Here is a 57,671-nt window from a genome sequence, read left to right as displayed (position 1 = left end):
TGATATCCCCTATTTAATTACCTATGGGGATAATACCACTCAAGCGGCTAGCGATTTAAGAAAAGATGTTGCTACGGTACGGTTTTCCTATGTTGTTTTAGGGGGAATAGAAAAGAAACCAAAAAAATTATCTATTTATATTTCCCCAAACGTAATCACGGATTCGGAAAAATTAACGTCACTTGTAGCTCATTTTGCGAATCTTGCTAGCAAAACCTGGAAATCCGCGGAAAAAAATCTGGATGTGCTGAAGAACCAGGAAAAGAATCCCGAAATTGATACGAATATTCACAATGAGGAGTCCGCTCAACAATTAGCTAATGAAATTTTGATTGATGGTGGTTTCGATCCTTGCCCAACTTTCGGCATCACTTCTATACAAGCATCAAAAACTGAAAAACAAATGGAAGATTCTCCACATTCAGGTCATTCAACTATATCAACATTTATACCAATTGACGCGCTTGACTCAGATAATGGATCTGAAAAAAGAAATGAGCCAGCAAATTTATCGCTTTTTCAAGGGGTCTTTTCAGGGACTTTCTTTGGTAAACTGGTTGGGAAAGCAAAAAAGCAGAGACCGATCCGGTTAAAAAAAGAAAATTTGAGGAGGGTATATCCATTATTCAACTTGGCCTATCGATGGTTGACTCTGAAGATGATGATACCTCAACAAAAGAAAATACTGCTAAATACCGGAAAACGTGACATTAGCGGATTAAAATTTTTAGACATATAAAAAGCACAACTGAAAAAGGGGGAGCATCTACGCCATTTTAAGGTTTGGCTTCACTCAGGATTGACAGTTCGATTTTTTTTGGAATGTAGTGACATATGACTATCTCGATTAGTTTTGAACCTCAAAATAAAATAAAACATCTTGTTATTCAATCTAATAATTTAACTTTGTATTTCAAGGATTATGATACTTTGTTAATTGTAATGGATTTTGCCTCGGAGATCGGTAACGATGAAAACAACCCATTTACTTATGTTATGAGTCATTCCGATAAGGATACCGAGAAGGAACTTTATCACCAAGGCATTGATCCTCTTTATTCAGACGAAGGTCATTACCATTTTGAAAAAAAAGACAGGAAACCATTATCTGAGGAGAAAATATCTTTTTTTTTCAATCTTCTTTTAAAGTCTTCGTTATTAGAAGAAAAAGAAGTTACATTTGCTATGAAGGAATACAAAAAACAAAGTCATCCCTCACCCAAATCATTTTCCATGTCTAACCAGATAATGCTTTTTTGTACAAAAGAAGATTGTTATCAGGACAAGTTTAATAAAGACAAACCTTTCAGGATGAGTACTTAACTAACCGCTGGTGCGAAATAAAAATAGGCTCCTACCCTTACATCTACCAATGGTGCGTCGCCATTCTCTGAATGTTTTTGTATCAATACTTTGTATAGTCATATTCCCCCAACTCTAATACTGAATCTCAGCCATGACCGTAGACTACTACCCTATCCTTACCCGCCCGTTTTGCCTCATAAAGTGCGTGGTCTGCAGCCTTTATTATGTCATCAATAGTTGCACCATGTTTGGGGGCCTCTGCTACGCCGATTGAAATAGTAATGTTGGGTAATAGGTTGCCCTTAAAATAAATCGGGGTATTTTTTAGCTTTTCACGAAACCCGTCCATTATCTTCAAGGCGTTATTTAATGTGGTACTCAGGAGTACAACTACAAATTCTTCACCGCCAAAGCGAAAAGAAATATCATTATCACGAAAGCTCTTTTTTAATAATTGCCCTATCAACTTAAGAACCTCATCACCAGCCAAATGACTGTAAATATCATTAAATTTCTTAAAGTTATCGATATCCAGCATGGCAACGCATAATGTATTTTTTTCCCGGGCAATTCGGATTAATTCTCGCGACAAGATATCATTTAAATAACGTCGATTATATAAGTTCGTTAATGGATCGTGTAATGATAGCTCACTCAATGAAACACGTAGATTAATGTTGGCAATGGCCAGTTTTACAATATTGCCAAATGAATTGGCCATATCTTGTTGATGTTGTGTTAATTTCTTTCCATTAAGCGCTAACAGGTGGATAACACCAATTAAGTCATTTTGCACCATCAGAGGTAATGCCATATATCCTCCTTGGGGAGGACTAAGATAGTGGGCACAAGGTACAGATTTATGCGGGTTATCAACCACATGAACATTGGCTTCCCGAATCGGAAAACAGTCTATAGGAAAAAATATCTTTGGCAAAAACTGTACTTTTCCCCACTGAACTACAGTCTCCATTTGATTAACCGCTTTATTATAGACTGACAAACCACCGTTTAGGTCAGGAAATAAGTCTTGAGCAATTAGATTTATCCGTGGATAAGCTTCCTCTGCAGTAATGCAAATTTGCAGTGAACGATTTAATTTATTTAATAAACTCTCATCATGCTCCAGTAACTTTAATTCATTTAAAGTTTCTATTGTTTTCTCATTAAGTTGCCGCATTTTTTCTTCACTCTGAACACGATCACTGACATCTTTCATTTGCGTAATAAAATTAACCGGTGACCCCTGTTCATCTCGAATGAGGGTTGAGCTTTCCATCGCCCAGATAATGCTTTCATCTTTTCGGATATAGCGTTTCTCCATATGTGAAATACGCAACTCGCCCCTAATGAGTTTATTCATTGCATCTTGCGTCATAGGCACATCATCAGAATGAGTAATTTCAAGCATATTTTTATTGCTTAATTCTTCAGTGCTATAACCCAATATATCTTGTAACGTATGATTAGCGTGGATGTATTTTCCTTCAGGTGAAACAATAGCCATACCAATCGGTGCATTTTCTATGGTATTGCGAAAATTTTCTTCACTACGCCTTAAATCCGATAATAGATTTGAACTATATACTTCCAGGTAAATTGATTTCATTAGAAATTTATTTACTGATGCAGTGGTATATACCACTACAGAACTATAAAGTATTGTCGCCAGAAACAGGATAAGTGATAAAGGCGGTACAAAGGATGTTGATAAAAAAAGCAAGAGTATCCAAATTGGGATCATGAAAACAAGATAAGCTATATGGATAGTTAGCAGTTTAGCCGCCGGCGCTCCAAGCAGACCAATCAGATATACAAAAATAGCCATACGATGAAGAGGGTCGTCTACATAAAGAAATAGTAGTCCTCCTAAAGCCCACAAAATACCCGATTGCAGATTATTAAATATGAAATACTTTTTCCAGAAAGCAAGATGACATAAATTCCCTTGTTTTTTTTGACGATAATAATTAAATAAAAATACCCCTCTTAGCAGATGATTAAAAACAAGCATCACCAAAAACCACGCTATTGCCATGCGTTTATTACTAATTTGTTGCCAGAGAATTGCAACAAATAAGATAGTTGCAAAAAAATCAGCAATAACTATCATATAAAAATTTTTATATGACTCGGCTATAAGCTTCTCTTCTATTTGAGGGCTACTAACGCCGGGGAATTCCATTAAAAAATTATCCTTATGACGTTCTTTCAACTATTAAGAATATAATAGTATCAAACAGGTCATATTGCGAAAGCAGACATAGCCTAACTGGATTTTTCTATTGATTAATTATCAGTTCAAAAATCCAGTAAATTTCAGTGGTGCCATTTCATAGCGGATGACTTTTCAATGCATTTATTCAGAAAATCATTCCATTGTTCTTCGTAAAGCGAAGCATTCTAACTATTTCCCAGGCAACGTCCCTGAAGTTTTTTTAAAGAGGCAATTCAATCTCAAGATTATTAATAGCTTCAAATGCAACCACAATCTCATGTTCTGGAGTGTCATATCCAATTGTACGTTTTGGCATTTTCTCTCTTGACTGATAAATTTAAGTCATACAAATAAACGAACAATTTATCAATTTTCCACAATGATTTTTTGGCCAAATTCAAAACATTGTGAAGAAAAAATAGATGTATTATAATCCTAATTCGATTTGAGTTTAATTTACTCAAAATTGAAATTAAACGAACTCGATAGGAATTTTATTATGCTTCAAAAATTGGCACTCTCGGTTGTTGGAGGGGCTGCTTCTGCTTTTCTTACACTTCTTTCTCCAGAAGTGCTAATGAATATCGATTTTAATGGTGAACATGATCCAGATGAATCTACAACCACTATAGCAAGTGTGGCATTTTTTCTGGGTTTTTTAGTCACACTGTCTAAGTTACATGAGGAATCATCTGGCCAGGAAAATTTAAAATCCGATTTAAACTTCGATGGTTTCCCTTATGCTAAAGAAGTATTTAGTCCTTATACATTAACCAAGAAAGAAAAAAATCGAGCAGACAAAGTAAGTCGACAAGAACAAGAAAATAGGCTGGATTTACCTCATTGGGCATCTGATCCCATCTCTTTTTCTCTCCTTATTCGTCCTTATCTGACAGTGACAACAGATCCTCATGGCAGTCAAACTTATGAGAGGCAATCAATCATTCAGATAAAAACACTTTGTGGTGGAATTTGTCCGTTTTCACGGAAAGAAATAACAGGCGGCATATTAAACGAGCCATTGCAGAAAGCTATAGAAGACTGGTTGCAGAGAAAGAAAACCAGGCTCTCTTTTTACTCCCCAACGAAGGACATTCCCAAGTGGGCAAAATGTGAGGAGACTGGGGAATTAATGAAGGCTCCCTGCCTTGCTTTAATCGAAGGTAAAATTAAATCAGTTGATCTATCAGTTGCTAAAACGTTGAATTGTCCTTATCTGGTTAATCGCTCTCTGCGTGAGGCAATTGAAGAATTAGAGAACAGACAACAAATAACAAGGGTAGAAATCGCTGACAATGAAAATGGCCCCGCTGCGAGAATCTTACCTACAGGTTAAATGTAAGCAGACCTCATTAAATATCCACAACTTTTTTCATCCTGCCTGCAGCCCATCTTTGAATGTTGCCTGCTTAGCAAGGGATGACCAAGGGGCTACTATTTTAAAAGTCAGTCCTCACATGGAATAACGCTGTAAGCTATCATCCCTTTCATGGGTAAACAATTTGTCTACAAAAACCATGGCTGCCTTACGCTTTAGCGATTGAAACGCTGTTTTTGTATCAATCGCCCAATAAGATAGCATCCTCATTGCTTGACGCGGAAATTCTTCTGAATGAGCGCTTGCCAGATGATGGTATAACAGGATTTCATCTTCAAGAGACCCAATTTCCTCCGGGCTGCCAAAAAACTCCCCGTGAGGTATGATAGTCATGCCATATCTATAAAAAGCAATCAAACCATCGAGTTTGGTTAGATTACCACCAAAAATGTCTGATTTCCAAACAGATAGCTTACTTTCCAAAATCGTTCTAAACACCGCCCCCTCTTCAGGCAATCTAACTATCGGTATTTCATCATCATCCCTATCCAGTACGATTTTCACTGAGTTGGCAATTTCGTCTAATAATTCTTCTTGTTGTTTGATCCAATTAGGACGTCCTCGTCTTTTATAGGGTATTTTCTCAGCAATATAATTCAGGATAAATGGATTAATTAATGTACCTCCAGAGACAAAGCAGGCTGAATTACTTCTTAACCTATCAAAAAACCTGGAAGAAGATAGCAATACCCCATCCTGAGAATTGATCGTAATTGAAACTTTAGCCCTTAGAAAAAAAGACTGTATCAATTTTTTCGCCTGCTCTATATCGTAGTGGCAAAAAATTAATGATAAGTCTTGATGTCTTTGCGTTATTTGGTCGAGAGTTTGAATAAGCTCTTCTGTAACAGGTACAAACGATAAATCGATGTTGCTGTCATCTCGTAGGGAAGCTTCAGCCATTTTAAGGACTATATCAGCCTCCGGACAAAGTGATAAATCGAGGCAATTTGCCTTATCCAGCTTGGCAAGCCTTCTGGATAAAGACTCTTTTTTCGATATGAGCTGACAGCAAAAAAAATTATGCACACTCATTTCAGAGTTTAAAGACAACGCTTTATATCCGATTTGTTTAAGCATCCCTCGAGTAATTAATGGTTCACCTACACCCCCGCCAATTAAATAATCAACTGACTTGGCAGCAGCCTGCATCAAGACATTACCAGCCTGAAAGCCATTATCAAGAACCAGGCGAGTTAATGTTCCTGAAAGAGTTAGTACGATAGGCCACTCTGGATTTAGATAGCCACCCAGAAAAGCGCCTTGAATAATATGCTGAATTTTCAGCATATCTCCTTGGAGAAATACACAGGCCCCCTGATACTCATGCAAACAAGCTTGAATATTTTTACTATTAAAATCAAAACCAAGGAAGTTGCAACCCTTATTTAATTTAGCCCCTAAGCGGCTCTCTATTTTCTTTAAAAGCTGACCATCCCCACAGCCGGCATCAATTATATTCAATCCTTCAAAATGATTTTCATCAATAAGAATTTCTATGCTGTTGATAATTTTTTCATGAAGTTTAGTATAGTAGAGGAAAGGATCAGCACTCTGTTGTGAATAATGATGCCTCATGGAATAGAAACCCCAGGGCAGAGATTGTGATGTCATTCGAACGAATGGCTGAATATTATTTGAGCAATGACGTATAAAGCAATTGTGCAGCTGATTTAATTTATCCGGGCATACTGTCCGAACCATTTTATTGCCATCCGCAAAATTAATACAGCAGGCAGCGTTAAATGATTGATTTTTGGATGGTTGCAAGAGTAATCGCAATTTTATCACTTGCTTATTATCAACTAAAAAAGAAGTCTGCTCAGGGTCTATCTTGACGTCGTAGTAAAGAAAATTATCCGGGAAAGGATAAAGAAAAACATCGGTTCTAGCATCATTAATGAGACTGCTATTAATTAATCGTATCAACTCCTCCATAAATAATACCTTTTTATCTCAATTTGACTACAAATAATACAACAAAAAGATTAAGAGAACTTTAATTTTTAAGGGAAGGAACGACTCTGTGGATTAACTCCCCTGAGCCTGCGAAGGATATCCCGATTTACTATATTGATGAACTTGATTGAGTAATGACCTAAGATATACCAAACAGAACTTTAACAGGTTTCTACTGTAACCTCTAAAAGGTAACCTGATAACTCCGCTACTTTTAGCATGGCTTTTCTCAGCTCCATGATATGACCGGATTTACCAGGGTATGGGAAAAAGAACGCCTGCAATACTAACTTTTGTATTTTCTTTGAGATCGTTGCTTTGCCCCAAAAGCAGATCGCTTTTGCGGCTGATGATTCTTTTTATCCCTTGCTACCGCACCAGTCGGCAAGGAATGCTGCGGTTCAAAATCATCTATTTCAATACGCTCAAGTTTTCTTTGTATCAGTTTTTCAATAGATTGTAATTGAGACACTTCATCAGCACTAACCAAAGATACGGCAAGTCCTGATGCGCCTGCCCGTGCAGTTCTCCCGATACGATGAACATAATCTTCAGCCACCTGGGGCAAGTCAAAATTAACCACACAAGGCAGTTTTTCAATATCAAGACCACGAGCAGCGATGTCGGTTGCTACCAACACATGCAATTTACCTGTCTTGAATTCTGCCAGTGTTTTGGTTCGCTGTGACTGGCTTTTATTACCGTGAATGGCAGCAGAATGAATCTGGGCTTCCGCCAATTGCTTAACCAGCTTGTTTGCACCATGTTTTGTTCGTGAAAATACCAGGGTTTGGCTCCATTTATTTTTATGTATCAAATGGCTGAGAAGGGCTGGTTTGCGGTTTTTATCCACAGGATGAATATATTGGGTAACTGCAACGGCAGAAGTATTACGAGGAGCTACATCCACTTCCAAAGGTTGGTTTAAAATACCTTTGGCAAGTTGCCGAATTTCACTGGAAAAAGTGGCGGAAAACATTAAGTTTTGACGGGTTGCGGGTAATAAACGGATAATACGTTTAATATCATGAATAAAACCCATGTCCAGCATCCGATCTGCTTCATCGAGTACCAGCGTTTGAACTGCATCGAATTTAAATGCCTGTTGCTGATGTAAATCCATAAGTCGCCCCGGCGTTGCCACCAATATCTCGACACCAGCAGCGAGCTGTCTGATTTGCGGATTAATTTTTATTCCGCCAAAAACGACAGTCGAACGTATTTTTAAATGGCGGCTGTATTCAATGATATTTTCATGTACCTGGACAGCCAACTCACGAGTGGGGGTTAAAATCAAAGCTTTGATGTGATGGGCCCTGGCGGGAGGTGCTTTGCTTAACTGTTGCAAAACAGGCAACACAAAACTGGCTGTTTTCCCTGTTCCGGTTTGTGCTGAGGCAAGTAAATCTTTACCGTTCAGGATAATTGGGATGGACTTGGCCTGAATGGGGGTTAACTCACTATAACCCAATTCGGTAACTGCGCGAACCAAAGGTTCAATAAGCCCCAATGCTTTAAAATTCATGATGTTTCCTTAATAGGCTTATCCCTGGACTGAGCATTGGAATGAACCTGTGTTGATATATTTTGAGTTTAATTTTTTGAAACCCAAATGACTTAATATTGGGCAATTATACCATGAGTAGGAAAAATTTGCTGAATTATGTTTTACATTCGGGTTTGAGCCAGGAAATCAGCTAATGAAGAGTCATCCTGTCTTGTTCCAACGATGATTGCATCAAAATTTTTCACCGCATCTTCCTGTCTGTGCAGTTATCTTTATCGAAGCGAAAATTAATATCAATTTGCAGCCGATAAAAGATAACTGCCCAAAACCTAGCCCGCTTAAAGATAGCAGGGATATGATCATTGGAAAAATGTAAAACGGTACGCAACCCATTTGCATCATTCTGGATATCTATCTATGCTTGCTTTTAGGGAAGGAGGCAAATTTTGAATGCGCAGCAATGGCTTGCACGACTGATTGGATTTGATACAACCTCAAGAAACTCTAATCTGGAACTGATAGAGGATCTGCGGTTATGGCTAAAGAAAAACCAGATTGACTCTTATGTTATATCTGATACGGCGGAGCCTAAAGCGAATTTATTAGCTACTTTACCCGCGAAAAACGGCAATACAGATGGTGGGATTATTTTATCAGCACATACCGATGTAGTCCCTGTCGATGGACAATGGTGGGATAGTGATCCATTCATTGCATTTGAACAAGATGGACGGATTTATGGCCGCGGAGCAGCCGACATGAAAGGGTTTATTGCTGTCCTGCTTGCCCTTATCCCTAAGTTCAAACAACTGGAATTACTAAAACCCCTTCATTTTGCGTTTTCCTTTGATGAAGAAGTCGGTTGTCTTGGCCTGCCTCTTTTACTGGCGCAATTGCAACAAATGAAGATTCGGCCAGAAGCTTGCCTGGTTGGGGAACCCACTAATATGCGACCTATTGTGGGCTATAAGGGAAGACAAGTCTATCATTGCCAGATTAAGGGCTTTGCAACCCACTCTTCTCTAACCAATCGAAGCTGTAATGCCATTGAATACGCGAGTCAACTGATTAGTTACATCAGTGGAATCGCCAAACATCTTAAGGAAAAAGGGCCTTTTGATTATGATTTTGATGTTCCCTTTACCACTATTTCTATCAATATTATTAGTGGCGGCAATGCACCTAATGTGACCCCTGGATCTTGTGAGTTTATTTTTGACGTGCGCTATCTACCAGGATTTCCAACCGAAAATTTTAGCAGTCAGATAGAAAATTATATTAAGAAAAGGCTTCTACCCAAGATGCAAGCCCAATATTCCGAAGCCGCTATTTACATGAATTTAATCTCAAATTCGCCCGGTTTTAGTGTTTCGGAAGATGCCACAATTACCCAGTTGATGCGTACAATAACCGCTGTGAAGGAGAGATTAAAGGTATCCTATTCTACGGAGGCTGCCCTGTTTCAGAATGCCCGGATTCCTACAGTAATTTGCGGTCCAGGCTCCATTGAACAAGCTCACGGCGCCAATGAATTTGTAACGGTTGAGCAACTTAAACTCTGTGAAAAAGTTATCAGCAATCTAGTTTATCTTTTCTGCCAGAAATAAATCATTATTATTGAAAGATAATTAATTTCCTTCAAAAGAAAATTTCATTGCAGGATAAAGGAATATGCCACTCTAAAATTTATTTGTTTTTAATACGGTAAAATTGGCTTGGCATATCTTTATAGTAACCATCTTTGTAATAGGTCATACCGCATTTTTCCATGACCCTAAAAGATGCTGTATTGTCCTTATCGGCGTAGGCGATAATTTCATCTGCATCTATGTGGTTCTTGGCCCACTGAAGCAACGCCTGCAATACCTCTGTTGCATAACCCTTATCCCAAAATGCCTTATGCAAAAGGTAGCCTACCTTAATCTCTCCAGTATCCAGTTGATCAAAATGAGCACGGCCAACAAATTTTTCTGACTTTAGCTCAAAAATAATAAAACAGGGTAACTCCTTGTGGTCGCAGTCTGATAAGCATTTATCAATCAGGGCAATAATTTCTTCACGGGTCAATGTTCCTGAAGGGAAAAATTCTTTCACCTCCGGATCACTGTCTAAAGCTTCCAGATAATGAGAGTCTTCCTGTTTAATAAAGCGCAGACCAAGACGCTTTGTCTTAATCAGGTATTTCTTCATAATTAATATTTCCTTATATTTATAAAAAAGCCCTGGCGATCGTTAGGATGCCGAGTACTATAATCAAAATGCCTGCCAGTAACATGATAATTCGTGAATGAATATATCGGACAATAATGGCTGCAAAAGGTGCCGCAATAGCGCCACCAACAATTAATCCCAGAATAATGAACCAGTGAGAAATGCCTATTGTCAAAAAAAACGTGGCCGCTGCACTGATGGTTACTAAAAACTCCGTTAAATTGACAGAACCAATCGTATAGTGAGGAACCGTTCCCTGTGCGAGCAAGGTAGAATTTACAATGGGTCCCCAACCCCCACCGCCTGTCGCATCGAAAAAGCCCCCCGCGAATCCAAGAGGAATTAAACCACGCGCCTCTTCGGATGGTAACTTATGCTGCCCCATTCTTTCTTCAATAAAATGTTTAAGAACCTCTAATAATCGCCCTCCCCGAAAGGCTTTATATAAAATCAGTCCCCCCATGCTCATCAAATAGACAGCAATTAAAGGCCTTGCTATATGCACTGGAATTTTTGTTAACGCATAAGCACCTATAATACTGCCAATAATTCCAGGAATTGCCAAACGTCGGAATAAGGCATAATCAACATTTCTAAACATAGCATGCGCAAACCCTGAAATACCCGTAGTTGCAATTTCTGCCGTATGGACGGATGCGCTGGCAACCATTGGCGGGATTCCCAAACTGACAAGCACACCGGTACTTATCACACCATAAGCCATACCTAATGCACCATCTACGATCTGCGCAACAAATCCGACCAGCACAAACAAGAGAAATTGACTCATTATACTCATTCCTTAAACATCAATCGTATTTCCAACCCGATGAACAAGTGCCCAAACCAGGCGTTTTCTTAGCATTATGACAACTTACCATAGCGGTTTAATACATAAAATCCCATATTCCTGGCAATCTCTTCTTCTGCAAAAAAAACTTTCCCCACGATATCCTTTTGCAATAATTGCGCCTCATCTTCATTGTGTGTACGTATTACTGTCTCTATTCCCGGATTAAGAGTAGATGCACATTTAATCATCTGTCGGACATATACAGGGTCTGAGATAACAATAAGGAGCATGCTTGCTCGGGCAATATGAGCCTGAATAAGCACTGAAGGATCGGCAGCATTCCCATAAACCGCAGGAGTACCCGATATCCGCAAGCGCTCAACTAACTCGCGATTCTCATCAACGACAACATAAGGGATTGTTTCCTCAGAAAGCAGACTGGCAATGCGCTTACCTACTCGACCATAGCCGACTAAAATAACTTGCCCTGCAAGGTATTTTTCACTGGTTGTCATAGGCAGTTCAGCAAGCGGATCATCAGGGCGGTCAAACAGTCTTGCTAATTTAGTGCTGGCTCTTAACCACTGATGAATAGGATCTATTAGCTTGAATACCAAAGGATTAATTGCTATCGATATTAAGGCGCCAGCAACAATAAAGTTTCTTCCCTCTGTCGGAAACATGCCAAGTCGGATGGCAAGCTCCGCGAGAATAAATGAGAACTCCCCTATTTGCGCAAGGCTGGCTGAGACAATTAACGCTGAATGCAGGGGGTAGCGAAAAGCAAGTACCAGGACAAAGGCCGCGAGTGATTTACCAACCACGATGATACCTACTACGGTTAAAACCTGGAATGGTTGCTCGATTAAAACCGCCGGATTAAACAGCATACCCACTGAAACAAAAAATAATACGGCAAAGGCATGTCTAAATGGTAGAGACTCCTCTGCAGCACGGTGGCTAAATGCCGATTCACGCATGATCATACCAGCAAAAAAAGCACCCAGGGCAAAAGATACGCCGAACAACCGGGCAGCACCATAGGCAATACTGACTGCTGCAGCAATGACACATAAAGTAAACAGTTCCCGTGAACCAGTATGGGCAATATGCCAAAGCAACTTAGGGAACAGGCGTTGCCCTACCAGGAGCATCAATGCAATGAATGTGGAAATTTTAATGAAGGTAATAAGCAACACCAGCCAAAGAGGGCTATCTGCAGTCGCCGAGGTGCCGCCCAGCCAGTGAGAAAGCGGGGAAAGTAAAACAAGTACCACCACCATCGCCAAATCTTCAACCAGCAACCATCCTACCGCAATACGGCCATTAATTGATTCCAATGCTCCCCGTTCATCAAGCGCCCTAAGCAGTACAACCGTACTTGCAACGGACAAGGAAATACCAAAAATCAAAGCCCCACTATAATCCCATCCCCATGCAATCGCAGCACCCGAACCAAGAATTGTTGCCACAGCCATTTGTACTATTGCACCAGGGATGGAAATTTTGCGCACCTTAAGCAAATCTGCCAATGAAAAATGCAGGCCCACCCCAAACATCAATAACATAACACCAATCTCTGCAAGCTCGTGCGCAATCTCCGCATTCGCTACAAATCCTGGTGTATATGGGCCAATCATCACTCCGGCTAACAAATAACCGACCAAGGTCGGAAGTCTCAGATATACAGCAATAAAGCCCATGACTAAAGCCAATGCAAGCGCCATGGCAATCGTTGTAATTAATGGAAGCGCATGATGCATTTACTAGTTCCTTGTTTCTTCTCTTCAACTGGAAGCTATACTCAACGGTCGTATGCTATAAAAATTCATAGCCGTTGAAACCCCCTTCATTAAATGATAAAACCTGTTAATGTAACTATTCATTTGAATCAGGGAGAGACCATTATGAGATATTTTCACTTCCTGAGTAACTGGTACCCCTTCGTCGCGTGATTGGGTCACTTTAATTATTCGGGGCAACATGAAACAATATAACCAACAATATTTCTCACATGATAAGTCTATCAGTGATATTTGTAATCAACTAATCACTTCAAATAAGCAGGGACTAAGCTCATCAGAAGCAAGAAGCCGTCTTCTACGAGACGGATATAATTCATTTCCATCCGCCCCTCCCCGCTCGGTAATTATGCGATTCCTCTCCCAACTAAATAATATTTTAATTCTTATCTTATTGGCTGCAGCTATTATTACCTTATTTTTAGGGGAATTTATTGATTCATCAATTATTTTTGCTGTTGTTGTTATTAATACACTGATTGGCTTTATACAAGAGGGAAAAGCTGAAAAAGCAATTGCTGCCGTACGCGATATGCTATCAACCAATGCTACCGTATTGCGGGAAAACAAGCGAGTGACCATTCCTGCCAAGGAGCTGGTAGTAGGTGATCTGGTGCTTCTGCAGCCTGGCGATAAGGTACCTGCGGATCTCAGGCTCATTCACAGTAAAAACCTGACAATCAATGAAGCGATACTCACCGGTGAATCAAATGCTGTAGATAAAACAATCGATATCCTCGGCAGCGAAACACCACTGGCAGAACGAATCAATATGGCTTTTTCAGGAACATTGGTAACTTCCGGTAAGGGAGAAGGTATTGTTACTGCCACTGGCATTCATACCGAGATTGGCAAGATAAGCCAGCTTCTTGGTAAAGTTCAACCCATCATGACTCCTTTATTAAGGAAAATGGCTGTATTTTCATGGTGGCTCAGCGGATTTATTTTAATCACTGCGGGACTATTATTTTCCATTGGTTTTTTTCTGCATCAATTTTCGGCACAAGAAATGTTTATGGCAGCAGTAGGGATTATTGTTGCTGCAATTCCTGAAGGCTTGCCTGTTATCCTAACAGTCGCTTTGGCCATTGGCGTACAGCGCATGGCCAAACGCTATGCTATTATCCGCAAGCTCCCTGCGGTTGAAACATTAGGTTCTGTATCGATTATTTGCTCGGATAAAACTGGCACATTAACCCGTAATGAGATGTCCGTACAAAAAGTTTATCTGCCAATGAGCAATTTGGAGGTGAGCGGCGTTGGCTATAGCGCGACAGGTGAGTTCTACAGGGATGACGAAAAGATAACAACACCAACCGCGGATCTTCTGACCTTATCTACCGCATGCGTCCTATGCAACGATGCCGAAATTAATTTTCAGGATGATGAGCCTCAACTACAAGGGGATCCTATGGAAGGTGCCCTGCTTTCCATGGCAGCAAAAGCAGGGGTTTACAGGCATCACCTCGAAGAACAATTCAAATTAATTGATACCATTCCTTTTGATGCGGAACATCGATTTATGGCCACCTTGCATCAACAGGACAAAGAAGCTTTTATCTACGTAAAGGGAGCTCCTGAAGTCATTTTAAATTACTGTTCATTTCAGCTTGAAAACCAGCAGAGTTATCCAATTGACCTGGAAGACTGGCATAAAAAAGTAAACCAGTTGGCACAACAGGGATTGCGCACCTTAGCCATTGCCTGTAAGCCTGTTTCAATGAACCAGGAAACAATAGCGTTTGCCGATGTTGAGTCAGGTTTGACGCTGATTGGTATTGTAGGAATTATTGATCCTCCCAGAGCTGAAGCAATTGAGGCGGTTAAAGAATGCCATGAAGCCAGCATCCGGGTTAAAATGATAACAGGCGATCATGCGATTACCGCATTGGCCATCGCTAATCAACTTGGGATAGGCAATGGCAAAGCGGTACTGACCGGCAAAGAGCTGCATGAATTTGATGATGAAACCTTTGCCAACGCTATCGAAACAGTTGACGTCTTTGCCCGCACCAGTCCTGAAGATAAATTAAGGCTGGTAAAGTCACTACAGGCAAAAGGTTATATAATCGCCATGACTGGTGACGGGGTCAATGATGCCCCTGCTTTAAAGCGTGCGGATATTGGCGTGGCAATGGGACATAAAGGGACTGAAGTTGCCAAAGAAGCCGCAGAAATGGTGATCACTGACGATAACTTTGCCTCTATCGTGGCAGCAGTTAAAGAAGGACGAACCGTATATGATAATTTAAAGAAAGCGATCTTATTCTTATTACCAATTAATGGAGGGGAAACCCTTAGCCTGGCCATGGCAATCATCCTTGGCTATACTCTGCCTATTACGCCAGTACAAATCCTTTGGGTGAATATGACCAGCTCGGTTGCCTTGGCTCTCGCACTGGCTTTTGAACCATCAGAGCCCCATATCATGAAAAGAGCCCCTACCCCTGCCCATGAACCGCTGTTGTCCAAATACCTTGTCTGGAGAATTGCATTTATTTCTATCTTATTTCTGGCAGGTGTTTTTGGCACCTTCAACTGGGCATTATGGATGGGCGAAAGCATTGAAACCGCTCGCACAATGACAGTTAATACCCTGGTATTACTGGAGGTTTTTTACCTGTTCAGTTCTCGCTATATTCACGGTCCTTCATTAACATGGCAAGGGGTTCAAGGAACAAAGCCTGTATTAATTGCAATAGGAATCGTTGCTTTCCTGCAACTTAATTTTACTTATTTACCGTTTTTGCAAACTATCTTTAAAACAGAATCACTGAGTTTTCTGGATAGTTTTTGGATAGCCGCAATCGGAATACTGGGCTTTATTATTGCAGAATTTGAAAAACTAACCACATTACTAATAAAACGACAAAGAGCATAAATTATTATAATTCAAGAGGTAATATGCAGAATATAAAAGATAAACTGGTTTTTATTACCGGTGCGTCCAGTGGTATTGGCGAAGCATGCGCTCGACTTTTTGCCCTCAATGGTGCCAAATTAATTTTATGCGCACGCAGGAAAGAGCGTATCGAAGCGCTCGCTGAGGAATTAACCAGTCTGTATAGTAACGAATGTTTGGCAATTCAATTGGATGTTCGCTCAGCCTCAGCAATACAAGCACTATTCACTAAGCTACCTGCCCAGTGGCAGGCAATTGATATACTGGTTAATAATGCAGGACTTGCTCTGTCCAGTGACCCTGTCCAGCAAGGGGCAATTGAAAATTGGGATACCATGATTGATACCAATATTAAAGGGTTGCTTTATATAAGCCGGAGTATTCTCCCTGGTATGCTTGAACGCCAACAAGGGCATATAATTAACATTGGCTCTATTGCAGGCCAGGAATGCTATCCTGCCGGAAATGTATATTGCGCAACCAAGCATGCCGTTCGGGCAATTAGCAAATCCATGCGGCTTGATCTGCTAGGTACTCCCATAAGGGTTACTGAAATTGCCCCTGGCGCGGTTGAAACCGAGTTTAGTGAGGTTCGCTGGGGAAACAAAAATAAGGCACAAGCATTTTATCAGGATTTTAATCCATTGATGGCTGCAGATATTGCTGATGCAGCCTATTATTGTGTTACCCGACCACCCCATGTAGACATTGCCGAGATGACAATCATGCCGACAGCACAGGCTTCAGCAAATCATATACATCGAGGCAAGTGAACAGTACCGTTGCTCTAATGAGTCTTATCGTCATTCTAACGTGCCGCGGACAAGCTGCACGGTGATCTCCTCCCTATAAATAGATCCTCTAGTTTGGCGTGGATCTATTTATAGAGAGGAAATCAAGATAAACTATTTACCAGCTGAAATCCTACCTGATTATTATGAACAAACTACTAGCACTATTTTTAGCGACTGCAACCTTAAATGCAACAGCCAATGAAATAACTGTAAAAGATTATTCGCAGCCATTTAAAAACTATAACGGTTGCTTCATTCTTTATAATGTAAACCAGCACAAGATAGTCAGTGAATATAATCCCGATAACTACTGCCATCAACGCATTGCACCTGACTCTACTTTTAAAATACCATTGTCCTTAATGGCATTTAACCAAGGTATTATCACCCAAAATACCCTGTTTAAATGGCAGGGTAAAAAAGAAGACTTAGCAGAATGGAATCAGGATCAAACACCCCAAAGCTGGCTTAAGTATTCTGTCGTTTGGGTATCACAAGCACTTACCCCACAGCTAGGTTATGCTCGCATTAAACATTACCTGGCTGGCTTTGATTATGGCAACCAGGACTTTAGCGGTGATCCGGGCAAAAATAATGGCCTTAGCCATGCCTGGCTATCCAGCAGTTTAAAAATCTCTGCCATAGAGCAGCTTCACTTCCTAAATGCCATGCTTAGCCGGGAATTACCGGTCAGTAATGAGGCAGTAGAACATACCAGGAAGAATCTTTACCAGGGAAAACTGAGTAATGGCGCTGCCTATTATGGTAAAACAGGCTCCGGCCGACATGGGTATAATGAAAGAGAAACCAATCCCAGCATGTTGCGCGATGGCTGGTTTGTAGGTTTCATCGAAGACGGGAGCCAACGCTATATTTTTGTAAGCAATTTAACCGATAAGGCAATCCGGGCAACCCTTGATGAATCAGGTAGCTTAAAACCACACGGTAGCCAGATACTAAAACCAATAACCTTAAAACTGCTCAATGATTACTTTTCCAGATAGGTTTTTGGCGTTTAATCAAATCCGCAGAAGAGAGTAATATTAACCAATGAAAATCCGATGTAGCATATTTCAAGAGTCTGGAGAAGAAATATTATCCAGTAAGGTAATCGTTCCCTCCAACGCTCGCCTGCAGGCACGCTGACGCACTTTCTTGCGCGAAACCGCTGGAAAACGACAGCGAGAACTTTGCACAGGAAAATCACGCATCGCCCAGGCAAAACAAACTGTTCCGACAGGTTTTTCAACACTGCCTCCGTCAGGGCCTGCAATGCCTGTTACAGCCAATGAAATATCAGCGGCACTGCACTCCAGCGCTCCCCATGCCATCGCCTGCGCAACTTGTTCACTCACCGCCCCATATCGTTGTATTAATGCAGGCTGGATTCCCAGCATCTCCTCCTTGGCTAAATTACTATAAGTAACAAACCCCCGTTCAAACCAGGCTGAGCTTCCCGGCAGATCAGTTAATAAGCCTGCAATCAGCCCACCAGTACAGGATTCAGCTGTAGCAATTTGCAGCTGCATTAAATGTAACTTATTTGTTAATTGATAGAGTAGATGCGCTAAATTATTCATAGAGAACAACCAAAAAAAACCCCGCATGGGCAAAGCGGGGTACTTAATAAAAGATTACTGGCCAGTGGTTTGATTGGTTTTAGTAGCATCCATAGCATCAGAACCTGAAGCTGCATTGTGGTCTTGATGCTCTACAGTCGTTGCAGCTTCATTTTCAGCCTTGTGTTCTGCTCTGTCGCCACAGGCAGAAAGTGAAACAGCAACAATAGCAGTAATAGCCAAAAGAGCCAAACGTTTCATAATCATTCTCCATAGTTGATCATAGGTTTAAAAACTCCCTCCACTAGTCTAGCAAAAAATAACATTAAGTGAAGGAGTTACGAAAAATTGCCATCAATAAACTTTTATTATGCTTAAATAAAAATCGGCCAACTTAATTTTTAGCCATTTACAGCCAGGTTCTATTAATCAATCAGGCAAAGGCCATTTGAAATAATGCAATTTTTCAATCATAATGATAATTAAATGAGCATAAATGGAGTTAAAATGAATAGGACACATGCTCAGTATAGTCAGCACGATCTTATAAAGGTTAAGCAGTATCAGAAAAACTTATCTGACACCATTCTGGAAAATAAGAAAAATCGCCGAAGCTTTATCGGTTGGTCATTACTCCTGTTCGTATTAGGAATTGCTACCCTCTTTATGGATTCCCCTGCCACCCCCTTATCATTACTCACGACCTCCGTTATCACTTTGATTTTAAGCGCCATCATCTTTGACTTAAGCGCGCTTGGTTTTCATTTTTTGATTAAAGTAGACAAGCAGATATTGGAAAGTAATCTGTGTCTATTTAAAGAGATCTTTAATACATTGAAAACTGAGAATGAAGAACCTACCGACTTGAAAATCCAAACTAAACCTGATCAAGAGAAAAAAGAAACGCTTTCATCCCAGGGAAAAGCATCTAAAACAGAGCGATTTTTTGAAGCCCCCTCTAAGCAAACCAAGGCAACGGATCAAACAAATCATAATCCTCGCCCCAAATAAGAACAACCAGTGGAGCAAGCTCATGTATGCAATACTTATGTTATTCCATCGCAGTCAGCAAGCTGTGTTTAAATTGGCTCATATAATTTTTGCTGTACTTAAAAATAAACTCCCTTTTAATGAAAATTTTTCTTGCATTTAAAGACAGTATCTACCACTTTCAAGGAAAATCGTAGTTTTAATCGTACCCACATTTTACTGATATTGCTAAATTCTGTTAACATTCTCAAAATTTATTGTTTTAGCCCTTCACAATGTCCGTAACGCATACACCCATGATGCAACAATACCTTCGCATCAAATCAGAATATCCCGACATGCTCCTGTTTTATCGCATGGGTGATTTTTACGAACTGTTTTATGAGGATGCCAGGCGTGCGTCCCAGCTCCTTGATCTGACCCTGACGCACCGGGGCCAATCTGCCAGTAAACCCATCCCGATGGCTGGTGTTCCTTATCATGCTGTAGAAAATTATTTGGCACGTTTGCTAAAAAAGGGAGAGTCCGTTGCTATCTGTGAACAAATTGGTGATCCGGCTGCCAGTAAAGGTCCTGTTGAACGTCAGGTCACACGCATTATTACCCCAGGCACAATCACTGATGAAGCCTTGCTTGATGCCAGATGCGATAATATTTTGCTTTCCCTCTATCAGCATAAGCAATATGGATTAGCCTGGGTTGATTTAAGCGGTGGCCGCTTTCATTTACTTGAGGTTGAAAATGAAACACAACTTGTCGCTGAGATAAATCGCCTAAAGCCCGCAGAAATCCTGTTGCCAAACGCCCTTTCTACCTTAGCCATGCATGAAAATTTTTCTATCAAGATTCGCCCGGATTGGGAATTTGAATTAAAACATGCCCACCAGTTACTATGTAAACAATTTGCAGTTAAGGATTTGCATGGCTTTGGTGAGAAAAATTACCGTATCGCTTTCTCGGCAGCGGGCTGTTTACTGGCTTACCTGCATAATACCCAACGGCAGGCATTACCTCACCTGACTGAATTCACCTTAGAGCACAGTGCCGACTACCTGCAACTTGATGCTTCAACACAAAGGCATCTGGAGTTGTTTGAAAATTATCAAGGAAGCCGTGATAACAGCTTACTTTCAGTTCTGGATCATACGGCCTCTGCCATGGGTAGTCGACTACTGAAGCGATGGCTTGGCAGGCCGTTAAGCCATCATCAACTTATTCAGGAAAGACAGCAGGCAGTCAGCGAACTGTTGAAAAAAAAACAAGATGCCCATCTGCATACCTTATTACGCCAATTATGTGATGTAGAACGAATTGCCTCACGCATTGCCTTAAAATCCGCCCGTCCACGGGATTTAGTCCAGCTGCGTCAAACCTTGTCGGTATTGCCTGAATTATATAAATCAATCAGTAACAATGAATCGAGCCTGACTAAGCAACTCGCAAACAACCTCAAACCACAACCTCTTTTGCATGACTTGCTGGCAAGTGCCTTGGTAGACAACCCGCCGATGCTTATTAAGGATGGAGGGGTTATCGCCATTGGTTTTGATGAAGAACTCGATGAGCTACGGGCTTTAAATGATAATGCCACCGAGAAGTTAATTCAGTTGGAAAACATCGAAAAAGAACGATCCGGATTATCCTCTTTGAAATTCGGTTATAACCGGGTGCAAGGTTATTACATTGAACTATCGCGTAACCAGGCTGAGAAAGCACCAATCAATTATCAACGTAAGCAAACATTAAAAAATGTAGAACGCTACATTACTCCTGAACTGAAACAATTTGAGGAAAAAGTACTTTCCGCGGAAGCCAAGGCACTGGCAAGGGAAAAATGGCTCTATGAAAATCTCCTGGAGGAAGTACAACAGTTTATTCATCAATTAAAGCAGCTGGCAGAAGCCATTGCTGAACTTGATGTTCTTAATACCTTTGCAGAGCGGGCACAATCGTTAAACTGGTGTCAGCCTGAACTGGTTGAAAAACCCGGCATCTCGATTCAAGGAGGCCGTCACCCAGTAGTCGAACAAGTATTGCAGGAACAATTTATCGCTAACGACTTAAGATTAGATGATCACCAGAATATATTGCTGATAACAGGACCTAATATGGGTGGTAAATCAACTTACATGCGACAAAATGCATTGATCGTACTTCTGGCCCACATCGGAAGCCATGTGCCTGCCAGCACTGCGTGCATTGGCCCTATTGATAAAATTTTCACCCGGATTGGTGCCAGTGATGATTTAGCGTCAGGCCGCTCAACTTTTATGGTGGAAATGACTGAAACAGCACATATCTTGAGACAGGCAACCCATAAAAGTCTGGTTCTTATTGATGAAATTGGTCGTGGCACTAGTACCTTTGATGGGATGGCTCTGGCTTACGCTACCTGCGCCTATCTTGCAAATACTATTAAAGCGTATACTTTATTTTCTACCCACTATTTTGAATTGACAAACCTGCCATCAGAATTTAATTGCATAAAAAATATTCACTTAAAAGCCACTCTTGCCACAGGGCGTATCATTTTTTTATACCAGGTAGAAGAAGGAGCGGCCAATCGCAGTTACGGATTGGAAGTTGCTCAGCTTGCAGGAATTCCTCAAGAAGTGTTAAAAATGGCTACAATGCACCTTAATACTCTGAATACTGTGGAACAAGCAGAACAAATACTGCCCCCTGCAGGCATTCCATCTTGCCTGATACTGGCTAAACTGGCAACAATTGACCCTGACAATTTATCTGCCAGGGAGGCACTGGAACTTATCTATCAATTAAAAAAATTAGAGGAAGAAGATTATTCCTCCTGTAAAATATGAAGAGAGATTTAAAATGACTAAAATGACAAACCGTTACTATCAAATAATTTCCTGTGTTACTTACTGTGAAGAAATTAATGACCCAATTAGAGAAGAAGACATGATTTCAGTTCAGGGGGAGATTATTGTCGAACCTATTGATGATACCCGCGCTAATAAAATTGCCTGCAGCTACAATATCCATCCTATACGCAAGGATATTAAAACGGCTATTTTTAACCAAGCCAACGCTTTCTTTCCTTCTTTGCGAGCAGAAACCTCGCCAAAATCAGATTCCTCCGACAAGTGCTCAAACGATCTTGCTTTGCATGGTTTTACCTCTTAAACAGGTCCTGGCTCATTTTGCTTCTTATTATCCTGTTTAAAGGATTGATTAAGCTTGATATGGAAAACATTTAAAATCTGAAATGCCGTCGCATCTTTTATTTCAGGGTATTTATCCATTTCACCCCTGAGTTTTGTCAGTGTACTGTCAGTAAGGCTGAATGCGTCACCAATGTTTCTACTGTCAAGTGACTTCAAGTCTGCCCGAAGTCTATACATAGCCTGAGTCAACAGCATACGATGAGCAGGAGATGAAGAAAAAAAAGGTAATTTTGTTTTTGACTCATTCCTTTCAATCAGGATATTAAGGCTCTCAATAAAAGCACTGACCAGATCCTTAGATTCCCGGCTCCCAACAGTCTTCACTATATCCATAGCCTCTCGCTTTAATGAATAATTCTTAGGCAGGAGCAAATTTGAGAGTGATTTTGATATATTTGGAGAAAAAAACGTTTCAATAGCGTTATTGTCGTATGTTACTGAAAAATTATTATTCTCAGTTTTTATCTCTGCTATAAATTCCGTTAATTGAATCGTTAACATATTCAATTGCGCATTTTGCAGCATTAATTTATTGATTTTTTTATCATCTTGTTTTTGTGTCAGCTTTATCTTAGCTGAAATATTCTCGCTTATCTGCTTATTCAAAACCTTGATAGCCCCTGCGATCTGTTTGATTTCTAATGGATTTGAATACTTATTATTCATTTTCTCGTTAAGCATTTCCATAAATAGTTGATGCTTTTGCAAAAGTGATTTCTTTTCTTCCTCGCTACTTAACTCACTATTCCTAATTGCCTCATTCCATTTATCCAAAAGCAAGTAGTTAGGAGACGAGCGAAAACGAATTTCAAACAACGGTATCGCCTGAGCCCCTTCAGGAATACAAATTTCGGTTGAACGAAAATTAGATACCTGTTCAATTTCTTTAGAAAGGGCAATTGTTGAATTAAACGAATCAGGGGGTGTTATTCTGCCCCTCAAGTTAGACGATTTTGAAAAGATAATTTCCGGATTTCCAACAAAAACTTGACAGAGCAGCACTACACGCTCAGCAGGGAGCAGCTCTTCATCAATACAAAAGCATTGCTCCGTAACCCCACATTGGCTACATCGAGCAAAAGTGGCTGCCTTAGCCAGCTCGGAGGTAAAATAAACTCCTTTACCTAAAGGCCCATATCCGTTGCCACTTACATATTTACAACGTGCTTCATCAAAACCATTCTGCATAATAAGAGGTGCAGCATGACTATCGGTGCCATGATAAAGCAATAATTCACCTGGTTTTAATGTAATATCTGGCGGGTTAATCGTTTGCAATAAAGAAGATAATGAAGAAGGAAAATCGTTAGCAGGACGATTTCTTTTATGATTTTGATATCGCTTCTCAATTTTATAATTACTAAGTTTTTGCACATTTTTTACTTGAGTAAATTGCTCTTTACCTCCAAACCGGGGGATTTCTCCCTTAATTTCTTTCGCCAACTGTTGAATGAGTGCAGAGATACCTTTCGTGTAAGCACTACCTATCCTGGAAGGCTCAAATGGCATTGACTCTTTCTGATGGGCATGCGCTTGCTGGCGGAATTGTCTGTTAAATTCGCTAACAGTATCATTATCCAGTTTTTCAGCCTGGTTAATAGAAAAATTTTCGACAGTGCTTCGTTTTTGCAAAAAATCGGCTAATTCTTTTCTATATTCAACAGGTTTTGTTCCAATAAGGGTCACGCTTTCGATTTTTCTTTTTCCTAGAATGTCTTTAATGGATTGCAATTCCTCAGTACTGATTGTCCAATTGGTTAAATCAAGATCCCCTGTCTTTTCAAAGGTCTGGAGAAGCTTATTAAACAGTCCGTACTTGCCATCATGGATTTGCTGTCTTATATCCAGTTCAACTTGTTTTAACTCCAACAAGGAAGCGCAGACATCTTGCGTATGCTTAACCTTCAATACAGGATCATTATGCGTTTCTTGCTGGTGAAATTCCTGAAACTTAACTCGGGTTCCCGTACTTTGACAAGCCTGAATGGCATAGGTAAGAAGATTGGAGACAGCCAGAGGAATGTCGACTGAAGAAGCATCTAACAATTGATGAAGGTCTTTTTCAATCTCGGGACGTACTGGCTGGACAACTCCACCGACTTTACAGCGCACCAGATCGGTATGATGACTAAGATCAACACATTTTAAAAGTAACTCTGCCAGTATCCGTTTATCATTATTATTCTTCCCTGGAAGCAAGCTTATCAAGTCGGGGTGATTATCCAAATTCGGAGCATGGGTTGCAATTGCAAAGGCAAGAAATCTGACTAATCCTTGGTGAAAGCCCAAACGCACAGCAACCGCTTCAAATAATTCCGCTGAGCGCCTGGCGTTACTTGGATCTTCTTTACCCGGTTGTTCGTTTGTCCTTCCGCTTCGGCAGAGAAAAACGGCAACCTCCAGGCAAAATTTAATTTCAGGATTATTCTTTATCTCAATTGCCATATGAGAAAATGCAGGCTTTCCATACTGTCTGATTATATCTAAATAATGTTGGGCATAAAGCCTTTGCCTTGTTGCATGCGTTACATCATGATTCCGATGATAAACCGTATAATCATCGTGAGTAATATCATAGTCAAATGGTCCGATTCCCAAAGGCACATCAAGATAAGGTCGGTTGATGTATTCATCAGCAAACAATTGCCATACTTTACTCAACTCCGCATCGCCTTTTTGCCAAAACTTCCTGAATGCTTTCAACGGGGCGATATTAATTGTCATCGTTCGACCGAGAAAATGAGACTTTGTTGCTAATGAAATCATTTCTGCAGTACCTGAAATGTCAGGTGTGTTCTTATACATAAAACGACCAACTTGAGTTTGTCTTATTATTATTCTATATGATAAAAATTAAGAAAGTGTTACCAAGTATTATCTATTTAGTATCATGATTGCAAAATGTGACATCCCGCAAATTATGTTTTATCATTGAGCCAAGATGAAAAAGACAATACGGCTGCTGCTGGTAATAACCAGTATGTCCTTATTAGTTGCAGCAACCAACATTCCCAATATTCAAATTACAGGCGTCAAAAAAGAAATTGCTGCTAATGTACAGGCACGGCTGACTGAGTTTGCACAAGAAAAACCACTCTCCAGTCAGCCAGATGAGGAGCTGCGTATCCAGGTGGCTAAGGCTCTCGAGCCTTATGGCTATTTTATGCCACAAATCAGAATTCCAAGCCGTCAACCCTTACAAGTTATCATTGTTCCTGGCCCCCAGGTGTTTATCACAAGTGTCACTATAGATATCCAGGGAGAAGGAGCAAACGACCCGGTAATCAGAAAAACAATAGCTGAATTCCCCATAAAACAAGGCGATCCTTTAAATAGTGTTCAATATGAAGAAGCCAAACAAACTATATTAAATACGGCAGAGCACCAGGGTTACCTACGGGCTTCTTTTGAAAAATCGGAGGTTCTTGTTGACCCTCAATACAATACTGCCCACATTACCTTAATATTTCATACTGGCATGCAGTTTTATTTCGGTCAGGTACAATTTGACCCTACCTATATCTCACCTGATTTGCTTCGTCGCTATGTGCCGTTCAGATATGGTCAGCCTTATTCAACTGATCAAATACTTGCCCTGAACAATCAATTGGCAGCCAGTGGTTATTTTCAAAGCGTCTCGGTTAAACCACAACTGAATAATCATCGCTATATTCCAGTGGATGTTCATTTGCAGCCAGTCTCAAGAATTAATTATTCTTTTGGTATTGGATATGGAACTGATACAGGCCCACGTGGCCGTCTGGGTTACCATGTAGTGCCCGTTAACCGTGCCGGCCATAAATTTAATGCCTTTGCTTTAGGATCGGTCAACGAAAATAGCCTGCAAGCCCAATATGTTATTCCCGGAACCAACCCGATTACAGATCAGTACAGCCTCACAACTAACCTGTCTAACCTGAATTATGACAGTGGTTCAAGTAATGCACTTCTCGCCTCCCTTGCACAGCAGCATATCAAGCCAAGGTACCAAAGGACATTATCTTTAAATGGTTTATACGAGCGATTCAGCTACACGTTTGAACCTAAAGAAGAAAAGACCACTTTCTTTCCCAAAGCAATTTTTACCTGGCGAAATACTCAGGATAACCTTTTCTCTCCCTCCGGTTATAACATCACTATCAATGGACTAGGTGCTAGTAGGGCAGTATTGTCAGACATCAGCTTTGTCCAGGCCTCTATTAACCTCAAAGCCGCCCTTACAGTCGACCCGATACGAACCCGTTTCTACTTTCATTCCATTCAGGGGATTACCCAGATTAATGATATTAACCAAATGCCATTGTCGCTGGCGTTCTTACTCGGAGGCTCTGAAAACCTGAAAGGTTATAGTTATAATACCATTGGACCGGGTAAAATTTTAACCTTTAATGGTATCGAAATTCAAAAAGAAACCGTAACAAACTGGTATCTTATCGGTTTTCTGGACAGTGGTGATGTCTATCGACCAACCCCTAAAAATTTAAAAAACGACGTTGGTATTGGCCTTATGTGGGTATCGCCTGTAGGACCTATAAAAATAGGCGTTGCACAAGCGGTCGATCGTCATTTTAACCGCAGCGAGAAAAGACCAAGACTTGTCATTAATATGGGGCCTGACCTGTAATGCGTTTACTCAGCACTTTACTCAAATCTGTAGTTGGCAGCCTGCTTCTCCTTTTTATCCTGCTGACAACACTATCCGCTTTTTTGCTGACTACAACGCCCGGATTATACCTGAGTGTTAAATTTGCCAGTCTCTTTTTACCGGGCAAGTTACAAATCGAAAAACTTGAGGGCCGATTGATTGATAATTTTTCCTTTGGCCATCTTCGCTATCATGCGGATGCACTCGATATTGAGTTGCGGAATCTTCAGGTAAACTGGAAGATAAAAGAACTTTTCCAGCATCATCTGCTCATCAATAAATTAACTGCAAACCAGCTTCTACTTCATTTCAATAATGTAGAGGTCGTTGAAAAAACAACAAAGACAGAGTTTTCCTTACCACAACTACCTGTTAACCTTTCTTTTAACAAAATTCAGATTGGTGATATTCAGATAAATCAGAATGGAATCCCTCATGAATTTAAAAATCTCAACCTGCAAGCTTCCTTAAATAACCAACAATGGCAAATCAATCAACTGAGCTTTGACTTTGAAAACGTCAACATTAATGGTCAATTAAAGGGGCAACCCGTCTTTCCCTATACAGTTGCTGCAAACCTGTTTTTTAAAAGCAAACTTGTTGATGGCCCGCAAATTACCGGCAATTTCAAATTGGGAGGCGATTTACTTCTTTATCATTGGCGAGGTGAATTAGAGCACCCTGCCCGCCTTGTTTTAAATGGCACACTCAAACAGGGACAAGAACTTTATACTAAAGCCCAATGGCATGAGTTTCAGTGGGCTTTCGATGAGAAAAATAAATTTCAAAGTTCGGCAGGCCAGGTGTTGATTACCGGCAAAATACCTGAGCTGACGCTAGATCTTAATGCAACAGTCAGCAATCCCATCCCTGCTGATATCCAGATTAAAGCGCATTCATTGAGACAAAAGATTAATGCCGAAGGCCTGGCTAAATTGGCACAGGGAGAAGCTCATTTTAACCTCACATACGATGCAGCTGCCGTCCCTCAAATAAAGGGAGAACTCCACTCGCAAATTGCGGCATTAAATGGAGAAGAATCCTTCTTGAAAAATATCAGACTCACTTCTGAATTCTCCAGCAACACCCAGGCTGACTTATCAATCAATGGCCAGTTAAGCGCCAGTTATCTTGGGAGTCCTTTACAAGCGAACTTCAATTATCAGCAGCCTTACCTTAATGGAGAACTGACTTTAGGAAGTAACCGAATAGAAATTACAGGATCTTCAGCTTATCAATGGCAGGCCAAAGCCAGTATCCCTCAGCCTAAATTGTTGCATCCTGCTTTAAGCGGCCTGGAAACGACAATATCAGCAAATGCCTCATTCACCAGTTCAACAAAAGGGGAAATTGATCTCATCATTGATCCCGGCAGTTTTCAATTACCTGAAGAAAAAAACGTACCCGGCTTGCCGTTTCATGGCGGCCAACTGCGAGCTGAATTAACTCCCCAACACTTAACAATGCATGGTAACTTAATCATTGATCAATACAAAACCATAAACCTGGCATTTAAACTGGCAAAATTTCAATTGGAACAAGGATTCCCTACAACCCAGCCCATTGAAGGTGAGGTACGTCTGGATGTTAATTCTCTCGATTTCATAGAGCAATTGAGTCCAGAGCTTTCTAAACCGCAAGGCCAGCTAAGTGCGACTTTAACAACCAGAGGCACCGTTGGCAAACCCGTTGTTGAGGGTAATATTAAGCTGGATAAAGGGAGCGTTTCACTACCTCAGTGGGGACTTAATTTAAACGCAATACAAGCAGATCTGCAAAGCAAAAATCAGCAATGGGAAGCGCAAGGCTCTTTAATGTCTAATGACACAACATTAAGCATCCGCGGGCAAGGAAAATTCACCCCTCATCTGACAGGAACTGTGAACCTCGACAGTAATAATTTAACTTTAATAAATACCCCTGAATACCTGATAAATGTAGCACCTGAATTACGCATCGAATTTACTCCTGATTCTGTTGATCTGAAAGGAAAAGTCATTATTCCCAAAGCCCAAATCAAACCTCAATCCTTCAGCACTTCCGCAAGCCTGTCTCCCGATGTTGTATTCGTTGGCGCTGAGCCCTCACAAACCTCCAGCCCTTTTCCCATTAATACCAGTATTCAGGTGGAAATGGGTAACGATGTTTATATCGATGTGAAAGGGATCAAGGGATTTCTTACCGGTGCCGTTCATTTATATCAACTACCAAAAGGACAGCTAAATGCTACAGGTGAACTTAGTGTAAGAGATGGTAAATATCAAGCATATGGACAAGAATTAACAATCGCTCAAGGGCAGCTTTTGTTTACTGGAGGAAGTGTTACCAACCCGGGTATTCAGGTTCGTGCCATCAGACAGTTTGATAATGCTGGCAGTGCATTTTCAGGCTCTAACCGATTATTAGATTTTAATCCCAGCAATCTGCAGACATTTAATTTCGGTGGGAAAATAACCGTCGGAATTGAAGTGACAGGGCGTTTGAATTCACCCAAGGTTGAGCTTTTCTCTATTCCCGGTAACCTGTCTCAGGCTGATATTTTATCTATGCTGTTGTTAGGAAGGCCAGTTAGACAGGCAGGTCAGGCAGGAGGCCAATTATTGCTGTCTGCCATTTCCTCCATGAATCTTGGTTCAGGAACGCATGGTATGCAACTGCTTGATCAATTAAAGCAAACTCTGGGGTTAGATATTAGTTTACAAAGTCATCCTCAATACGACCGAACTACCAATCAAGTCACAGACAGGAGCTCTGTGATGGTAGGAAAATCATTATCCAAGCGGTTGTACATAAGTTATAATTTCGGCTTAGGACAAACGGATAGTAATATAGTTACTCTGACTTACCTGTTAAATAAATTTTTCAGTATTCAAGTAAACACCAGTCTCACAGGCAGTGGCATTGACTTACTCTATACTCATCAGAAGGAATAATAATGACAAATTATCAACTTCCCTTGCGTCTGAAGCGTTTACGTCGTTCCCCTGCAGCCCGTGCCATGGTACAGGAAACCCATCTTCATCCACAGCAATTTATTGCACCTTTATTTATCAGTGAAACACTAACTGAAAAATGCGAAATTAAGAGCATGCCAGGTCAGTTTCAACTCCCATTAAGCGCCCTGGCTACAGAAATAGAAGCGCTTTCCAAATTAGGAATTCCTGCTGTGTTACTGTTTGGCATCCCTGCCCACAAAGATGCCAAAGGCAGCGCTTCACTTCATTCCGAGGGCATCATTCAGCAAGCGATTCGAAGAATACGCCACATTAATCCGGACATGCTAATTATTACTGATGTCTGTTTTTGCGAATATACCAGTCATGGGCATTGTGGGATTCTCCAGGGTGAACTGATTGATAATGATAAAACATTAGAATTATTAGGAGAACAGGCAGTAAGTCATGCTGATGCTGGCGCCGATTGGGTTGCACCAAGCAGCATGACCGATGGAATGGTCGCAGCCATTCGCCAGGCTCTGGATAAAGCCGGCCATATTGAAACAGCTATTTTAAGTTATGCGGTTAAATATAGCTCGAGTTTCTATGGGCCGTTCAGAGAAGCAGCGCAGGGCGCTCCTCAATTTGGCGACAGAAAAACTTATCAAATGAATCCTGCTAATGGCAATGAAGCCTATCGAGAAGCTGCTTTGGATTTACAGGAAGGAGCAGATTTGCTCATGGTAAAACCTGCGATGAATTACCTGGATATTATTTATAGACTGAAGCAACATTATCCTGAAATTCCTTTATCCGCTTATCAGGTCAGTGGCGAATATGCCCTGTTAAAGTATGCAGCCAGCCAGGGATTAATTAATGAAGAGCAGGCAATGATCGAAAGCTTATTAGCCATCAAACGTGCCGGCGCTGATTTAATTATTTCTTATTTCGCCAAGGATATCGCCAAATTACTCAGGTAATGTCAGTATAGGGATGCGATAAAACTGCGATTTTTCCTGAAAGTGGTAGCCTGGAGCGCCAGGCTACCATTAATTACCACTAGCCGCAGTTTTAGCCCTTTTTTCATAGATGATAGTTTTTTATATGGATTATGAATCAAAGCAGTAAAAAGGGTTGTCTCCCAGCAATCATTACCCTATAGTAAATCCGGTTGGAATGGACTCTAATGTACGCTGGTGTACTAGTTTATCAGCCAACTTTTTTTCGTAACCCCATGGATCATCCTGGACCTGGCGGAGGGTTCTCAGACTGTATCAGAAATTGCTTCCTCCAAAAAGCTGTTCAGGGTAATCAAATGGTTGACTGAAACGTCACAACTTGGGGAGTTACTTTTTCTTAGATTATGGAGTGAAATATTTATGAATCAACTGCTTCGAGGCTTGACCGCCACTGTTTTAGGTTTTGCAACGACTGCCGTACTGGCAAGTCCAAGTTACCTGGTTACTCATAACCGAACCAATGTAGAATCAAATGCTTATGTTGCAGGAACACCCTCTCCGGAGCCAACCAAAGCAAATAGTGATGGCAAAGTTCATTGGGCAGTCGTCAGGATGGCATGTTATGGCCATGTTGACGGCCAGGGAAGATGTCCAGCTATTATTAAAATGGCAACGAATACTGCGAATCCAATAACCTTGGGCATGGTTTCTATGCATTTGGAAACTGGCGACATCCTTCCTAAAACGCTGAGCGCAAATGGCTACACTATGATCGTCAATGGGCCAGGTGAAGCCACGTTGACAAAAACCAAGTAGTAAAAAAAGCCACGCATGCGTGGCTTTTTAATTCCCAACCCAATTTTATTTGGTTGGAACAGGCATTTCCTTATCAATAATCCAGGTAAGCTGCGCACCCACCAGATCCGCACGACCTTTCGCACGGGCAGTCACGGTGTAATCGCTTGTTGCCCCTGTGATCTCAGGCTTGCTAATTCTGGGATCTTCAGTTGTGAACAGATGCGTATACCCCACATCCACACCAAGCCAAGGCCTTGCCTGATAATGAGCACCAATTGAAAGAGCCCAGCGATTGGCATCAGGAACGCGAATACCTCTATATCTGTCATTGGTCGGTGTCTCATCATAGCCGCCACCAACACGTAACATCAACTCCTGATTAAATCGATAATTGGCACCTACCGCAAAACGCCAGGCATCACTATAATTTTCCCGGGATGTCGTGTTAACTAAAATCTGTCTTCCAGGAAGTGGAGGAACAGCAGAAGGAGGCGCATAAGCAACGGCATTATTAAGCTCGATTGTACTTACAGTGTGCCAGCCTGTGTAGACCACAGAACCTAATAGCGCCAGACTCTCATTGACGTCCTGATAACCACTTAAGGTAACAATATCAGGGAAGTCAATATTATTACTTGATAATGTATCTGTCCTTGCAACAGCATATGGGTTAGCAGCCATTACAGACAAAGGATTTAAAACATTCAGACCAGGTGTAGCCAAAGGACCAGTCAAACGGCTATAACCATGAAATTTCTGTCTCATCTGTGACTGATAGTTTAAACCAATACGGGTATGGTTATCGTTAAACATGGTAAGGACACCCGCATGGAAACCTATCCCGAAAGAATCCCCTTTATTATAGCTTTCGGAATCGACAGCAAAGGGCGACAGACCAAACGCCTGCATTAGGGCCGGTGCTCCAAGCATACGGTTAAACTTAACGCGGGTATACTGGAAATCAATACCGGCACCTACTGCTAAATTATCATTTAATTTACCACCAATTTCCGGGGAAACCGTAGTCGTCATCAGGTCGCTTAATGTTGCGGAATAACGAACAGGACTGCCATTACCCCATTTGGTAACCAAACCAAAGGGAGCAACAACACTCAAACCAAAAGTAGCGTTTTCACCCAAGGGCAGCGCATAGTGGAAAGAAGGAACCAACCCATTCTTGGCACCATCCAGACCATTGAACGTTTGCACATAATCAGGCAATCCTAACGTCCTGAATGTACTGTAACCCGTTATTTTTGAAGAAGGGAAAACACCAACGCCACCTGCGACAATCTGTTGTTCACGAATGAGTGCAAGACCTGCCGGATTGTACCACCCTGTTGAAGCATCAGCAGCTTCAGCAGCTATACCCGCAGCAAAATTACCAACAGCAGAACCATTACCCTCAGTATAGAGAGAGAAGCTTCCTGCGTTGGCAGCACTTGCCATTAACGCAACAACTGCTGCGCTGACTAATGTTCTAATGGGTTTTTGCATACTTTTTACACTCCTTAATATTAAATGCATCCCAAGATGTTGCAAACTAGAGTGATGATAAATGAATTGGAAGTGATTTCAACCGCCTGCATGAAAAAATTTCCAATATAATCATAAAATAAGACATAAAAAAATCATTATGTTTTTACTGAAATCATGATGCTGAAATATTACCACTTGTTGTAGACGAGTTGCTTGTAATGATTATCGTGTCCATGATAACGTGTTCTTTTTTTGCGCGGACATAAATCATGCGACAAATTATTACCAAATTCGGAGGTACCAGCGTTTCTTCTCTCCAGACCTGGGAAAATATCGCGGCCATTACCAGCCAGCATATAACAAGCAACGTGCAACCGATAATCGTATGTTCAGCCCTGACACAGGTATCCAATAAGCTGGAAAATGCAATTGAAGCAGCACTGATTAATCAGCACCAAAATATCGAAACTGATGTTGGCAATAGCTATAAAGAACTGGCAAAGGCCCTGCAGGTTTCTCCTGAGCTTATTACTGCTGAATTAGAACAGCTACAGCAATGGCTGATGGGGATTGCCTTGTTGAAAGAAGCTTCCCCCAAAACAAAAGCCCAGATCTTAAGCTTGGGCGAACTGATGATGACTCGTCTGGGTCAGGCATTTTTAAAAACCAGAGGTATTGAATGCCTTTGGTTTGATGTGCGTGAAGCACTGGTGTCGACACCCGTTCAGGGAAGTGATGCCATTAACTTCCTGGCTGCCCGTTGCAGTGGCGAAGCAAACCCTAAACTGCGCAAAAGGCTTCTTGACAGCGGTGCACAGGCGGTTATTACCCAAGGTTTTTTTGCAGCGAACCCTCATGGAGACACCGTTTTGCTGGGGCGAGGGGGTTCTGATACTTCTGCCGCATTGCTTGCTGCTATCCTACAGGCTGAAACCTGTGAAATATGGACAGATGTGCCAGGAATCTATACTGCGAACCCACATCAATTGCCTCATGCACGCTTGCTAAAACAACTGAATTATGATGAGGCGCAGGAAATTGCCTCAATGGGGGCTAAAGTCTTGCACCCCAACTGTCTGCCTCCTGTACGCAAGGCGGACATCCCTATGGTAGTTAAATTTACCCGGATGCCAGAACACTCAGGGACTCGTATTGCAAAAGAAAGCGATGATAAGGCACCACCCATTAAATCTATTCAGGTAAAACATAACATTATTCTGATATCCATAGACACTCTCAACATGTGGCAACAGGTCGGATTCCTGGCTGATGTTTTTGCTGCTTTCAAGTTACATGGTTTTTCGGTCGATTTGCTTTCATCCTCAGAGTTTAATGTCACGCTTTCTTTGGATAACAATGCGAAACTTCATGACAGGCAGGCATTGGATGCCCTGTTAACTGATTTAAATGGCTTTGGTCGTGCCAAATTAATTGAGCCTTGTAGTGCTGTCAGTCTTGTGGGTCATCATATCCGCACTGTTCTTCCCCAACTGGGGCCTACATTGGAAGTATTTGATGCGCAACAGATCTACTTGATGTCTCTGGCATCCAACGATCTTAACCTGACATTTGTAGTAGACAGTTCCCAGGCCGACAAATTATGTCAAAAATTACATAGCCTTCTCATTGAAAACAATCCCCAAAGCTTTTATTACTCCAAAAGCTGGCAGGAAGAATTCGGCAGTCCCGTTTTAAACCACATCCCATGGTGGGAAAAAGAACGCCATAAATTACTTGATATCGCTGCAACCCGATCCCCTTGTTATGTCTATCATCAACAAACCATTGGCAGCAAAGCAGACGAGTTGCGGGCTTTACAGGCAATTAATCAACTCTATTATGCAGTTAAAGCCAATCCCCATCCTGCTATTTTGCAGCTGCTGTTTGACAAAGGAATAAATTTTGAATGTGTCTCCATTGGCGAATTGAATCATCTTCTGGCTTTATTTCCTGATATTGACAGGAAGCGCTTGTTATTCACCCCTAACTTTGCAGCAAAAGGTGAATACCAGCAAGCGATTGCTATAGGCTGTTATATTACTATCGATAATCTTTACCCACTTGAAAACTGGCCGGAACTCTTTCGAGGCAAGTCGGTACTATTAAGAATAGATCCTGGCTGTGGTGCAGGCCATCACCGCTATGTCTGCACCGGCGGTAATGAATCGAAATTTGGCATCCCACAAAATAACCTGCCTGAGGTTGTTCGCTTGACAGAACAACACAAAATTAAGGTTATTGGGCTGCATGCCCATTCCGGCAGCGGGATCCTAACTCCTGAACTATGGCAGCAAACGGCTTTAATGCTTACGGCCTTGGCTGAACGCTTTAAGGATGTCAGTATCATTAATCTTGGCGGCGGCCTGGGAATTGCTGAAAAGCCCGGTCAACAACCCTTGGATTTAAGTGCGTTGGATAATGCGCTAATGGCAGTCAAATCCTCTCCCTCTTCTTCACACTTGTCGTTTTGGCTGGAACCCGGACGTTTCTTTGTTGCTGAAAGCGGGGTTATCCTTGCTAAGGCGACGCAGTGTAAAGAAAAAGGAAAAGTGCGTTTCATTGGTATTGAAACAGGCATGAATTCCATTATACGTCCTGCTCTTTATGCCGCTTATCATGAGATTGTGAATTTAAGCCGTTTAAATGATGAGAAAACCGGATTTGCCCATATTGTCGGTCCTATTTGTGAATCAGGCGACACATTAGGTTACGACCGCCTGTTTCCGGAAACGAAAGAAAATGATGTGATTCTTATAGCCAATACGGGTGCTTATGGTCATTGCATGAGTTCCAATTATAACCTCAGGGAACCTGCTCAAGAAATTATTATGGGTTAATTATGCTAAAGGATAGTCAACAACGTCTACAGGCTACAGATCCTCGCCACTCTTATATCGTACAGGCTCCTGCTGGTTCTGGCAAAACGGAAATGCTGACGCAGCGCTATTTAAGATTATTAGGAACTGTCAATGCACCAGAGCAAATTATCGCGCTTACCTTTACCCGTAAGGCAGCCAGTGAAATGCGTGAGCGTATTTTCTTAGCCTTGCAGCAAACAGCAAATAATATGACGCCTGACTCTCCCCATCTACAATTAACTTATCAGTATGCTTCAGGAGCGCTGGCCCGAAGCGAGCAGCTGAACTGGCAACTGTTAAAGCAACCAGGCCGCTTGCGTATTATGACTATCGATTCATTGTGCCAGACGATAAGCCAGGCTATTCCTTTACAGGAAAAACAAATTGCCTATGCACAAATTGCCGATAATCCCAAAACCCATTATGAAGCTGCAGCCTACAATTGCCTTAATCATGCACAGTCTGACGAAAACCTTCATCAACCCTTAAGGCAACTGCTACAGCATCTTGATAATCGTCAGGATAAATTATTACAGTTATTCAGCAGTCTTCTGGCTAACCGCGATCAATGGTTAACATGGTTATATTTTGCTCGTGAGCAAGGTAAGACAAATTTTGAGGAAATGCTTAGGCTTATTGAAGAGCATGAACTGACTCGCTTCAAACAAACCATTCCTGCTGGCTGCAAAGAAGAATTATGTTTTCTTAGTCGACAGCTGGCTGATATAGAAGCAAATCCCCGGTCTCCCCGTTATCCCCTCAGGGAATGGCATTCCTTTGAACAGTTAAACCGTGAACTGACCACAAGCCTGGCATCCTTGCTATTAACCTCAGAAAATCAGTTAAGAAAAAGTTTTGATCATCATGTAGGTCTTAAGCGAGATGCCTGTGATAAATCCACTTATGAAAATCTGAAATCCGCAAGCAAGGAACTACTGGGCAGATTAGCATTAGCCAGCGATTTTCTTGAAGCATTGGTAAAGGTCAAAAATTTACCCCTCCCTTCTTATAATGAAGAGCAATGGCAAACGTTGCAATCGCTTTTCACCCTGCTGCCTTTGCTGGTTGCTCACCTGCACCTGGTGTTTCAGGAAAATAATGAAGTAGACTTTGCCGCTGTTTCTCAGCAGGCCTTGCTAGCCTTAGGCGACGAAGAACAGCCTACTGATTTAACCCTTTATATGGATAATAGTATTAACCACCTTCTGGTTGATGAATTTCAGGATACGTCCATCCAGCAATTTCAATTGCTAGCCAAACTCGTGCATGGCTGGCAGCCTGATGAGGGTAAAACATTATTTGTTGTAGGTGATCCCATGCAGTCTATTTATCGGTTTCGCCAGGCTGAAGTAGGTCTTTTTCTCAAAGCAAAAAATGAGGGAATTGGGCCAGTACGCCTTGAATTCCTGGAGTTATGCTGTAATTTTCGTTCTACAGCAACGCTGGTCAATTGGGTTAATCAACAATTTAACAGCATTTTTCCTGCGCTCGATGATATTGAATCAGGCGCAATTTCATACCATCCTGCCGTTAACCAACTCCCTGCTGACGAAAATAGTTATATAAAAGCCTGTCAGTTTTCAGATCGTGAAAAAGAAGCTGCAGCCATTATTAAACAAATTAAAGAAGAGCTAGAACATTACCCCCAGGATCAAATTGCCATCCTTGTCCGCTCCCGTAATCAGCTGACCGAAATCACCCGTTTATTACGTGAGGAGAACATTCCCTTTCAGGGTATTGAAATTGAGCTGCTTTCCTCTTTGCCCCATCTTCGCGATTTATGGATTTTAACCCAAGCCTTGCTGATGCCGGCAAATCGCCTGGCGTGGTTGGCGCTGTTAAGGAGTCCGTTTTGTGGTTTATCGCTTACGGATTTGCATCTACTTGCCAATTTTAACAGGAAGCAATCAATTTACCAGGCATTAGCACACCTTGATAAGTTAGCGCTCAGTGAAGAAGGAAGTTTACGTGCGCGGTTTGTTTATGAGACATTAAAATATGCCTTAGCCTGCCGTCATCAGCAATCAACCGTTGACTGGATTGCCTCTGTCTTTAAAAGCCTGCATGGGGAGAAAATTCTTACTGCAGATAAAAAAAGCGATTTAGAACAATTCTGGTTACTGCTGGAACGCTTCACTAAAAAAGGCCAATTACTTGATGTAAAACTTTTTGAAAAAGAATTCAATTTGCTTTATTCACAACGGTCTACCCCCTCACGTCTTCAAGTCATGACCATCCATAAATCAAAAGGACTGGAATTCGACTGCGTTATTTTGCCAGGCTTAAGCACCACCTCTAAAAACAACGATAGCCCTCTGTTGCGTTGGCTAAAACTTCCCAGTCAAAAAGGGGACAATTTACTGCTTGTTTCTCCAATAAAAGCGGCCCACCATGAGCAATGTTTGCTTTATAACTACATCAGCAAACTGGATAGTGAAAAAGAGGATTATGAATTACAACGCCTGCTATACGTCGCTGTAACGCGTGCAAAAAAACGCCTTTGGCTTTTTGACTGTAAAACAAAAGAAAGCAGAAGAAGCTTTCGCAGCCTGTTAAAAAAACAGGATTTCTCAATTATCGAAGAAGCGGAGAAAGATAAGCAACCTCTTCATTTCATACCTTCCCTATATAAATTAGCCAAACAGTTTTACCTTGAATCCCCAACAGCTGATGACCAGACTCCGGCTTTAATCAAAATGGTTCATCCGACTAATGCAAGGCAGATAGGAGTTGTAGCGCATGAATTATTACAATGGCTATGCGAGAAGCACCCGGAAACCGTTGAAGATATACCTTGGACTATGATAAACCATCGCTTTAAATCACTGGGTTTTGACAAACAGGAAACAGAACAAGCCTGTGAAATACTCCAGCAACAAATCAGGAAACTATTTGAAGATCCCATTGGCCGATGGCTCAGCAGTGCCCATGAAGAAGAGCAAAATGAATACGCCCTGCTAATTGAAGAGCATGGCATGACGAGCACACGCATTATCGATAGAACCTTTTTACATAACAATCAGCGCTGGATCATTGATTTTAAAACTGGCAATGAGGGCGAGATTGCACAAAAGCAACATCGCCAGCAAGTCAATGACTATGCAAAACTCTTTACTAATTTCTCTAAACATCCTATCTGTTGTGGCCTTTATTACCTGGCAACAGGACACTGGGTGCAATGGGATTATACTGGGTGCAATCATGCTGAAACGCTTGATCTCTTATCTCAGAGTAGTCAAAATTAAATAAAATCCTGAGTTCGATTAAAACTGCGGTTGGTGATATTAATGGTAGCCTGGAGCGTCGGCGAAATCCGGGGGGTATGTGTTTATTATCAAGCACCCGCTCCCGGGTTTCGCCGACGCTCCAGGCTACCATTTCAAGAAAAAACCGCCGTTTTATCGCACCCTAAAACCCTAGAGAACCTTCGATGGATGCAATAACTGACAGGAATATCAGGCTTTATTATGAAAGCGCTTTGAAACTTCACTTGCCTGTTGACTATATTCCCGAATTAAATACCATGCAAATCACCCTTGGAGGCAGAAACTACTATTTTTCAAGTACAATTACCCCCATTAACAATGGCGGTGGAATTTTTATCTCCAGAAACAAGTATAAGTTTAATAAGCTGCTTGAAAGTTATAACTTCCCGGTTCCAAACGCAGTTGCAGTGAGTAAAGAAAATTTCGAGCGTGGTTTCTTAGCTGATTTAATTAAAGACCTTCAGTTTCCAGTAGTAGCCAAACCAATTCAGGACACAGGACGAGGAAAAGATGTATTTTGCGGTATAAAAGACATCGAGACCTTATCAAATTACTTACGCAGCTGTTTTGAACATTACGCGTTTATGCAGGTTGAGGAATTTCACACAGGCTTAAAGGAATATCGGGTTCTGGTCTTAAAAAATCGCGTAATTGGTGTTGTACAGCGCTTTGGCGCTGAAGTTATTGGCGATGGGAAACATTCTATCCGGCAGCTAATTGACATCAAGAACGAAGAAAGAATTAAACTTAGTCCTACTTTAACCATATCACCGCTCGTGATTGATGAAGAATATAAAACCTGTCTTGCAGAGCAAGGCTTATCCGTAGACAGTACCCCATCCCCCGGTCAGAAGGTCCGCCTCAGTTACACAGCCAATACCGGTCGTGGTGGCGAAATTTTTTCACTGGGGAAAAAAATAAAAAAAGAGAATGCCAAAATTCTCTGCACAGCAGCTAAAATAGCGGGGCTCGACATCGTGGGCATGGATGTATTATGCGAAGATATTAACCTGTCATTTAAAAAATCCAAATGGTTGATTATAGAAGGAAATTTCGCCCCGGATACGACTATCCATGAAATTCCGAATTATGGTGAGAAGGTGAACGTCACTCAATTAATTTTAAAGAAAATCATTTCCCGCCACCCGCTTTCCTACTTATCTCATCTCTTTACTAACAGCAAATTCTCTGTTTTTATTAAAGGCATCCTGATTATTACTGTATTAGGTATTTTAATAGCAAGTTTAAGATTAGCCGTTGGATAAAACAACACTGGCTAACATATCAGGACACACAATCTAAAATAATATTAAAAAAAACCTCAGCAATTTTATTTTTGTACTATATTGTAACTGGTGTAGTTAACAACAAGGATAAATTTTCGGAGGAAATAATGAAAAAACTACTTTGCACCACTTTGGCTGTCAGCGCATTAACCATTGGCCTGGCAAGCTGCGGAACCTTTAATGGGATGGGTATGGGTGTGGCCGATCCAGTCGTTGACACAAGAGTCGACACACTTTCTGGCCATCGGGCTACCAAACAGGATATCGCTGTTTACCGGAAAAAAGGGGTAGTCTATCGAAATGGCCATACTTACCACATTCGTAATGGCAAGTACATTCTGGTTCGTTAATCTGTAAAAATTTACTTTTCCGCCCTGCGCCAGGCATACAGCCCGGTGTCAGGGTATTTTCTTTTCCAAATAATAATCAGCACCTGTACAGCAAGTAAAATGATATTAATGTCCCGCAATCATCATTTCCTCAAGCAGAACTGAACCGCAACGAGTGGCAATATTGGGATTAATATCACTTCCTACAGCCACAATTGCCTTAAACATATCCTTGAGATTACCAGCGATGGTTATTTCTTCCACTGGATATTGAATCTGACCATTTTCGACCCAGAATCCTGTAGCTCCACGTGAATAATCTCCAGTTAACCCATTAACCCCTTGCCCCATTAATTCTGTTACTAAAAGGCCGGTATACATTTTACCTAGTAAATCTTCCAGGCCACCTGCTGTGGCATCTATTGTTAAATTGTGTACACCGCCACTATTAGCCGTGGTTTTTAAACCTAAACGACGAGCCGAGTAACTGCCCAGCACATAGCTCTCCAATATCCCCTTCTCCACGAAAACATTATTCCTTGCAGGAACCCCTTCCCCATCGTAAGGAGAACTTCCCAACCCTCTTAACAAATGAGGCTGTTCATAAATCTTAAGTGCGGGGGGGAAGATTTCTTTACCTAATGAATCCAGTAAGAACGAGTTTTTACGATATAAATTGGCACCGCTTATGGCGGTAATAAAACTTGAAAAGAGACTGCTGGAAACCCGGGAAGAAAAAAGAACCGGTGCTTTTTGTGTTTTAACCTGTTTCGCACCTAAACGACTGGTTGCCCTTGCAACAGTACTTTGCGCCAATTGCTCTAATGAGCTTAAAGCATCCGCATGCCTTGCCGTTGTGTAATCATAATCACGCTGCATCAACTCCCCTTGTTTGGCAATAAGGGAGCAGCTCACACTATGACGAGTACTCTGTACAATCCCCTCCCCCCCATAAGTATTCGCAAAGCCATTGCAAAAAGCATAGCTGGAAACATTCACTCCATCAGAATTAATAATACGTTTATCTAAGGACAATGCCTGGCTCTCGCAAGCGAGTGCCATTTCTATCGCTTTGGCTGGATCAATTGCCCAGGGATGGTATAAATCCAAGTCAGGATACTGATTCGCCATAAGCTCACGATCAGCAAGCCCAAAACAAGGATCTTCAGCACTCACCCTGGCAATCTCACAGGCAGCAGTCACTAAGGAATCCAAAGCAGCAGGGGAAGTGTCAGTACTGCTTGCCGCTCCTTTGCGATGACCAAAATAGACAACAAGGCTTATCCCCTTGTCTTCGCTGAAAGCAACTGTTTCAACCGCCCCCATACGTACATCAACAGAAAAGCCGTCATCATGATTAACCGATACCATAGCATCAGTCGCTCCCTGTACTTTAGCGCGACGAAGCACCTCCTGCATCAGATCAGATAAATTCCTGGTTGACTTGACTGCTACTCTATTGTTATTTTTTGCTAATGTTCGCATGGTGGTTCCGCCACTGTAATAGTTGTTTTCAAGGATACAAGATTAATATGTCCAGGCAAACCATTACTTCTGCAAAATGGCTTATCCCAGTTGTCAGGTTAATCTTTTTTACGTCGCTGTTATTATTTTTTACCAATTATGCTGTTGCTACAAGTGATTGGCGAAAATTAGCACCTGGCATTGATTACCAGGATCTTGATGGGAATTTTTTAACTCCCTGGTCTCATCTTCATGTTTTTCGTATCAATCTTAAAGAAAATCAACTGTCATTGGTTACTGCTGCTGATTTATCGAGGAAGTATGCTTCTGTTGATGAGTATGCCCAACATACCCAGGCACTATTAGCAATTAATGGTGGCTTTTTTGATGATAACTACAAACCCTTGGGTTTGAGAATTTATAATAAACGCCAAAAAACGCCACTTAAAAAGATTAGCTGGTGGGGGATTTTTTACATTAAGAATCAAAGAGCCTACTTAACCAATATCAACCAGTTCAATACCAGCAGCCAAATTGATTTTGCCATTCAAAGTGGCCCAAGATTACTCATTAACGATCGTATCCCCCCCTTAAAGCCAGGCAGAGCAGAGCGCTCTGCTTTGGGAATTACACGTGACGGCCGAGTGATTATTCTGGTTACTGATAATTTACCTCTATCCACCACAGAGTTAGCCCAGATTATGAAAGCCGCACCACTAAACTGCCAGAATGCACTTAACCTGGATGGAGGCAGCTCCAGTCAATTACGAGCAAAGATAAATTCTTTTCAACTGGAAGTACACGGGTTTTCTAACGTCAGTGACGCCGTGATTGTTAAAGCGCGGTAATTCGAGGCAGTAAATTCTTAACTTAATGGCAATAATGCAGCATCCCAACCGAAAAAACGAAGAGTAAACGCTTGAATCGCTTATCCGAAACTGACGGTGTCAGCGAAACCAGGAGAAGCCTTTGTCAATGCAATTGAGTCCATATGAGTCATTACAATCTATTGGGCAATTAACAACCAACAAGAATTATTTTCAACCCAAAATAAAACACTAACATTTTATCCACAGCTTACTCCCATATTATTCTCTTGATCTTTACCCGAAAACACAATATATAGTAACCGCAATTTTATTAAGCAACCAGATATAGTATTTTGTGGTTGTGATTTGTAGTAAATTCCTCTATATTTTAATTATGAGCTCATGGCGTTTCATGGATTGAAACCAGCCAGAAGCTCTCGGGGGTTTTCTGATAGCTGTATCTACCAGGCTCCCCCTTAAATAAAACACCTTCCGTGGAGAAAACATGTCTGAAATTCTTGAACCGGTAAAAGAGATGCCGCAAATAAGTCAACTGGAATTGACCGCCAACGCACCGGGTTTAATAAAAACCATCAAACGTAATGGCAAGGTCGTTCGTTATGATGATAACAAAATCAAAGTTGCCATCAGTAAAGCCTTCATTGCTGTAGAGGGAGGCAGTGCTGCTGCATCTAACCGAATACATCAGCAAATTGAAGAAATTACCCAACAGGTTACCCAAACATTTAAACGCCGCTTGCCTAGCGGTGGCGCCATTCACATTGAAGACATTCAGGATCAGGTTGAGCTTGCCTTAATGCGCAGCAGCCAATATGAAGTTGCACGTGCCTATGTACTGTATCGCGAAGAACACCGTAAAGCCCGTGAAGCAGAACTAAAAAAACAAGCGAGCGACTCTAAAGTACCCTTGATTACCATGCCCGATGGTGAACTGAAACCATTAAATATGGAACGCGTCAATACCATTGTAGGAGAAGCTTGCCGTGAACTGGAAAACGTCAAAGCCGAGCCCGTGATCAAAGACGCCTTACGTAATCTCTACAACCAGGCAAAGCTGGACGATGTGCATAAAGCATTAATTATGGCAGCACGTACGTTGGTTGAAAAGGAACCAAATTACACTTATGTCAGTGCCCGTCTGTTACTTGACACGCTTCGCTCAGAAGCACTGAGTAAATTACAGATACAGACAGAAGCTACATTTGATGAAATGGCCACCCTCTATCCACTTTATTTCAAAGCGTATATCGAACAGGGGATAACCCAGGGAATCCTGGATCATAAACTCAGTGATTTTGACCTGGATAAACTGGGCAAAGCCTTACTGCCTCAACGTGATATGAACTTCACTTATTTAAGTTTGCAAACGCTCTATGATCGCTACTTTATCCATGAAAACGGCATTCGGTATGAATTACCACAGGCTTTTTTCATGCGGGTTGCCATGGGGCTTGCTATCCGTGAGCAAGACCGTAACGAAAAAGCCATTGAATTTTATTTACTTCTATCTTCTTTTGATTATATGTCATCAACCCCTACCCTGTTTAACTCAGGGACTGTCAGGCCGCAACTATCAAGCTGCTACTTAACAACCGTACCGGATGATCTGGATGGGATCTACGGTGCAATCAAAGATAATGCCCTGCTATCCAAATTTGCCGGCGGTTTAGGTAACGATTGGACACCAGTCAGGGCAATGGGTGCCCATATCAAGGGAACCAATGGTAAGTCACAAGGTGTTGTTCCCTTTTTGAACGTCGCTGATGCAACTGCTGTGGCAGTTAATCAGGGAGGAAAACGAAAAGGGGCTGTTTGTGCTTATTTGGAGTGTTGGCATCGTGACGTGGAAGAATTCCTTGAGCTACGCAAAAACACAGGGGATGACAGGCGCCGTACCCACGACATGAATACCGCATTGTGGATCCCTGATTTATTTATGAAACGGGTTCATGAAGAAGGGGAATGGACGCTGTTTTCCCCTGATGAAGTCCCTGAATTACACGATGAGTACGGTCAGGCATTTGAAGTGTTCTATACTCGATGTGAAGAAAAAGCCCGCCGGGGAGAAATAAAAAATACCAGGACAATCCCTGCCGTTAAATTATGGCGCAAGATGCTTTCCATGTTATTTGAGACAGGACATCCCTGGCTAACCTTTAAGGATCCTTGCAATTTACGCTCCCCGCAGCAACATGCAGGTGTCATTCATAGTTCAAACTTGTGTACTGAAATTACCTTAAATACCTCAAGTGATGAAATTGCTGTTTGTAATCTGGGCAGTATTAATCTTCCTGCACACATTCATAATGGCAAACTGGATAGTGAGAAATTAAAGCGTACCGTTACTACAGCCATTCGTATGCTCGATAATGTCATTGACATTAACTATTATTCCGTACCGCAGGCACGAAACTCAAACCTGCAACATCGTCCGGTTGGTCTGGGTTTAATGGGTTTTCAGGATGCACTCTACGAGCTAAAAATCAATTATTCATCTCAGGAAGCTGTTGAATTCGCAGATATTTCTATGGAGATGATAAGCTATTATGCCATTGAAGCTTCTTGTGAACTGGCAAAAGAGCGCGGTAACTACTCAAGTTATGAGGGGTCTCTATGGAGCAAAGGTATCCTGCCTATTGATTCAATTAACCTGCTGCAACAAGCCCGTAATCAATATCTGGAACAGGATCGTTCACAGCGTCTGGATTGGGAAAGCCTGCGCATAAAGGTACGTACACAAGGCATGCGTAACTCAAACGTCATGGCAATTGCACCGACGGCCACGATCTCCAATATTTGCGGCGTATCACAGTCAATTGAACCTACCTATCAAAATCTCTACGTGAAATCAAATTTATCAGGGGAGTTTACCGTAGTTAATCCTTACCTGGTTGCTGATTTGAAAGCACTGAACCTGTGGGATGAGGTGATGGTCAATGACTTGAAATATTTTAATGGCAGCGTACAGCCCATTAACCGTATTCCTGAAGAGCTGAAAGCGCGCTATGCAACCGCTTTTGAAATAGATCCTGACTGGCTGATAGAGGCTGCGTCCAGACGTCAAAAATGGATTGACCAGGCCCAGTCATTAAATATTTACATGGCCAAGCCTTCGGGCAAAAAACTTGATCAACTATACAAACAGGCTTGGTTACGCGGCTTAAAAACCACCTATTATTTACGTAGCCTGGGCGCTAGCAATGCCGAGAAATCAACAATTACTGATGGAGCGCTTAACGCAGTCAAAATAGAGGAGCCTAAAGTGTGTTCTATTTTGGATCCTGACTGTGAAGCCTGCCAATAAAGAGGAGAATTTAATGTCCACAACAACAATAGTACATACAGAAACCTCCAGTCATGCAGGCGCTACTGGCCTGGAATTATTGGAAATGGGGGCGGGACGAATCCACGTGGATGATAAACAAATTATTAACTGCCGTGCTGATTTAAACCAACTGGTCCCCTTTAAATACAAATGGGCCTGGGATAAATACTTAACTGCCTGCGCCAACCACTGGATGCCTAACGAAATTAACATGAGCGCTGATGTTGCCTTATGGAAAGACCTTAACGGCCTAACAGAAGATGAGCGGCTGATTATTCTACGAAATCTGGGATTCTTCTCAACAGCAGATTCCCTGGTCGCCAATAATCTGGTATTAGCAGTCTATCGTCATATTACCAATCCTGAGTGCCGTCAATATCTGTTACGACAGGCATTTGAGGAAGCACTTCATACTCATGCTTATCAGTACATTATCGAGAGTCTGGGCCTTGATGAAACAGCGGTATTTAACATGTACCGGGAAATTCCTTCTGTTGCTAAAAAAGCCTCCTGGGCCCTGCCCTTCACACAAAGCCTGGGTGATCCCAATTTCCATACCGGGACACCAGAAAACGATCAACGGCTGTTACGTGACCTTATCGCTTTCTATGTGGTATTTGAAGGGATCTTCTTTTATGTAGGATTCACACAAATTTTATCCATGGGTAGACGGAATAAAATGACCGGTACCTCAGAACAATTCCAATATATTTTACGTGATGAATCCATGCATATGAATTTTGGTATTGATGTCATTAACCAAATCAAAATTGAAAATCCACATTTATGGACAACTGATTTCAAAGCAGAAATGATCCAATTAATTAAAGAAGGCGTTGAGCTGGAGTATCAATATGCCAAAGACACCATGCCGCATGGAATTTTAGGCATGAATGCAGAAATGTTTGAGGGATACCTGCATTTCATTGCCAACCGCCGACTTGCTCAAATCGGTTTACCGGAGCAATATCCAGGCGCCGAAAATCCCTTTCCCTGGATGAGTGAAATGATGGATCTTAAAAAAGAGAAAAATTTCTTTGAAACTCGTGTCATTGAATACCAGGCTGGCGGAACATTAAGCTGGGATGATGAAGACTAACCTCACATACGAAGCCTCGCATCGGTTTGCGGGGCGTCCCCGAATCACCTGGAAAGAAATCTGATTATCTATGGTCCTTTACGGCCTGGGCCTTTATAATTAGCTTTTCCTTTCTGGGATTTAGGTGTGTGGAGTTTATCCATAAAACTTTTAAATTGTTTGACTTGTTTTATATTCTTATTAACTTGTGTAATACGTTGTAATTGTCTATTCATTTGATTAGCATGTTGTAAATATTGGCGCGCTTTTTTTATTGCAGCAATAGCCTCTCTTTTATTAAATGGGGTTTTGTTCTGACGATAGCGACTAACTTGAATTTTGGCATTATTAACTGCCTCCTTAGCCTTTTGTCTTGCATTTGCCACCACTTCACTCATGTTGTTCGGTAATTTATCCTTCACACGGCTGTTGAAATTTTGCTGCTGAGTTTGCGATTTAGTTTGAGAGGATGAGGCAGGCTTATCAATTTTTTTTATAACAGGTGCACTACGGCGAGTAGATTCTGCTTTAACCGATTTTTCTTCTATTTTATGAGTGGGAACTGCGGGTAATTTCTTCAAAAGATTGTCAGCTATACTTTCCTGGGTATCTTTTATTAATTTGTCCACCGCACTTGAATCAACTCCATGAGAAGCCTTACCGTGAAATACATTTTCAACATCACTTAACTTATTTGATTGCTTGTCAAATTTACTGAATTGCTTTTCTAAATGATCTCGAATATTCTTTATTGCTTCAGGGGGATATTTCCTCTCGATCTCTCCCATCAACTTTTCCCGATCTTCACGAGTTGATCGCTCAAACTGGTTAATCAATTTCGATAAAATACTATCTGGTATTTTCTTCACTATTAAATTTCCTGGTAATTACCATTAAAAGTATAGCAATTAAGTAAAGTAACGTATTTACATTCTTATAAACTACTTAATTGTTTTTTCGCCAAGCGTTTCAATACCTTAAGATTTTTTGAAGCAAGGTTATAAATTTCATTTACTGTTTCATACTGCATATTATTAAAAATACTTTTGATGTTCTCAATAAAATCTTCATTGAGGGGATTTAAGTGAGTTTTTGCTATGAGTCTTCTCATTGAATTTAAATCAAAATAGCAGAATTTATAATAGAGATTACGTTGATAAATAGAGGAGGGAAATACTAGGCGATTAGAGATATCTGTCACTTCCACAGGGGAAATCTCTGTTGCCAAAACATCTTGCGAATAATTTTTTATGAAATTTATCCGGTTTAAAAAGAAAAATTCTTGAGAAATACCAGTAACTTCCCTGTCCACTATTGAACAATTAATCAATGGCAAGCCTAAGCCAATATAATTTAAAAACAACAGATCAAATACATCCCTTATATAGGATTCAAAATCAGCTTCCTTATGATTTAAAATTGCGTTCAAAATGTAATTAAAATCAAGCCCCCTGCCACATATCCCATGATCCCTATGAGAGTACCAAACCACATAAAAATAATTCTCCCAAGGAGATGAAAAATATTTATCTACTAATGAATTTTGAAAGCGTCTAAGCTCCTTGACCAGTGTTGGGGTAATGACCTCCGGAGCAGAGGGCTTTAAGCAAACAGAAACACCCAAGGAATTAATTTCACGAGTAACCAACAGTTCTAGTCCCAGCATATGAGGCTCCTATGCCTTTAACTATTTCAGATAGATAGTAGGCATCCAAGCCGCATATCAGTGTAACTCATTAGAGCGAGGATGATCTGTCAGTCATCAGCAGCTTGAACCAAATAGCGTTTAATTTCGCGCTATTTCAGCTTTCTCTGCATTTAAATAAACATCAGATCCCCTCTCCTCCAAACTTTAAATTAATTCCATTTATAAGCGAGTATTAAGAATAATAGGATCTCTTAAAAGAAAAAACAAATTATCTTCATTTAAATGTAGAAAAACAAAATAGCTGATTACATTTTTCATAGTATGAAATGGAAGCATTACTATTCAAAATAAAAGAAAATAACTAATATTATCCGTGATTTTCTTTATTTCAATTGTTGAAACAGACTTGATTGCCGATAATAATTTAAGAATTTCTTAAGTTTATTCTTATAAAATCCCATCGTTTAATGAAAAATAGTATTCAACCTATCGTAAAACAAGGATACCTGTGACGTTCGATTGGAAAAGTAGTTTTTATGCTCAATAGCCAACCTAAAAAACCTTATCAATGGATAAGCAGCCTTTATTTTTTTCAGTCGATGCCGTTTGTGGTAGTAACTCTAATAGCCGCTTTGATGTACCAGCAATACGGAATGGATAACTGCCATAATGCCCTTTTAATCAGCCTGTTGGCTTTGCCATGGGTTGTCAAGCCGGTTTTCGCACCGCTCCTGGAAAAGGTGTTGACTCGAAAAAAATTAACTGTCCTTGCCCAGGCGCTGGTTTCCCTGTTATTCCTTATGCTGGCTGTTACAGTTGAGCATCGTTATTTTCTTTTCCTGAGTATCATCGGATTTGCCTGCATGGCACTAGCGTCATCCGTTCATGATATCGTTTCCGACGGCGTTTACTTGCTCAATCTGGATGAGCAAAAGCAAAAGCGTTACGTACCTTTGCGAACGGTTTTTTATCAATTGGGTCGCCTGGCTTTAAAAGGGGGATTACTGATATTGGCAGGACAGCTTGCTGTTTATTACCCGGTGAATAGCTGGCAAGTCTTTTTCTTTTGCCTTTTTCTGGTAAGCGCTTTACTGGCACTTTATCATCTTGCCATAATTCCTGAGAGTGAAAACAAAGGGCAACGCCAGGAAAACGGTTATTTTTCAATTGTAAATACACTCGTTCAGAACCGGACATCCTATCCGGCATTGTTTTTTATTTTTTTATATAACGCTTCTGAAGCACAGATGCAAAAAATGATTCCCCTGTTTTTGCTGGATGAGGGTGGCTTGAATCTGGAATTGGCGGGTGTAGGAAGCATTTATGGGCTTGCCGGAAGCTTTTCACTATTAATTGGTGTCTATATCTCCGGCTTTTTGATGACTCAATTTCCCGTTAAGCGTTGCCTGAAAATACTGACGGTTGTTTTGATGCTGGGGCATGCTTTATTTATGTTAATCACTTCGAGTGACAGCCGTTTATCCCTGATTGTCACCGGCGTTGTCTTCAGTCAATTGGCAGCAGGCCTCGCCAATGGAGCGTTCATGGGCTATTTGCTTTCTATGGCCGGCAAGAGCAGTTATCCAATGTCAGCCTATACCCTTTACACGTCGGTTATGGCCTTGGGGTATGTGGTTTTTGGTGCATCAAGCGGATTTATACAACACTATTTGGATTATAGTCACTTCTTTTTATATATTTTTATTGTTAACGTGTTTCTTGTTTTTTTAACCTTTCGCATGGCGGGTAAACATGATAACTGATTTACTGGAACAGTTGGAAAATCAGCTGGCCTGTGCGGTTTGTACGAAAGATTGCGATGCAGCATTAACCTCTTACCTGATATTAAAAGGCATCAGAACCTTTTCTTTTACTTATTATGCTTATCATCCCCACTCTGCCAACCGATTAAAATATGACATGTGCTCGGCCAATTTCAAATCCTGGCATCAACACTATCTGGAAGAACAATACAGCAACATCGACAGTACACTGGCCTTTGTTTATGACAATCATTTACCGATATACTGGAACTTAAGGCAGCAGCTTGCTCAGGCAGGCACGCCATCAGAACGAAAAATGCGTGAAGATTCGATAGCATTCGGTGCTGATTGCGGTTTATCCATACCGATTCATGGTCCTCATAATAACTTTGCCATCTTACTGCTGGTGCAGATGCAAAATGAGCAATGTCACTTACAGTCTCCTGCCATCCAGTATGAGTTATTTGTCGCCGCCCATCATTATTACCATTATCTGCAGCCTCACTTGCTAGAGGAAGTAGATAATCAAAAATCCTCTAATTTAACCCAACGAGAAATTCAGTGTTTAATGTTAATCGCCAGACACTACACCGTGACACAAATGGCACAACATCTGGAACTGAGTGAAAGAACCGTCAATTTTCACATTCAAAAACTGAATAAAAAACTTGGAACGAAAAACAAATACCAGTCTCTGTCCAAAGCGCTTGAACTACAGCTACTTACCTTATAACCCCTGTTAAAAATAACAGTGGTTAATAAATATACGAGGGATTTAAAATTCGGGTTGATTGTAACGGTTTATGAGGAAAAAACATGATAAACCCACTGAAGAAAATCAGCCTGGCTTTTGCAGCAGCGTCGCTGCTACCTTTAGGAGCAGCTCAGGCGTCCTTAACACTTTATACGACCAGCTGGTCGATGTACGGCAAGCAGCCCTATGAATATGATGGCGCCTATAAAAGTGGTCAGCCATACGGCCAGTTAAAGTACGTCAGTAATCCGGAGATGGTCGCTCAGTTTAATAAAGCCGATGTGGTTGCCTGGAGCTTTCTACAAGTCTGGAACAGCCGTGATCCGAGCCAGGCCGAATATCAAATTCCATCGTCCTGGAATGGTTTAATGCACTTTGACGATTTGTGGGGGGAACTTCCTCTTGAAGGCTCCTGGATATCTCCTTTACCCCCTGAAACCAAGGATTTTCTAACGTTTTGTGGAGAAAATGAAGGTGCCTGCAACTCTATCCAGCTCAATGGCAATACGGGTATGAAGGAATTGTTTAATTACACAGACCAAAAAGGGGTAGGACAACTAAATAGCTTTGGTGCGTTCATTCAATCCAATAAATATACGGCAAAGCGGATTATTGCGGTAGGAGGAGCCAATACGATTGACAACAAAGGCATTAGTACAGCTACTTTTGACGCTATTTTTGCAAACCAGGATAAATTTTTAAGCCAGTACAAACGATGGATGGATCATTTTAAAAACCTGAAAGGGATAGATTATGACTTCGAGCCTCCGATTGACGTGCAGACCGGCGGACAATTGCCGGCTGATGAAAGAACGACCAGGGACTATAAAAACTTGTACGAACTTGTCAAAGCAAGCCGGAAGACTTTGGGGAAAGAAGCTTATATTTCAGTGACCATCACAGTTAATAAAGAATATCTGGAAAAAATCAATCAATCGGTAGAGGGCGGTTGGTTTAAACAAATTGCGCCCTTAGTCGATAGCGTGAATTTAATGACCTATGACCTGCATGGTCCATGGAGTCAAAGCAGCGATCCCTATACCTCGATACATGCCCTTTTAAAGCAACCTGAATCAAGCCGAAAAGATGAATTTGCCATCAATTACGCAACGGACAAGATTACAGAACAGGTATTATCCTATAGCATGCCGAAAGAGAAACTTCAGGTAGGTCTTGCCGCTTATGGACGAGGCTATTCAGGTGTAGAAGCAGGTAGTGATCCTAATTATCCGGCTTTTGAACAACCCTGGACAGGTGCCAGTCATTTTTCTGATGATTATTCAAATCAGAATGGCATGCTGCCTTATAAAGCAGTGGATAGTCTAATCAATACATTACATTATAAAAGCTACACCGTTACCGTTCCTGATGAACAGGGTAATCTGCTGGCAAGCGGGGCTTATCTCTATCATCCTGCAGAAAAGCAGTTTATTGGTTATCAATCTCCTGAAACGGTTAAGGCTGTCTGTGAATTCATCAAACGAAAACAGCTGAAGGGCGCCATCATGTGGAGTGCGGATACCGATCTGCCGATATCAAATCCTCACAGTCTGGTTGCAGCTTACAGAAGCGGATGCCACTAAAGTAAACTAACCAGGGATTATAGACAATGAAGAAAATACTTGTTCCTTCTTTTATCATGGGATTGACTGTTTATTTCCTGTCCAGCATTGCTTATGCGGACAGGCTTCCTTTTTGTACAGTAAAAGCAAGGCAGCAGCCAAAAATCATTGCTTACCTTGGTGCAGATTCAGGCTGGTCTTTGCAAGGAACTGATTTGAGCAAGCTTTCTGATCAGCTGGCACAAGTCACTTTGGTGAATTATTCTTTCGCACCATTGGTAAGGGATAACCAGGGAAATACGGTTTTGGCGCTCAATGAGCAGGATAGTAACAACATTGAGCTGCTACGTCAGATGAAACCCGATTTACCAATTATGCTCGCTGTTGGCGGCTGGGGAGAGCGGGATGGATTTCGTACTTTCCTTGCCGATGGCAAGAAAAGAGCGATTTTCATTCGTTCGGTCAAGCAATTAATGGAACAATATCAGTTGGATGGCATTGATGTTGACTGGGAAAATGAGCTGCTTGCCAGCAAGGAAGAAATATCCAGTGTTGCCGCTTTATTAAATGAACTGCATGATACTTTGGGGAAAAAAGGTTATTGTGTGAGCAATGCGGTACCTGCAACCAGCACCTACTGGGTAAATTATCCGGATGCGGGATTATGGCAGAACGCTGTTGACTGGACGACAATCATGGCATACGACCACTATGGAACATTTGGACCGAAAACGGAACTGGGTGCGTCCCTTTATGAAAAGGAGGAAAATAAGGGTGACAATTATCCTTATCCAAACACATCAGGGGATCAAGCGGTGAGTCATTTTTTTCATCAAGGACTGCCTGCTGATAAAATCATCCTGGGGCTTCCCTTTTATTGCCATTCCTACTACATTAAAAATGAAATGATTGACTCCAGCAGTCAGGAACCGGGCTTGCATGTCCCTGTCCTGGATCCCAACATCAACAGTCAGGTCAGTTATAATGAAGCCTATGATCGGTATGGAGAGCAACTCTTTAATTACCGTTATGCTTCCCGACAGGGATATTTTTCATCGTATGGCATGATTCCGCTGGAAAAAACAGGGATCACACGTTTTATAAGTTGTGACAGTCCATCATCCATCAAAGATAAGATTGAATATGTAAGCGGCAGCAATCCCCTATCTGCAGGCTCGATGACCCAATTGGCAGGTGTATCTTTCTGGAGCCTGCAGCAGGATTTGCCGGTTTCTCATCCCGGATCCTTATTACGTGCAATCGTTGAGAAGTTGAATAACTAAAGTCATTTAAATGTTAGGGGAGTCGGCTTGAAGGGACAGGCCTACTTTGGCAGTTCTTAGTGATTTTTTGATGACAGCGACGGAGAGCTCCAGATCATCGCACAGGGAAATTGAAATAAGTGCCAGGGTAGGGTTCATCGCGCAGGGTGAAGTGCCACCATTCCCTGGCATAGGGTCTAAAGCCATGGCGCACCATTAACTCGCGCAAACGCTGGCGGTTTGCTTTTTGTTCCTTCGTTAGGCCGGAGTAATGGATATGAGCACTCGAATCGAGGCAATCAAAGCGAGTGCCCATATCAATAGAGTTATCGTCCAGGTAGGCTGTCGTTTTGCCGTAACAACGGGCATCTTGCGAAGTTGTTGTTCTGACGCTGTTGCCTGTTTTCACCAGGGTAATATCAACAGTACTGCCGCGACTGTGCCCAGACTGCAGCGCAATATATCCTTTTTTAAACAATTCATTCTTCTTCTCACGCGGATAGAAGGCTTCCTTCATTGCAGGTAGTTCGGGCGTTTTGCTCCATTGATAAAATGCGTTCACCGCTGTTTTGGGGCGATAACAATCATACACTTTCAAGCGGTACCCTTGTTTAGCCGCAGCTGACTGTACTTTGCCTAATTGCTCAGCGGCGGTTTTTGTCAAAATGCAGCGGGGGGCTAAATAACCCGGAACCGGGCGTCCAAGAAAATTATAGTGTCCGGCATAGCGCATCTCTTCAATAATGTCTGGCGAAACGTCCCGCAGATAGACAAATCCTTCCGGTAAGGCGTACGTGACGCTTGACGTTAGTGCAAGGAAATAACCTATTGGAATGAATACATTTCGGTTTGTCATTTAAGCGTCCAATACTAAAATAGGTCGGAAACTACATGCCTGCTGAGTGACAATGGCTTCACCAACCCAGTTTAAAAAGTCAAATCTGTAATTTCTTTGTTAGCGTTCGAACAGCTTAAAACGGTTGGCAGGTGTGAGTTATTCCTTATTAGGTACAAGCCATTTAAAATTTCTTTAGTTGTCATTCGCTCAGCCGGATTAACACTGATTAAGTTATTTATTATTTGTGATATCCCATCATCTTTTTTATTTACATTGTCTTTAATTTTCTTGTGGTACATATTGTATCTTTCAGTAAAATCATCAAGCGTTTTATCGAGATTATAATCATAATATTCCTTGTATAATAACTCATAAAACGTCATCCCTAATGCATAAGTATCGGAATATGTACTATAAGTACAAGGTTCATTATTTTTATAAGCTTGAATAACTTCAGGCGGAATATGAGAGCCTTTTAATTTACTCATAAACTTTCCATTTTCTAGTTTTGCTGAACAACCATAATCATGAAGTATTGCTTTGGGATTACTAAATAAAATATTCTCCGGCCAAATATCTAAATGTAAGTAATTATTAATATGTAAAAAATCTAATTGCTCCGTTATTTGTATCAAGCATGATAATTTTTCCTGAGGAGAAAGTTGACTAAAAATATCTTTTAATTTAATTCCTTCAATATACTGCATTATAGAATAATGCTTTTCTTGATTATGAAAATTGATCCTTGTTAAGCTGGAAATGAATTGACCTGTTAATTTCAACAAAGTATCTTCAATTTCAATTTGATTATTAACATAAAGTCTTGCTTTCTCCTTATCACCAATGGTTTTAAAATGGTAATCAATCTGATTCGTGATATTTTGGATTTTGATAGCGACAATTTGGCCTGATTTTACTAAAACACCCTTCTTTACTGTTCCAAATGCTCCTTTTCCTAAAACTTTGTGAAGCTCGCAAGCACTATTTGAATCATCAATAATATATGATGAAGACATTAATGGTTTATCTGAATATATTTCAAATTGATTATTAAAAAAGCAAGATGAGGTATGATATTTATGTATTTTCCTTAAATTAGGATTTACTTTTTTGATTAAATCAACTTCTTCAAATTTGCTTATACCCATTCTACTTATCCCTGCATTAGTATTGAAGCGCAATAAAAGTCTTATCTATAGTTGTGGTTCTCCATTTCCTCATGAAGAATAATATATTTCAATAAAATGATATTCAACGGAAGATATTGGATCTTTATCAAGTACATACCACATTGGCTTTGATTTTCACAGTGATTAGACTTAATTGGTGCAGCAGCCACTTTAACCTGCTCTCTTCAGTGCATCAACAACCGCCAGGATTTTGAGAAATTACCGTTAAATAAGTACGTGCAGGTGCTTCTGGCAACCGCTCCCCCTCTTCCTATTTTTCGAGAGTACGAACACTGAAACCAAACTCTTCTGAAAATTTATTTTATATGGTGGAATTATTGCCTGATTGTCCATGGGGTTGTTGATTAACCAGTGATGCACCACCCCGTCACGGAAACCAGCAGCAAAACTTTCGCTTCATCGGCTTGTCAATTACAAAAGTAATCAAACGTCGGTAACTCCGTATAGAAAGCCATTCACCCAAATCCAACTCATACGTCTTTAAAAAATCATAAGGCAGCGTAGCTGCCTCAAAAAAAGGGATAAAGGGTTAAGGGGTAAAAGCCCGGACACACCTAACCCGAGTATCGCTGACCTTATTGTCAATACCTTGGGAGCCATCGAAGAAGGCCTGGACCCAGGCGTCGAACGTAGGATCGCCGGAAAACTCGGTAGAACTCCAGTAGACGGCATTGGTAAAACCGCCTATAGCGACACGATTAGTAAATAAGCAGTTAAGCTGACCTGTGGCTGTCGCGTTATTTCCGGCTGGCAGGAACCAATCGTTATAGCAGGCGTTTCCTGGCTGGCAAGGGG

40 protein-coding genes and 1 pseudogene (1 of these 41 running past the window's edge) are annotated in these 57,671 nt (G+C 41.2%); 25 read left to right on the top strand and 16 right to left on the bottom strand.

All coding sequences use genetic code 11. The features are described from left to right. Window positions 1–739, top strand: the final stretch of a protein-coding gene (locus E1O65_RS08665; RefSeq protein WP_165474938.1) for a DNA adenine methylase. It extends 1,154 nt beyond the left edge of the window; the window shows 739 of its 1,893 coding nt (coding positions 1,155–1,893); the start codon falls outside the window, past its left edge; its stop codon occupies window positions 737–739. 95 nt (window positions 740–834) lie between these two features. Further along, window positions 835–1,323 (top strand): hypothetical protein, encoded by a 489-nt coding sequence (locus E1O65_RS08660; protein WP_133133210.1) that lies wholly within the window; start codon window positions 835–837, stop codon window positions 1,321–1,323. Window positions 1,324–1,450: 127 nt separating this feature from the next. Here E1O65_RS08660 and E1O65_RS08655 read toward each other — a convergent pair whose 3' ends face one another. After that, window positions 1,451–3,490, bottom strand: coding sequence for a diguanylate cyclase (locus E1O65_RS08655; RefSeq protein ID WP_133133209.1), 2,040 nt, complete (start codon window positions 3,488–3,490; stop codon window positions 1,451–1,453). Window positions 3,491–4,022: 532 nt separating this feature from the next. Here E1O65_RS08655 and E1O65_RS08650 point away from each other — a divergent pair. After that, on the top strand, window positions 4,023–4,859 hold the full coding sequence (locus E1O65_RS08650; RefSeq protein WP_133133208.1) for a hypothetical protein: 837 nt from the start codon (window positions 4,023–4,025) through the stop codon (window positions 4,857–4,859). Between the two features lie 117 nt (window positions 4,860–4,976). Here E1O65_RS08650 and E1O65_RS08645 read toward each other — a convergent pair whose 3' ends face one another. Together E1O65_RS08645 and E1O65_RS08640 are read right to left on the bottom strand one after the other, a co-directional pair. Further along, window positions 4,977–6,839 (bottom strand): class I SAM-dependent methyltransferase, encoded by a 1,863-nt coding sequence (locus tag E1O65_RS08645; protein ID WP_133133207.1) that lies wholly within the window; start codon window positions 6,837–6,839, stop codon window positions 4,977–4,979. A gap of 307 nt (window positions 6,840–7,146) precedes the next feature. Further along, the gene (locus E1O65_RS08640) at window positions 7,147–8,385 is read right to left on the bottom strand and encodes a DEAD/DEAH box helicase (RefSeq protein ID WP_133133206.1); all 1,239 of its coding nucleotides are present in this window, start codon (window positions 8,383–8,385) and stop codon (window positions 7,147–7,149) included. A 428-nt stretch (window positions 8,386–8,813) separates the two neighbouring features. On the opposite strand from E1O65_RS08640, the gene argE reads away from it, so the two are divergent. Then, entirely contained in the window at window positions 8,814–9,974 is a 1,161-nt protein-coding gene (gene argE / locus E1O65_RS08635; protein WP_133133205.1) for an acetylornithine deacetylase, read from the top strand. Window positions 9,975–10,053: 79 nt separating this feature from the next. Here argE and E1O65_RS08630 read toward each other — a convergent pair whose 3' ends face one another. The 3 genes from E1O65_RS08630 to E1O65_RS08620 form a co-directional block, all read right to left on the bottom strand. Beyond that, a complete protein-coding gene (locus E1O65_RS08630; RefSeq protein WP_133133204.1) occupies window positions 10,054–10,557 on the bottom strand; it encodes a GNAT family N-acetyltransferase in 504 nt (167 codons plus the stop codon). Window positions 10,558–10,576: 19 nt separating this feature from the next. Next, entirely contained in the window at window positions 10,577–11,368 is a 792-nt protein-coding gene (locus tag E1O65_RS08625) for a sulfite exporter TauE/SafE family protein (RefSeq protein ID WP_133133203.1), read from the bottom strand. A 74-nt stretch (window positions 11,369–11,442) separates the two neighbouring features. After that, on the bottom strand, window positions 11,443–13,134 hold the full coding sequence (locus E1O65_RS08620) for a cation:proton antiporter (protein WP_133133202.1): 1,692 nt from the start codon (window positions 13,132–13,134) through the stop codon (window positions 11,443–11,445). A gap of 220 nt (window positions 13,135–13,354) precedes the next feature. Between E1O65_RS08620 and E1O65_RS08615 the strand changes: the two genes are divergently transcribed. From E1O65_RS08615 to E1O65_RS08605, 3 genes are all read left to right on the top strand, one after another. Further along, the gene (locus E1O65_RS08615; protein ID WP_133133201.1) at window positions 13,355–16,054 is read left to right on the top strand and encodes a cation-transporting P-type ATPase; all 2,700 of its coding nucleotides are present in this window, start codon (window positions 13,355–13,357) and stop codon (window positions 16,052–16,054) included. Between the two features lie 23 nt (window positions 16,055–16,077). Continuing rightward, window positions 16,078–16,848 carry an SDR family NAD(P)-dependent oxidoreductase gene (locus tag E1O65_RS08610; RefSeq protein WP_133133200.1) on the top strand — a complete coding sequence of 257 codons (771 nt, stop codon included), beginning with the start codon at window positions 16,078–16,080 and terminating at the stop codon, window positions 16,846–16,848. 164 nt (window positions 16,849–17,012) lie between these two features. Further along, complete coding sequence (locus E1O65_RS08605) at window positions 17,013–17,873, top strand: class D beta-lactamase (protein ID WP_133133199.1); 861 nt, start codon at window positions 17,013–17,015, stop codon at window positions 17,871–17,873. Between the two features lie 69 nt (window positions 17,874–17,942). On the opposite strand, the gene E1O65_RS08600 is transcribed toward E1O65_RS08605, so the two are convergent. Continuing rightward, window positions 17,943–18,449, bottom strand: a complete 507-nt coding sequence (locus tag E1O65_RS08600; RefSeq protein ID WP_133133198.1) for a CinA family protein — start codon at window positions 18,447–18,449, stop codon at window positions 17,943–17,945. Window positions 18,450–18,503: 54 nt separating this feature from the next. Beyond that, a complete protein-coding gene (locus E1O65_RS08595; protein ID WP_133133197.1) occupies window positions 18,504–18,689 on the bottom strand; it encodes a hypothetical protein in 186 nt (61 codons plus the stop codon). 246 nt (window positions 18,690–18,935) lie between these two features. Here E1O65_RS08595 and E1O65_RS08590 point away from each other — a divergent pair, with 246 nt between their 5' ends. The 3 genes from E1O65_RS08590 to E1O65_RS08580 all read left to right on the top strand — a co-directional run bounded on the left by E1O65_RS08590 (window position 18,936) and on the right by E1O65_RS08580 (window position 22,565). After that, window positions 18,936–19,439, top strand: coding sequence for a hypothetical protein (locus tag E1O65_RS08590; RefSeq protein WP_133133196.1), 504 nt, complete (start codon window positions 18,936–18,938; stop codon window positions 19,437–19,439). A gap of 254 nt (window positions 19,440–19,693) precedes the next feature. After that, window positions 19,694–22,240 carry a DNA mismatch repair protein MutS gene (gene mutS, locus E1O65_RS08585; RefSeq protein ID WP_133133195.1) on the top strand — a complete coding sequence of 849 codons (2,547 nt, stop codon included), beginning with the start codon at window positions 19,694–19,696 and terminating at the stop codon, window positions 22,238–22,240. A 13-nt stretch (window positions 22,241–22,253) separates the two neighbouring features. Continuing rightward, window positions 22,254–22,565, top strand: coding sequence for a hypothetical protein (locus E1O65_RS08580; protein ID WP_133133194.1), 312 nt, complete (start codon window positions 22,254–22,256; stop codon window positions 22,563–22,565). Here E1O65_RS08580 and E1O65_RS08575 read toward each other — a convergent pair. After that, window positions 22,562–25,411, bottom strand: a complete 2,850-nt coding sequence (locus E1O65_RS08575; RefSeq protein ID WP_133133193.1) for a SidE phosphodiesterase domain-containing protein — start codon at window positions 25,409–25,411, stop codon at window positions 22,562–22,564. The two genes, E1O65_RS08580 and E1O65_RS08575, sit on opposite strands and share 4 nt — an antisense overlap. A gap of 136 nt (window positions 25,412–25,547) precedes the next feature. On the opposite strand from E1O65_RS08575, the gene E1O65_RS08570 reads away from it, so the two are divergent. From E1O65_RS08570 to E1O65_RS08555, 4 genes are all read left to right on the top strand, one after another. Then, window positions 25,548–27,230: a BamA/TamA family outer membrane protein gene (locus tag E1O65_RS08570; RefSeq protein WP_133133192.1), complete on the top strand. Its 1,683-nt coding sequence runs from the start codon at window positions 25,548–25,550 to the stop codon at window positions 27,228–27,230. Beyond that, entirely contained in the window at window positions 27,230–30,184 is a 2,955-nt protein-coding gene (locus tag E1O65_RS08565) for a translocation/assembly module TamB domain-containing protein (protein WP_133133191.1), read from the top strand. The genes E1O65_RS08570 and E1O65_RS08565 overlap by 1 nt, the downstream gene beginning before the upstream one ends. 2 nt (window positions 30,185–30,186) lie before the next feature. Beyond that, window positions 30,187–31,167 (top strand): porphobilinogen synthase, encoded by a 981-nt coding sequence (hemB, locus tag E1O65_RS08560; protein WP_133133190.1) that lies wholly within the window; start codon window positions 30,187–30,189, stop codon window positions 31,165–31,167. 399 nt (window positions 31,168–31,566) lie between these two features. Then, complete coding sequence (locus E1O65_RS08555) at window positions 31,567–31,962, top strand: hypothetical protein (protein ID WP_133133189.1); 396 nt, start codon at window positions 31,567–31,569, stop codon at window positions 31,960–31,962. 45 nt (window positions 31,963–32,007) lie between these two features. Here the strand turns inward: E1O65_RS08555 and E1O65_RS08550 are convergent, their stop codons facing one another. Further along, complete coding sequence (locus E1O65_RS08550; RefSeq protein ID WP_133133188.1) at window positions 32,008–33,441, bottom strand: outer membrane protein transport protein; 1,434 nt, start codon at window positions 33,439–33,441, stop codon at window positions 32,008–32,010. Between the two features lie 251 nt (window positions 33,442–33,692). On the opposite strand from E1O65_RS08550, the gene E1O65_RS08545 reads away from it, so the two are divergent. The 4 genes from E1O65_RS08545 to E1O65_RS08530 all read left to right on the top strand — a co-directional run bounded on the left by E1O65_RS08545 (window position 33,693) and on the right by E1O65_RS08530 (window position 41,183). Continuing rightward, on the top strand, window positions 33,693–36,260 hold the full coding sequence (locus E1O65_RS08545) for a bifunctional aspartate kinase/diaminopimelate decarboxylase (RefSeq protein ID WP_133133187.1): 2,568 nt from the start codon (window positions 33,693–33,695) through the stop codon (window positions 36,258–36,260). A 2-nt stretch (window positions 36,261–36,262) separates the two neighbouring features. Beyond that, window positions 36,263–39,526 (top strand): UvrD-helicase domain-containing protein, encoded by a 3,264-nt coding sequence (locus tag E1O65_RS08540; RefSeq protein ID WP_133133186.1) that lies wholly within the window; start codon window positions 36,263–36,265, stop codon window positions 39,524–39,526. 185 nt (window positions 39,527–39,711) lie between these two features. Further along, complete coding sequence (locus E1O65_RS08535; RefSeq protein ID WP_133133185.1) at window positions 39,712–40,812, top strand: UDP-N-acetylmuramyl peptide synthase; 1,101 nt, start codon at window positions 39,712–39,714, stop codon at window positions 40,810–40,812. 128 nt (window positions 40,813–40,940) lie between these two features. Next, window positions 40,941–41,183 (top strand): hypothetical protein, encoded by a 243-nt coding sequence (locus E1O65_RS08530; RefSeq protein ID WP_133133184.1) that lies wholly within the window; start codon window positions 40,941–40,943, stop codon window positions 41,181–41,183. A 105-nt stretch (window positions 41,184–41,288) separates the two neighbouring features. Here E1O65_RS08530 and pmbA read toward each other — a convergent pair whose 3' ends face one another. Continuing rightward, entirely contained in the window at window positions 41,289–42,647 is a 1,359-nt protein-coding gene (gene pmbA, locus E1O65_RS08525; RefSeq protein ID WP_133133183.1) for a metalloprotease PmbA, read from the bottom strand. A 47-nt stretch (window positions 42,648–42,694) separates the two neighbouring features. Between pmbA and E1O65_RS08520 the strand changes: the two genes are divergently transcribed. The 3 genes from E1O65_RS08520 (at window position 42,695) to E1O65_RS08510 (ending at window position 47,880) form a co-directional block, all read left to right on the top strand. Then, window positions 42,695–43,474: a phosphodiester glycosidase family protein gene (locus tag E1O65_RS08520; protein ID WP_133133182.1), complete on the top strand. Its 780-nt coding sequence runs from the start codon at window positions 42,695–42,697 to the stop codon at window positions 43,472–43,474. Window positions 43,475–43,940: 466 nt separating this feature from the next. Further along, window positions 43,941–46,760, top strand: coding sequence for a ribonucleoside-diphosphate reductase subunit alpha (locus tag E1O65_RS08515; RefSeq protein ID WP_133133181.1), 2,820 nt, complete (start codon window positions 43,941–43,943; stop codon window positions 46,758–46,760). 13 nt (window positions 46,761–46,773) lie between these two features. Then, on the top strand, window positions 46,774–47,880 hold the full coding sequence (locus E1O65_RS08510; RefSeq protein ID WP_133133180.1) for a ribonucleotide-diphosphate reductase subunit beta: 1,107 nt from the start codon (window positions 46,774–46,776) through the stop codon (window positions 47,878–47,880). 68 nt (window positions 47,881–47,948) lie between these two features. Here E1O65_RS08510 and E1O65_RS08505 read toward each other — a convergent pair whose 3' ends face one another. Next, window positions 47,949–48,728, bottom strand: coding sequence for a hypothetical protein (locus E1O65_RS08505; protein WP_133133179.1), 780 nt, complete (start codon window positions 48,726–48,728; stop codon window positions 47,949–47,951). A 65-nt stretch (window positions 48,729–48,793) separates the two neighbouring features. Next, window positions 48,794–49,525 carry a hypothetical protein gene (locus E1O65_RS08500; RefSeq protein WP_133133178.1) on the bottom strand — a complete coding sequence of 244 codons (732 nt, stop codon included), beginning with the start codon at window positions 49,523–49,525 and terminating at the stop codon, window positions 48,794–48,796. A gap of 518 nt (window positions 49,526–50,043) precedes the next feature. Here E1O65_RS08500 and E1O65_RS08495 point away from each other — a divergent pair. The 4 genes from E1O65_RS08495 to E1O65_RS08480 all read left to right on the top strand — a co-directional run bounded on the left by E1O65_RS08495 (window position 50,044) and on the right by E1O65_RS08480 (window position 54,869). Continuing rightward, entirely contained in the window at window positions 50,044–51,270 is a 1,227-nt protein-coding gene (locus tag E1O65_RS08495) for an MFS transporter (RefSeq protein WP_133133177.1), read from the top strand. After that, window positions 51,260–52,003: a LuxR family transcriptional regulator gene (locus tag E1O65_RS08490; RefSeq protein ID WP_242601568.1), complete on the top strand. Its 744-nt coding sequence runs from the start codon at window positions 51,260–51,262 to the stop codon at window positions 52,001–52,003. Before E1O65_RS08495 ends, E1O65_RS08490 begins: the two co-directional genes overlap by 11 nt. 83 nt (window positions 52,004–52,086) lie before the next feature. Further along, a complete protein-coding gene (locus E1O65_RS08485; protein ID WP_133133176.1) occupies window positions 52,087–53,607 on the top strand; it encodes a glycoside hydrolase family 18 protein in 1,521 nt (506 codons plus the stop codon). A 26-nt stretch (window positions 53,608–53,633) separates the two neighbouring features. Beyond that, the gene (locus tag E1O65_RS08480) at window positions 53,634–54,869 is read left to right on the top strand and encodes a glycoside hydrolase family 18 protein (protein ID WP_133133175.1); all 1,236 of its coding nucleotides are present in this window, start codon (window positions 53,634–53,636) and stop codon (window positions 54,867–54,869) included. Between the two features lie 94 nt (window positions 54,870–54,963). Here E1O65_RS08480 and E1O65_RS08475 read toward each other — a convergent pair whose 3' ends face one another. From E1O65_RS08475 to E1O65_RS08465, 3 genes and pseudogenes are all read right to left on the bottom strand, one after another. After that, entirely contained in the window at window positions 54,964–55,704 is a 741-nt protein-coding gene (locus tag E1O65_RS08475) for a M15 family metallopeptidase (protein WP_133133174.1), read from the bottom strand. Between the two features lie 71 nt (window positions 55,705–55,775). Next, window positions 55,776–56,834 carry a protein kinase gene (locus E1O65_RS08470; RefSeq protein WP_133133173.1) on the bottom strand — a complete coding sequence of 353 codons (1,059 nt, stop codon included), beginning with the start codon at window positions 56,832–56,834 and terminating at the stop codon, window positions 55,776–55,778. A gap of 571 nt (window positions 56,835–57,405) precedes the next feature. Next, window positions 57,406–57,671: pseudogene (locus tag E1O65_RS08465) on the bottom strand (DUF1566 domain-containing protein); the annotation flags it as partial.

The sequence above is a fragment of the Legionella sp. W10-070 genome, from assembly GCF_900640175.1.
GTDB lineage: Bacteria > Pseudomonadota > Gammaproteobacteria > Legionellales > Legionellaceae > Tatlockia.
This window is presented reverse-complemented; position numbering and strand designations above follow the sequence as displayed.

Coding starts and splice junctions, on each gene's coding strand:
- E1O65_RS08660 (WP_133133210.1), top strand. CDS start 835: ATGACTATCTCGATTAGTTTTGAACCTCAAAATAAAATAAAACATCTT.
- E1O65_RS08655 (WP_133133209.1), bottom strand. CDS start 3,490: ATGGAATTCCCCGGCGTTAGTAGCCCTCAAATAGAAGAGAAGCTTATA.
- E1O65_RS08650 (WP_133133208.1), top strand. CDS start 4,023: ATGCTTCAAAAATTGGCACTCTCGGTTGTTGGAGGGGCTGCTTCTGCT.
- E1O65_RS08645 (WP_133133207.1), bottom strand. CDS start 6,839: ATGGAGGAGTTGATACGATTAATTAATAGCAGTCTCATTAATGATGCT.
- E1O65_RS08640 (WP_133133206.1), bottom strand. CDS start 8,385: ATGAATTTTAAAGCATTGGGGCTTATTGAACCTTTGGTTCGCGCAGTT.
- E1O65_RS08630 (WP_133133204.1), bottom strand. CDS start 10,557: ATGAAGAAATACCTGATTAAGACAAAGCGTCTTGGTCTGCGCTTTATT.
- E1O65_RS08625 (WP_133133203.1), bottom strand. CDS start 11,368: ATGAGTCAATTTCTCTTGTTTGTGCTGGTCGGATTTGTTGCGCAGATC.
- E1O65_RS08620 (WP_133133202.1), bottom strand. CDS start 13,134: ATGCATCATGCGCTTCCATTAATTACAACGATTGCCATGGCGCTTGCA.
- E1O65_RS08615 (WP_133133201.1), top strand. CDS start 13,355: ATGAAACAATATAACCAACAATATTTCTCACATGATAAGTCTATCAGT.
- E1O65_RS08610 (WP_133133200.1), top strand. CDS start 16,078: ATGCAGAATATAAAAGATAAACTGGTTTTTATTACCGGTGCGTCCAGT.
- E1O65_RS08605 (WP_133133199.1), top strand. CDS start 17,013: ATGAACAAACTACTAGCACTATTTTTAGCGACTGCAACCTTAAATGCA.
- E1O65_RS08600 (WP_133133198.1), bottom strand. CDS start 18,449: ATGAATAATTTAGCGCATCTACTCTATCAATTAACAAATAAGTTACAT.
- E1O65_RS08595 (WP_133133197.1), bottom strand. CDS start 18,689: ATGAAACGTTTGGCTCTTTTGGCTATTACTGCTATTGTTGCTGTTTCA.
- E1O65_RS08590 (WP_133133196.1), top strand. CDS start 18,936: ATGAATAGGACACATGCTCAGTATAGTCAGCACGATCTTATAAAGGTT.
- mutS (WP_133133195.1), top strand. CDS start 19,694: ATGTCCGTAACGCATACACCCATGATGCAACAATACCTTCGCATCAAA.
- E1O65_RS08580 (WP_133133194.1), top strand. CDS start 22,254: ATGACTAAAATGACAAACCGTTACTATCAAATAATTTCCTGTGTTACT.
- E1O65_RS08575 (WP_133133193.1), bottom strand. CDS start 25,411: ATGTATAAGAACACACCTGACATTTCAGGTACTGCAGAAATGATTTCA.
- E1O65_RS08570 (WP_133133192.1), top strand. CDS start 25,548: ATGAAAAAGACAATACGGCTGCTGCTGGTAATAACCAGTATGTCCTTA.
- E1O65_RS08565 (WP_133133191.1), top strand. CDS start 27,230: ATGCGTTTACTCAGCACTTTACTCAAATCTGTAGTTGGCAGCCTGCTT.
- hemB (WP_133133190.1), top strand. CDS start 30,187: ATGACAAATTATCAACTTCCCTTGCGTCTGAAGCGTTTACGTCGTTCC.
- E1O65_RS08555 (WP_133133189.1), top strand. CDS start 31,567: ATGAATCAACTGCTTCGAGGCTTGACCGCCACTGTTTTAGGTTTTGCA.
- E1O65_RS08550 (WP_133133188.1), bottom strand. CDS start 33,441: ATGCAAAAACCCATTAGAACATTAGTCAGCGCAGCAGTTGTTGCGTTA.
- E1O65_RS08545 (WP_133133187.1), top strand. CDS start 33,693: ATGCGACAAATTATTACCAAATTCGGAGGTACCAGCGTTTCTTCTCTC.
- E1O65_RS08540 (WP_133133186.1), top strand. CDS start 36,263: ATGCTAAAGGATAGTCAACAACGTCTACAGGCTACAGATCCTCGCCAC.
- E1O65_RS08535 (WP_133133185.1), top strand. CDS start 39,712: ATGGATGCAATAACTGACAGGAATATCAGGCTTTATTATGAAAGCGCT.
- E1O65_RS08530 (WP_133133184.1), top strand. CDS start 40,941: ATGAAAAAACTACTTTGCACCACTTTGGCTGTCAGCGCATTAACCATT.
- pmbA (WP_133133183.1), bottom strand. CDS start 42,647: ATGCGAACATTAGCAAAAAATAACAATAGAGTAGCAGTCAAGTCAACC.
- E1O65_RS08520 (WP_133133182.1), top strand. CDS start 42,695: ATGTCCAGGCAAACCATTACTTCTGCAAAATGGCTTATCCCAGTTGTC.
- E1O65_RS08515 (WP_133133181.1), top strand. CDS start 43,941: ATGTCTGAAATTCTTGAACCGGTAAAAGAGATGCCGCAAATAAGTCAA.
- E1O65_RS08510 (WP_133133180.1), top strand. CDS start 46,774: ATGTCCACAACAACAATAGTACATACAGAAACCTCCAGTCATGCAGGC.
- E1O65_RS08500 (WP_133133178.1), bottom strand. CDS start 49,525: ATGCTGGGACTAGAACTGTTGGTTACTCGTGAAATTAATTCCTTGGGT.
- E1O65_RS08495 (WP_133133177.1), top strand. CDS start 50,044: ATGCTCAATAGCCAACCTAAAAAACCTTATCAATGGATAAGCAGCCTT.
- E1O65_RS08490 (WP_242601568.1), top strand. CDS start 51,260: ATGATAACTGATTTACTGGAACAGTTGGAAAATCAGCTGGCCTGTGCG.
- E1O65_RS08485 (WP_133133176.1), top strand. CDS start 52,087: ATGATAAACCCACTGAAGAAAATCAGCCTGGCTTTTGCAGCAGCGTCG.
- E1O65_RS08480 (WP_133133175.1), top strand. CDS start 53,634: ATGAAGAAAATACTTGTTCCTTCTTTTATCATGGGATTGACTGTTTAT.
- E1O65_RS08475 (WP_133133174.1), bottom strand. CDS start 55,704: ATGACAAACCGAAATGTATTCATTCCAATAGGTTATTTCCTTGCACTA.
- E1O65_RS08470 (WP_133133173.1), bottom strand. CDS start 56,834: ATGGGTATAAGCAAATTTGAAGAAGTTGATTTAATCAAAAAAGTAAAT.